This is a genomic window from Rhodoferax saidenbachensis, from assembly GCF_001955715.1.
Taxonomy (GTDB): Bacteria; Pseudomonadota; Gammaproteobacteria; order Burkholderiales; family Burkholderiaceae_C; genus Allorhodoferax; species Allorhodoferax saidenbachensis.
Map to the genome: position 1 here is coordinate 790286 of NZ_CP019239.1, position 57671 is coordinate 847956.

Genomic DNA, 57671 nt, shown 5'->3' on the forward strand with positions numbered 1-57671 from the left:
ACTCGCAAGGGCGCGGTGAGCGCCAAGCGCGGTGAGTTGGGCATCATTCCGGGCAGCATGGGCGCGCGCAGCTATATCGTGCGCGGTTTGGGCAACCCGGAGAGTTTTGAGAGCTGCAGCCACGGCGCGGGTCGTGTGATGAGCCGTACCAAAGCGAAGAGGATGTTTACCGTGGAAGACCAAATCAAGGCGACTGAGGGCGTTGAATGCCGCAAGGACGCCAACGTCATCGACGAAATTCCGATGGCTTACAAGGACATCGACGCCGTCATGGCGGCGCAGAAGGACTTGGTCGAAGTGGTGCACACTTTGAAGCAGGTGGTGTGCGTGAAGGGATAGGAAGAGTGAGGGCCGCATGTTCTCACCCACATGAGAATGGAAGTAGGAGTGAGGGCATGAAAGAGGAAACCTTGTTAAGCGCGCATCCCGTCTCTGACGAAATGCGCGCCACCGTTCTGGAGAACTTGGCTGAGCTGGAGCAACGGCATCAGGTGACGGTTTTGTTTGCCTGCGAGTCGGGTAGCCGCGGCTGGGGCTTTGCCTCGCCCGACAGCGACTACGACGTGCGCTTCGTCTACGTGAACAGGCTGCCGTGGTATCTGACGGTCGACCCCGGACGGGATGTCATCGAACAGCCGATCAGTGGCGAGCTGGACATCAACGGCTGGGACCTGCGCAAAGCGCTTCAATTGCTGCGCGAATCCAACCCGACGCTTCTCGAATGGCTGCGTTCGCCCATCGTGTACAGCCAAGCAACACCGTGGGCGGGTCGTTTGCGGGTTCTGGCCGAAGAGGGCTTCTCCCCGGTTCGCGGCTATCACCACTACGTGTCGATGGCCAAGAAGAACTTGCGAGAGCACCTCTATGGTGAGGTGGTCCGGTACAAGAAGTACCTCTACGTTCTACGTCCGCTACTGGCGGCGCGCTGGATACGCGAAGGGCGTGGCGTGCCACCGATGCGCTTTGCCGAGCTGGCAGCGCAAACGCTGACAGACACGGCCTTGATCGACGAGGTGAACGCGCTGCTGGAGGTCAAGATGCGCGCGGGAGAAGCCGCGACCAGCCCACGCTGGGTGGGAATCCACGACTTCATCGAGCGGGAATTAGCGATTGCGATGGCCCATACGCTCGACAAGGGGCCGAAGGCCGACGGGCGTCAACTCGACCAGTATCTGCATGATGCGGTGCTGTACTTCGACGCGCAGTCTTAGAACAAGAACAGAAGATAAGAAGAAGCAAGAAATGATTGAAATTGATGGTTCCGTCGGCGAAGGCGGCGGACAGATTCTGCGCACCTCGCTGGCCCTGTCTATGTGCACGGGCCAGCCCTTCACCCTGGCCCGCATCCGGGTCGGCCGTAACAAGCCTGGTCTGATGCGCCAACACCTGACCTGCGTGAATGCAGCCACAGAAGTCTGCGGCGCGGAGGTTCACGGCGCAGAGATGAACTCTCAGTCGCTGGCTTTCACGCCCGGCAAGCTACGCGCGGGCGACTACAACTTCAACGTCGGCACAGCGGGCAGTTGCACGCTGGTGCTTCAGACCGTATGGCCTGCACTGCTGCTGGCCGACGCGCCGAGCCGTCTGAAGCTGGGTGGAGGCACCCACAACCCGATGGCTCCGCCTTTCCATTTCCTGGAGCGCAGCTATGCGCCGCTGATGCGAAAGTTGGGTGCGAACGTCGAGCTGACCCTGCGTCGGCTGGGCTTCTACCCGGCCGGCGGCGGTGAAATCGAAGTGACGATTTGGCCCGCCGAGGACAAGCTGCAACCGTTCGATCTGACTGAGCGCGGACCGAAGCAGGAAGGCTTTGCCGAATGCTTCGCGCCGGCTCTGCCTCGCAAGGTGGCCCAGCGTGAGTTGGAACAACTGGGAACGGCTCTGGGTTGGAACGAGGAGCAACTGCGCATCGGCCCTGTGCGCCAAAACGAAGGTCCAGGCAACGCGTTACTGGCCACTCTGGTCTACGAGAACCTCAGTGAGGTGTTCACGCAGTTTGGCGAGAAGGGCGTCAGCGCCGAAAAGGTCGCGCGTGACCTGGTGCGTGAAGTGCGCGCCTATCAGCTGAGTGAGGCCGCGCTAGGTCCGCACCTGGCCGATCAATGGGCGTTGCCACTGGCCTTGGCGGTGTGGAAGCGTGGACGAGAGGCTACCTATACCTGCACGGAACTCACCGCTCACGCTAAGACCAACTTCGAGGTGATCGAGCGGTTTCTGCCGGTGACATTCTTGACCTCAGTTGCGAAGGCGGGCTGGCGCATCGCCGTTAAGCCGACATAGGGTGACAATGGTCTTCCCTTCTCAGAACAAGTTGATGATAAGTTTGACCTCTCCATCATGGCGCTGAGTTGCCGCAAACCGCTATCCTATGAGCGCGCAGCTTGCTCGGGACGGGGAAATCCCATTCATTCGGGTGAATTTTGGAATGTCGCCTTTCGCTGCATTTCGGCTGTCCATCGTACCCGCCTAGCGGGTCAATCTTAAATGTCCGCTATCCGGCCATGAGTCTGGGGCTACGGAAGCCCGCTTTGGGTCGACTGCTGCGGCAAGTTCGGGCCAGGGGCTGACTACGGCCAACGTCCGGTTTTGAGAGCGGCCACGGAACCACGAGATTGGGAGATAGTCCTTATCTGCTCTGCTATTTGAGTTGCAGCATGGTTGATCGCTACATACCTGCGGACTGGCTAGACGTTATTGAGAAATTTGATCATAATATTTTCCATTTAGGTCAAGTTTCCGCTACTTCCAACTAAGGACTGCACTCATGTCGAGCATTGCCATCACCGATCCAATTGCGCCGCTGGACATCGACGGCGTCTCGCGAGTCGTTGTGGCTTTGAGTGCCACATCGGTTACAAAGGGCTGGGAAAATGCGATGCATCAGCACCGCAAGGCGCAACTGATCTACTCCGTACGCGGCATCCTCAACTGCGAAATCGAAGACGGCGTCTGGATCGTGCCGCCGCAATGCGCCATATGGATACCGGGAGACTTGCCTCACTCGGCACGGGGAGCGGGTGAAACGGAATGCTATTGCCTGTTTGTCGAGCCTGACGCCGCAGAGGATCTTCCGAAAAACTGTTGCACGATTTCGGTATCGCCATTGCTACGTGAGTTGCTACTGAAGGTGGCTAGTTTTCCTGAGTTGTACGCGCCAGGGGGGCGGGAAGATCGGCTGATTGCCGCATTGCTCGATGAGTTGGTGACTGCACCGGTGGAAGACTTGCACCTGCCCATGCCACGCGATCCCCGATTGCGCCGCCTCGCGGAAATGATGCTGGCCGACCCGACGGACAAGACCTCAAAGGCCGATTGGGCTACTCACATTGGAATGAGCGAACGAAGCATGAGCCGTCTTCTGCTGCACGAGATTGGAATCAGCTTCGGGCGCTGGCGTCGGCAGTTGCATGTGATATTGGCCCTCCAACGTTTGACCAAGGGTGAAAGTGTGCAAACTGTGGCGTTGGAGCTTGGCTATGAAAACGCCAGTGGGTTCGTAACCATGTTTCGCAAGGCGGTGGGCAAACCTCCGGCACGTTACCTCTCGGATCGCATGAGCGGCGCTGAGCTTGCTTCTGTGCCCGGCATTATGCTCTTCGATTGAATCAACCCCGATTGGTTCTGTCTGTTGGCTGGGGACCACCGACTGCTCTCCGCGTCCGCTATCTTCCCATGCGGAGTTGCCGTGATTCTCTGAAAACTGACGTCTCGTCGAGAACGAAGCCCCGCTCAGACGCCTGCGATTGCAGATGTTTACGCACAGCCAAGTTTTCAATGAAAACATGTCGCATGCCATATTGACGCTTGTTCGGCCGGTCAAGCGCGCTGAGCTGAGGTGCGGCAAACCACAATTAGGCGCAGCATACCCACGCTGACAGTTTGCGATTTTTCGCAATAAGTCCAATATATATCTCAATGCAGCCAGCACACCGAGGAGGTCACTATTGGCCTAATTGAATAACAATCTGGCTTAGTTTCACTATCGGATTCCCTACTCCCAATTGTTAAATACGGCACTCAAATACGAATGATTATTGTTAATGAATGCCTTCATGACTGCTGGGAAAACCCGTTGCTCAATCCAAAAGCGCGGAGTAGTTGACGTCTATCCTCGTCTGGATGGGCCATACACGGACACCATTAGGAACTCGCTCCTCACCGTGTTGGGCACGGCAGTTGCGGCGGCAATTCTCGTCAACACGCAAGGCGCATTCGCCGCTGAATCAGCGCAGGTCCAAGACAAGACAGGAGGTGCCTTTCAAGAAGAGAGGGTCTTGCCGGCGATTACCGTAACGGGGCGCATGGATAATGCGACCACTGAAGGTACCGGCTTCTACACCACAAACGAGACCACAGCGACGCACCTGCCGCTGTCGTTGCAGGAAACACCGCAGTCCGTGACAGTGATCACGCGCCAGCGCATGGACGACCTGCAATTGAATTCGGTGCAGGGCGTGCTGGAGAACACCACGGGCGTCACGCCATACCAATCCGACAGCGAACGAACGAGTTTCTATTCGCGTGGATTCTTGATCAACAACGTTCAGTACGATGGCGTACCCACAGTCGTCGGCAACATCGTCAATGGGAGTGGCATCGGCTCTCTCGATACAGCGTTCTATGACCGTGTCGAGGTAGTGCGCGGAGGCTCCGGATTGCTGACCGGCACCGGCAATCCCTCCGCCGCGATCAACCTGGTGCGCAAAAGAACTACCCCTGACTTTTCGGCATCCGCCTCACTCGGGGCGGGGAGCTGGGGTACCCGCCGGGGAATGGCCGACATATCGACACCGTTGACCGAGGATGGGCGTATCCGCACACGCATTATTGGGACGTATCAGGACGGAGACTCGTACATCGATGGCTACAAGCCGCAGAGGAAAGCGTTCTACGGCCTCATCGAGGCAGATCTGACCCAAGACACGACAGTGAGTTTGGGGTATGACTACCAGAGCATCACGCCGAAGGGCTCCACCTGGGGAGGCTTGCCGCTATGGTTCAGCGACGGAACGCAGGCGGAATATTCACGCTCCAAGACCTACGCGCAGGACTGGAGCCATTGGGACAATAGCCTTAAAACGGTGTTTGCTGAGATCGAGCAGCGATTCGAAAACGGCTGGAGCCTTCGGGCCATTGCTAACCAGTACCGCACGGAATACGATGCCGAACTGCTCGGCTTGGTCGGCCGCCCCGATCGCGCCACGGGACTCGGCGTCTCTCCCAATGGGGCCTATCCGGTCGCGCTGGCGTCCGAAGGTCGCAGCCGTCAAAACACATTCGACATGATGGCAAGAGGCCCCTTCGAACTGCTGGGTCGCCAACATGACCTAGTTGTGGGTGCGACGATTTCTGACCGCACGGCCAGCCAGGATGACATCGCGCCCTTCTATCCGGGCTTTGCACCGGTCAATGTCTACAACCTCAGTCCAGCCTATCCCCGCCCTAACTTCGGTGCCATGACTTCGATACCGACCAGCACCCGAATCAAGCAGAGCGGTGTCTATAGCGCAGCCCGGCTTTCGCTGGCTGAAGCTCTGAAACTCATCGTCGGAGGTCGCTTAAGCAACTACGAAATTGACGACATCGCCAGCGGAACGTCGTTGCACTACAAAAAGAGCGGTGAGTTCACTCCGTATGCTGGCTTGATCTACGACATCAACGAAGGCTATTCGGCATATGTCAGCTACACGGGTATCTTCAATCCGCAAACAGGCTATCAGGACAACAAGGGAAATGTGCTCACGCCGTCAGAGGGGAAAACTAAGGAACTGGGCCTCAAAGGTACTTACATGAAAGGGCGTCTAAATGCGTCGGTGGCCTTGTTTGAGACCGAGCTGGACAACACGGCGCAAATGATCGCCGGAACCTACACGCCAGGTGGCGCCCAGGCCTACAAAGGCGCGGATGGGACGAAGTCACGCGGGATCGAGCTGGATTTGCAGGGCGAGCTGGCGCGTGGCTGGAAGGTCTACGCAGGTATCTCCCACTTCACTGCGCAAGATGGCGACGGCGTCCGCTTGAATTCGCAAATACCGCGCACGACAGCTCAGCTTTCCACCACCCACCAGCTGCCCGGAGAGTTGAGCAAGTTGACGCTCGGCGGTGGTGTCCAGTGGCAAAGCGGCTTCTACCAGACGCCCAACACTGGCACGAGTTCGTTGGGCGGGGAACAAGGTTCCTATGCCCTGGTATCACTCATGGGGCGTTACGCCATCACGACGAAGACCAACGTGACCATCAACATCAACAACGTGTTCGACAAGACGTACGCGCTACAGAAGGGCGATTTCGATACCGTCAGCTATGGCGCACCACGCAATGTGATGGTGACGCTGGACTATAGATATTGATTCCCCACAGACGATCGATTCACCCATCTGACATCCGCAGAAATACAACCCATTAACTATAGGAAAGCTTCCATGTCCCTTCAGCCCTCCCTACGATCCGCCCAAGACCTAGCCGTGAGCAATCCAAACAAGGTCGCCTTGTTCTGGTTGACGACAGCAGCTGGTGCCGTTCTATTTGTAACCTTCCAGTTGTTCTTCTACGTAAACGACTTTTTGAGAGTGCAAGGAGCGACACCGGCGATTACGTTTGAGCCCAGCGTACTGTGGATGTTTTCCGCATTCTACGGTTCTTGGATTGTCACGGTGCTTTTCGCACTTATCGGAACCCGTAGGACTCAGTGGGTTGCACTGGTCCTCGGCAGCATGCTTGTCGTTCTGAATACCCTTGGGGGGATATCCGACGGGTTGCGCGACGGTTGGCACGTTGCCTTTTCAGCAGTATTCTTTATTGCGTTGCCCGGCGTGTTCGCCATTGCGGCCACATGGCGTGGCATCAAACCACAAGATAAATGGTGATGTCGATGAATAGCTCTGACTTCCCTTTGGTCTGGATGAATCTTACGCAAGAACCCGGACATGATCACCAGAAGGACTTCGAGGAATTCGAGGCCAATTTGCAGCGAGGTGAGCCCTTCGTACTCTTGACCGATACAGTACCCGCCGAAGACCATGAGCACTCGCCGGAAGACAAGAAACGTACCGCGCTCTGGATGAAAAAGAACAAGGTTGAATTGCGAAGGCTGGTTCTGGCAATGATCCTGGTCGAGCCCAACTCGGCAAAACGTCTTGGGTTCAAGGCATTTGCTGTGATATTCGCCAAGTTCTGGGGCTACCCTATGCTTCTTGCTGCTTCACGTGATCAGGCAATCGAGATGGCAAGAGAACTGCTCCAAACGGATCGAAAGTCATCCCCCTGATGGCCCGCGCAGACGTCCGATCTCCGATGGGACCCCGTCGCTGCAAAGTGTCGCGGCGGGCTGCTGCCCTATCTTTCAGAAGAGCTAGGTGAGACCTGGCCGGGCACGCTGGATCTTCGCGCGGATACCCGCCTGGCGGGCTTGTGCCAAATGACCGCTTACAGGTCATGAATGTGAGTTGCGCGAATTCCGCTTCGGGTCGACGGCTAGGGGTCGACAGCCGTTCAAGGGCCGAAACGGACGTCTACCAATGGATACTTTCGGGCGGGCGGTACGGGGACTTAGAGTCGCGAGGTAAGTGCGGCCCTTTCAGCTATCTAAGTTTGCGTTCATTTGCCCTCGAGGTTTTTCGTTGCCCACTGTTCGGCGGTGGTAACTTGAATCGACTGCTGATCGTTGAAAGTGCCTGCTTTGGGCCAGGCCACGCCTCTGCCTTGCGCGAACACCGCGCGGTACTTTTTGATGTGATGAGTTGGGTCTTTTTCCAATTCCTGCATCAGGTACGGAACAGTCCAAACGTTGCGCTTGAATGGACGGCTCAGCACACGTTCAAGCATGCTTGCGACCTGCCCATACGTCACTGTGTCGCCAGAAAGGTAGACGATTTCATTGCGGAAGCGGGGTTCGAAGAAGACGATTTCCGCGGTCAGAGTACCGATGTCGTCTGGTGTAGTGAGAGTCACGCTGGTCTCAAGACTGCCCAGGGCGTTCACTGTGTCATTTTCGAGGTCGACCACTTCGAATAGGGGCTCGAAAAGGAAGCTGGTGAACATACCGGTCGAGATGATGACCCATTCAGTTTTGTCTTGGGCACGAAGCAACTCGCGCACATCGAGCTGAGCATCGAATAAATCCTGAGGGCTGCCCCGCCCAATCACCTCAAAGTCGACGCCAAACTGCCATGGAAAGTAGCGCTTCACACCGGACTTGAGTGCAGCTGTAGCCAACTTCATCGGGGTTTCTCGACCCGCGACCATGCCTGCGCAGCCGATTACGGTATCGAAGCGTGCGAAGACTTCAGCAAGCTGATCGATCGAATCGGTCACCAGGTCTGCGGCGACCATTTGGATGCCAAGACTGCGGAGTTCCTCGATCGCTACCTTTTTCTCAGGCACTTGGGTGTTGATGGACGACGCCCTCAGCAAGACGCTGATCTTTGACCCGGGCGCGCGCTTGGCCACACGTGCGAGATTGCGTAAAACCGGAAGGCCGAGTTCGCCGGCGCCTAAAACGAGAATCGATTGGGGGGGGAGGTGGTTCACCTGGGTCATGAGTTGTCCTGAGACTTGTTGCTTGTAAGATGAACAGATGGTTGCACGATTGCGCAACGCTCACAAGAAGGCACACGTGTGATACCAAGGGAAGTCATCATCGATGGTGAAGCGCTAAGGCAGGCTGAAGCCATCTGTCAAACGCTTAGAGAAGATGACGATGGGGTCAGGAGGGAAGTGCTCGCTCACGCAGGCAGCCGCTGGTCATTGGGCATCCTGCACGCCTTGGGTGTGTACGGAACGTTGCGTCATGCCGAGATAAAGAGACAGATGACCGGTGTGACCCAGCGAATGTTGACGAAGACGCTACGCTCCCTGGAGCGTGACGGTCTGCTGATGCGGTGGGAGTTCGATGAGAAAGTGCCCCGCGTTGAGTACGAGCTGACTTCGCTGGGCATGGATCTATTGATCCGTATGTCCCCTATTTGGACTTGGGTCGTTGAAAACGCCGAAGACTTTCGCAAGGCGCGTCGTACTTTCGACAGTCAAGACCGAAAAAATGCACTAGAAATTCGGTAGCCCCGTTTTGACGACAGTGGGCTCGCCAAGTGAGGACGACTGCGGACTATCACCAGTGGCACTAGGCGATGCGGATCGCGGCATCGGGAAGAACGTTCAGGTCGCGGGCGGCCAGTTCGTTATTGCCAATGAGGACTCCATTTGGCAAATAGCTGATGCAAACTTTGACGGCTAATCATTCAATTGCCATGCCTCCCATCCAAATAGCCCCGCTGCGTAAATTCTTGAACGTCTGCTTCCACCTCATTTCGGCCGCCGATCGTACCAACCTGCTGGGTAGTTCCGAACGTCTGCTATCGGGCGATGAGTCTATTTCGGTCGAAGACCGCTTTGGGTCGACAGCGACTATTGACCAAAGTCATAAGGCGGGCGTTGCCTTACCCGAAGGAGTAGGAATTGGCGATTACGAAAAGACGGCGCCTTTTCAACTACTCTTGCAACCTCTTCAAAACCTCACGTTTCCCCAACTTCATCACTGCGGCAATCCTGTGCAGTTGTGCATTTCGCGGTTGTGCTTTGTCTGACTCCCATTTGAAGACAGACAGTGCAGAAGCTTCCAACAGCTGTGCAGTCTGAGCCTGCGTGATCCCCATCTTGGCCCGCCAAGCCGCAAAGCGTTCAGCACTGAAACGAATGCGTGGAGCTGTGTCAGGTGTACTTGCTTGCGCTTTGTCACTCCCCTTGGATGCTCGGATACTGGCCTTGAGCGCAGAGGTCAGCGATTTGACCTGGCGCTTCAATGCGGCAATTTCAGAGCGGTGCGATGTCATCCCCTTACGTAAGGCGAGCAATTCGTCTTTGAGTTCCTTGCGTGCAACCCGGGCAATTTCAGACTTGAGGGAATCGATCAGTGAACTCATGCGATTGGCACTCCTACTAAAGCAATAAAAATCATCAACAAAAGAAAAGGCGGCAGTGGTAACGCACCACTGCCGCCTCTCTGTTTGAACCGTACCGGTTTACTTCTTCTTGTTTACTGCGGCCTTGAAGGCTGCACCGGCTGTGAATTTTGGCACAGTAGCGGCGGCGATCTTCAGGGCTTCACCAGTACGTGGGTTTTTGCCCTTACGTGCGGCGCGTTTGGTGGCCTTGAAGGTACCAAAACCAATCAGTTGCACATCTTCCTTCTTGGCCACGGTCTTGGTGATGATTTCCACTAGGGCGTCAATGGTTCGTCCAGCTGCGGCCTTGGACATGTCGGTCTCTTTGACCAGCGCTTCAATCAATCCAGCTTTGTTCAATCTGTTGCTCCGAGAAAATAAGTGGGCGGATTCTGGCACACAAGAATGCGCTGCATCGCCGATCCCATTTGTGGTGGCGCTTCCATTAACCATTCGTCACAAAATAGTGTATTCGGACCAAGACATAAAGGGACGCAGCCGGAGCTATCGAGGTGGTAGGTTGCCGCCTTTCGCCCCACGCCCCCGTCAGGAGTCGACCCAAAGCGGTCCTCCGCACTCCTGGATTAGCTGCCCAAAAGCGGACATCCGATCTGATACAAATGAGGCGGCCTTGCCGAGGTCGCCTATGCAGGGCGATTGCAGTCCTTGCTTTGCGCTGGCCGATGGACAGCTGCATAGTGGATTGCCGTCATTCGACTCGGTTCAAAAGTACATGATCAAGGTTGCAGTGATCGCCGCCTTTGCAGCGCCGGGAGGGCGTGAGAAGGCTGCCTAGAAAGCGGCTAAAGCCGAGCGATCAGACTCTTGACCCAGGACATGCAGAACTCGATCGTGTGATCGGTTTGCTGCGCCGTTAGCTTGGGCATCTCCTTCGAGCCCGGACCGTGTGCCAAGTCGTTCCGCACATCCGAAAAGAAGCGCTGCATCAACTCGTGCTCCCATGGAGCGATGAACGAACCATTCGTCTTGCTGGTCAGGTTGTTCAGGTACCCACCGACGCCTTTCTCAGTGCCGGTGTTCCAGTTCTTCTCCTCGCTGATGATCTTGATCGTGCTTTCGAGAGCCCGGCCTGCGTAGAACGATGGGTCCGGGCCAGCGGTGTCGCGAAGGTCAATGGCCGTTGCCATGTCGGTGCTGACGTTCTTCCATTTAGGTTCCTTCACAAGGTCCCAGAATGGCTGCTCAATCTGCGCCTGCACCAGCGCGTCCTGCGTGATCTGGATGAAGCCGTTGTGGTAGTTCAGCGGCATGCCGGCTTGCTTGAAGCGCTCGTTCAACTCGTGCACCTGCGAAGTGAACATACTGTTCGTTAACTCGTTCTGTGCCTTCACACCATCAGAACGGGAACCAGGAACACGCATGCCGGTGTGCTTCGCTCTTGCAATCGCGTCCTGCAGGGCGGCTTGCTTGAGTTCCGTTGGCAGCTTCTCGTTCAGCTCGTCAATCTGGCTCTCACGCTCGCGGAATGCCAGCTCGATGAAGCTCAGACGACGCTTTACGAATGCATCAGGGTCCATGGTGTCCGTGCACTTGGCATTCATCCATGCCTGTACGACCAAATTGATGTCGTACGAACCCGAGTTCGTGATGGGCTTGCCCATCCACTCGGTCTGGTAGGAGTAGTGGCGCGCAGACAGCTCAGTGATGCCAATCTCACGGGCCAGGCGATCATGAAGGCTAGTCCAGATCGCCTTGACGCGCTCGTCGACCTTTTTTTCCCAGCTGTAGTACTTCCAGATGTCCTCGTTGACGATGCGGTAAGCCTGAACGAACAGAGCGGACTCTTTCGGACCGACTGCGTTGAACATCGGTCGCTTCTCGTACCGGCGGAAAAAGACGTCGGTCAGCATTTATCACTCCCTTGTTGTCGGAAGTGTATCAATCGTCTCCATCAGCCCAGTCGACGCACCGATGCGGTGTCCAAAGCACCAAAGGTCTGTTGCTGGTGGAGCTGATGCTCGAGGGCCCTGTATCGAACGACTGCACCCAGCCTTTTGGAGACCCGCGCTATCTGAGCAGTTCGACTGCGGCGGCAATGAGCCAGACCTCCGGTCTGGTCTCGCGATGCAGACCTCGGAAGGCGTGGGCGTAGCCGCGCGTCAACTCATTCAATGCGGCGCTTACGTTTGGCGGCTCCGCGTTAAGGAACGTAAATGCATCTTCCAGGCAGCCCCGCTCGGTGTTTATGTCTGGCGGCAGACTCTCAACTAGGGAGCACAGACCCCTGGCGATTGATACTTTGTTTGGCGGCTCGATAGGCTGCTTGAGTTCATGAATACGCATTGTTCGTCACCTTTTCAACGAGACATCTGTTGAGGATTACACACCTCAATGGCCCAGTCATTGATCTGGTCAGCGTCCCAGAGCGGTCGGTCGCGACTGACTTGTTATGGCCCAAACCGGGTCCCCCTTAAAGTTGAGCGCGACTTGCGCCGTCATCAGCTACCGTCAAACGTCAGTCGCCCGTACCGCCTGGGCCACCATACTTCGTACCGTTTGCCGATCCTTGGGTGTAGCCAGCCCGATACCCACGGCCAGCTCATCCCCCTCAGCCAGAGCTCGGTATACGACCCCCGCGCGCCGCAAGCCGATGAAGGACTTGGGCAACAGGGCCATGCCACGCCCGCCGGCCACTTCTGCCAGTAGTACGTGATGGTCGGCCGGCTCCCGAAGTTTTGGGGGCGCGAAGCCGTACCGGTTGAAGATGTGCTGGCAGTGGTCGTAAAACGCAGGCTGGCGTGCACGTTCAAACCAAAAAACAGACTCAAGAGCCAGGTCGGTCAATCGAACCACCTTGCGCTTTGCCAGTGGATGAGAAGACCGCATGGCCACCACCATCGGCAGGCGGTCGAGTTCCATGACATCCAGTTCACGCGTGTCTGTAGGCAGAGCGATGAAGGCGGCATCCAATTTGCCGGCACGAAGTTGCCGCACGAGCCTGGGCGATGTGTCAGAAACCGCGGACACGGCGGTCCCTGGGTGCAGGGCTTCCAGCCTTTCCACCAGACCGCGGAACCACGTTGGCTCTGCGGAGCTGGTCAATCCCAGTCGCAAGGTCGCGGGGACCGCCTGCGACGCCAGCTCGGCTTCAGCCTGACGCAACAACTTCGCGATGCTGCGCGCATAGGGCAACAGCCTGCGCCCGGCGTCGGTGACGGTCACGCCCTGTGTGTTGCGGTCGAACAGACGCATGCCCAAACGCTCTTCCAGTTCCCGGATCGCTCGGCTCAGCGGCGGTTGCGACAGGTGCAACGCTTCAGCCGCCTGGCGAAAGCTCAGCGCATCCGCGACGGCAAGAAAAAGCGTGAGCGAGCGTGAATCCAGGCGACCAGTCATATCACAAAGGTATCACGAATTTGGTCATTCCACGCGCTGGAAGACTCTTCTAAAGTGGCTTGTATCAATTTCTAAAGGGGATTCATGAACTTGCTTACTGAACAGGAGACGCGCGATGAACAACGAGCGCTATGAACGTGGCGCGGCCACACTGGCTGCCGTAGACGGCCCCGCAGGACTCGCTGTGGTTGAAGCACTTGGGAGGTCGTTTCCCGAATTTGCACGCTACCTGGTCGAGTTCCCGTTCGGTGACATCTATGCGCGAAAGGAACTGGGCTTGCGTGAGCGGGAACTGGCGACAGTCGCGGCTTTGTGCGCCCTCGGCCATGCTTTACCTCAACTGCGCGTGCATGTGCATGCCGCTTTGCACGTGGGTTGCACACCTGCAGAAGTGGTCGAGGTGGTGATGCAAATGGCGGTCTATGCGGGGTTTCCTGCAGCGCTCAATGGACTCACTGTCGTGCGCGAGGTTTTTGCCGAATCGGGGATTCAGCTACCGTTGGCTCGAGATCCAGCTTTCTCTTGAAGGATCACCACGACAGGAGTGATTCATGCAATGAAAAAAGGCACATGAATCACCCATTCGTGGGCCCGCTAGCAGATAGTCACCAACGACTGCTTCTGGCCGAGGCTGTGTGGAAACGCGCGGTGACACTGTCCGCACATTGCATCACCGACTGGGAAGCGGAATTTCTGGTGATTGCATCAGCTGATGCCGTCCAAGAGGTCCTATGCAGTTGCATTGCCCCTTTGCAAGGCGTCAATTGAAGGCAAAGGGCTCATGCCCTTGCCAGTCTCATCGCCTTCATCATTCCCTCGAACCCCAAGATCTGCAGGACTCTCTTGAAGTTGTAGGCCAACACATTGAAGCTCATCTCAGCACCTACGTGCCGCAACTGACGCGTCAGGAAGTGCGTGTAACCCATCCAGCTCTTGAGCGTTCCGAATACGTGCTCAACAGTTCGTCTCCTGATCATCATGGATTCGGGTGATTGATCGAGGCGGCGTTGTACAGCCTCTAGTACCTCTTCGTGTTCCCAACGCGTTATACGTCTGTATCCGCTTGGCGTGCACTGCGCTTTCAACGGGCACTTAGGACAGGCGCTGCTCCAGTAGCGGCGCAGCATCATCCCTCTCTCTTCTGTGACCATACGGAAGGTCGCCCTCTGTCCGGCTGGGCATTCGTATTCGTCGTCCTTCTTGATGTATGTGAAGTCAGCTTTATCGAACCGTCCGTCTGCCTTTGCATTGGATGTCGTTGGCTTGGGCAGCACAACCGCAATGCCGACATCCGCACATGCTTTGATTTGATTTCCACTAAAGTACCCCCGGTCTGCGAGGGCGCGTAGTCTCTTCTTGCCCATGGCTTCACGCGCGGCTTGTGCCATGGGGCTGAGTTGCGTTCGGTCGCTACCGGCATTGGTTACCTCATGCGCAACGATCAAGTGGTGTTTGGCATCCACGGCCACCTGCACGTTGTAAGCCACCATGCCTGAACCTCTGGCGCTGGTTGCCATGGACCGTGCATCGGGATCGGTCCTGGATATTTGACCGTCTGGCTGTGTCTTGAGCTGTTCTTTGATTGCGTCGAGCTCACGCATTTGTTGGCGCAACCGTGCAATCTTGTCTGTCAGACGCGCTGTCTTGGCCTCAAGCTCAACAGGCTGCGTGCGATCCGCGGTCTCCAGTGCACTCAGATAGCGTTGGATGCTCTCTTCAATCTGCTCCTGACGTTTGTCGATCTTTCCATTCGTGAAGTTGCAATCACGCGAGTTAACCGCCTTGAATTTGCTGCCGTCGATTGCCACCACTGCCTGGCTAAAGAGTTTGAGATCGCGGCACAGCATGACGAAGCGGCGGCATACGTTGCGAATGCCCGCACTGTTGTCACGGCGGAAGTCTGCAATGGTTTTGAAGTCTGGAGACAGCCTGCCCGTCAGCCACATGAGTTCAACATTACGCTGGCATTCACGCTCCAGACGGCGGCTGGACTGAATGCGATTGAGGTACCCATAGAGGTATACCTTCAACATGACAGCGGGGTGATACGCCGGGCGGCCTGTTGTCGCTGGAGTAGCTCCCTCGAACCCTAGTGCCACCATGTCCAGTTCGCCTATGAAGGCGTCCACTACCCGGACTGGGTTGTCATCGGCTATGAAGTCCTCCAGGCATTCCGGCAGCAAAGTGACCTGGCTTCTGTCTTGACCCTCTATGAATCTGGACATATCCAACCTTCCACGCAGTTCGATAAGTCATAGCAAATATGCGGCAGGATTCAAGGAGTTTCCACACAGCCTCGGCCCAATTGAGACCAATGTCGGATTGCATGCGTTTCTCCGTTGGGCCCCTGTCTAGAAGTTGGCATAACGGACATTCAGGACAGGCCCGACAGCTCGACACACACATGTGTCCTAAGTAAATAAACGATGCAACTATGTGTTCCTTCAGGATTGCCAGCGCTTCTAGGGCAAAGGCGTTGCCACGAACATCATTAAATTCTTCGATAGGTTTGCTGCCTTCCAGAGCTTCTGGAAATAAGAGAAAGTTCATTGGCGCTCACACTTTTGATGTCGTCTGTATCAACGAGTCCAATCGGTACGGCAGGATGCGAAGACCGCTCGTACCGCCATTCAAGCGTTTGTCCGGATAGCTTCCAACTGCCTGAGGCCTCCATCAAGAGAGTTTCATTGACTGTTGTTGAACTCGTGAATTGCAGGTTGTGGGTGAATTGAACAAGCGATGTCATCGGCGTTCCACTCGGATGCTGGATCGTTGCTTTCCATTTGCCAAGAAGTGCCAATGGCAGGACCTCTTGTTGGAAAAATGCATCGCGTTGACTCCGAACATAAGAGATGCGTGCCTGATCTATTTCCCATTCGATCGCGTCGAGGTGGCCGTCCAGCTCTACGAACGATGGTTCGAGCGCCTCCAACTGTTCAGGGTCCGAAGGAATGAGGCCATCGGCTTTACGAAGGAGCGCGGAAAACTGTTCCCTACCAAGGACTTCATATGCTGTAGCCGCACGAGATAACCACTCAGGTACGTTGTAGGCAGCCTGAGAGAAGCCGCCGTTTCCGACCTCCCACTGGAGCAGTCTCGATGCGTAGTACACCCCGATGGCACTTGGTAATCCATCAAGGTCGTCGGGGCTACGAATCCGGTCGCAAAGCAAGAGCCACAGTTGATCATCGAGTTCCGAGTCCACAAGTGGAGTTTTTGCGTCTGCCGCGAGGAGTTCTTGCGCGCTCGGATACTTGGGTTGTGAAAGATACATCTGGACCTCTTGAGTGACATGTGGTGGGCGTTCAGCCGACCAAGGTTCGACGTGAGGGATGTCCCGTTGACGGAGGAGTTAGGCCCCGGTTTGCCCCAGAACAAATGATGAGATATCTTGGTGCTCAACGGTCAGCCCATACACAACCTCGCATGCCCATTCCTTTGCGCCGACCTGTTCAAGAACTTGAGCGCGCGTGAGCATTCGACCTGAAGCAGCGATGAGGGCGCTAAATGGGGCATCGGTTGGCTCCGTGATGCTGGTCGCCAAATTGCCATCCTGGACGCGCGTGTGCAACGTTACCCACCAAATACTTGAATCTGATTCATGCCAGGGACCACTTCCGATTTGAGTCAAAACGTGTGGCTCTCCGGGCTGACACGCCATAAGTGCCGTTCGGAACAGTACATTGCTTCCACTGCCATACTCGAACCCTCCTTGGAGCAAGCGAAGCGATTTGCCACAGCCACATGGGCAAATATGCAGAGTCCAGCTTGGTTTGACGATGGGCATGAGGTGATGTTTCAGGTGCCTACCAGAATAGCTTTGCGGCTGACACAGCCAACAATGGAATGCCAGCCGCAAGCAATGCATAAAGAATGACCGGCGGCGTCTTCTGAGAAATGGAATACGCAATGTATGCCTCACTCGGCTTGCGCCTACACAGCATGGCAACTACTGGAAGCACAAGCAATGGCGATGAAAGTGCGAAACCAAATCCGACTCCAAATGGCCGCCAATCACCTTTGTCGTACCCGCCCAATGGGTACAAGGCTATACCGGCTAGAAAGCCACCCAACAAGAGTAGGTTTGCCAAGCGAATCGCCCATCGAAACTGAAAGACCAACGTTTCTGAGGATTTACCGCCATACATCCGCGGAACCCACTTTGACCATGCGTAGCAAATCAGAACTGCAATCAGTCCGCCGAGTGTCCCGGAGAAAATAGGGTTAAGGCCATTTACATCCATGTGAAGCCTAACGCTCCTGTTGCAGGCCGCTATGCGCAGGCACGGTGTTGAACTTGCGAATTGTGAGATCGCAGTTGTGGCGTAGATGCATTCTTCAGGTTGGCCCTGGGCCGTTGAAAGTTAGCGCAAACCTATCCTTGGAAAGAAATAGCTGATTCGAGCAGAAATCTTGATCGCCTGACGATGATTCGTCAAACTGCCTTTCTTGACCAAAGAAGATCAGTAGCTGTTGGTCCGCCTTAATGAGTTCAACGCCTTGGCACTTGAAGAGGGGCCGAGGTAGTTTTGTGTCAAGCCAGATGCGGACCCCGATAACTTGACCTGAAGTTGATCTAAGCCAGTCGTAGAAGCCTAGCCAATCTCCCTTCCCAGAATCTAGGAAGACCTCACCATTCAGATGCAGCTCCGCGCCAATGGAATTGGCAATGCCTAGAACCATTGGCGGACTGTCGCTCGAAATTGCGACTGCAACAGTACCGTATGTGTGAAGTACGGTCTCCATTTGCACTCTTGACATGAAGGGGGCCAAGGGCGCCTGCGTGGATTGACGTTCCACGTTGACTGACATGTATGCATTGTTCACAGATCGATGGCCGTGTAGCACGCGGGCTAGTGCGGAACCAACGAGAGCGCTAAGGACGGAGAAGATAAAGGCGGATACTAGTACTGTCGCAATGACGGGGATAGAGAATCGATCTGTTGGAAGTGCTCCTGGCCCAATCTGACCAGAGATATACAAGCCCAGCGTCGCATCGACTAGCGCAACTAAAACAGCCGCACCGACAACCCAAATAAGGCCCCCTCGGCGGAAAGCAAAGTATCCGACCACGGCGTAGATAAGTACTGAACCTATCGCCGCATACCCGTAGGGGAATCCCAAGCCGTTGGATGCAAGCGAAGCCACCGTATCAAAAATCAGAACGGCTACCGCTCCCAAGCCAAAAATTTTCCAAAACGGGCTCATGCGCCCTCCTTAAAAAGGGCGTAACGCTGGCACTTCTCAGCACGCGGCAGGTTAAGCATCACCATCGCTGGGAGCCATGTATTTCGAGAAATTCAGGATGTAGTCGTCAAGGTTTTCCTCCAGCATCAAACGGTATTGCTCCAAGAAGTAATCGAGCGTTTCGGTTTTCGCTTGTTCCATCTCTGCGCCATTGGAAAAACCGCATGCACTCACCCAGGCATTGAATCTCGCCGTTGCGTAGAGCATTGACGCACTGGCCTTGCCCCTGCCAATCTCAGTCTGATGATCGTTTGTCAGATGGATGTGCGCATCTGCACGATCGTAAAACTTGTCGTCTACTTCCTTTGGCACGGTACGTTCCTTTGATGCGTAACGTTGGAGATCACGCGATGCCGCAGGCGGTCGCATGGATTGACCTGTTATGCGGTACGTCTACCATTCGCGCCACTCCTCTGTGATGTCGCCGTTTTCGCCAAGACCAGCCAAAGAGGCAGCGGCAATGATCAGCTCGCATATATCCTCTCGTTGGTCCGTTTCAATGAGGCTGTGTTCGCACTGCTCATTCAGGTCATTGAGTTCAAGCACAGCCGTCTTCACTGCTGCCATGATCCCCTCGCTCTTTCCGTGCATGGATGGCTCTAGCACTGAAGATAGGTATCCATCCAATATTGACGCACAACGTTCAATGTCTTCCTTCGAGTAGTCATCGAAATCGTCCTCTCCCTCTTCTCGCTCCATGTACGAGAGCATGCTTTTGAGGGCGCGCTCCTTGATGTCACGAAGTTCCCCTGAAATCTGGGCAGCCATTTCTTACTCCCGCATTTACGAAGCGTGAAAGTGAGGGGCCGCGCGGTTTCATCGCACGGCTTCTCCTCGACCGTAGCGTTAAACTTCTGGTACATTGACTTTGGTTTCATTTATTGACGGCTGCCACTGGGCCTACGTCCATACCGTCATAAGCGCCGAGTCTGCTGCGTTTGGCGAAGGCCGCAAGCTCCGTGTTGCGTGAATGCAGACTCTCAACGGAATGCGCTTCAACGCGCTCAACATGCAACCACCAAAGATCAGGGGCGTTCGGCTTGTCCTTGTCGGACAGATAGATATTCACAACCTTGTAGCCCTGTGCGGACAATTCCTTTGCGGCGGCTTCAAGAGGTGGGCGTGATTTATTTGTGAAGAAATACCCCCAAAGCATTGGCCGAGACATGTCCCACTTTGTTTGCTTGGTAATGTTCGCGAACATTTGCTCTAACTGTTCGCGTGGTACAGGTGATTGAGCTTGTACGGTCATACAGTGCAATGAGATGAGCAGGATGGCTGTGATTTGTGCGATACGCATAGCTGCAGCGTCACTCATGAGTCATACCGTAGAAGTGAAAAGCTGCCAGAGCGCGGCGTAGGGAACCACAAGCGTTGCTTGTGGCCATCCTCTCGATTTCCGGGTTAGGCGATTTGTGCTGCTGCATGCGGCAAAGCATAGGGCTGAAGTGGCATCTCGCTAATTTTGTAACCGGTCTTTCGAACCCATCTCCAAATTTTGTCAATCCAACGGCTGAATTCTTCTGGGTCATAGCTCAGGCCATTTGGTGCAGAAAAGTTGTTGGCCCAATACAAGCGACCAGGCGCGCTCAAATCAGGCTGGCTTCTTGTTACTTCAAGGACCGGAGCTTGAGCAGCGTTGGAAAAGTAATACCAACCTATGCATTCTGGGTCGTGCGCTTTTGTTCCGACTGTTCCGTACTCTGGATTCCATTGGAAGCTCTTATTCCAAATTGTGTAGTGCCAGTGCCCGGAGAACATTTCATTGAAGCCGTGAACCAAAAGACCTTCTTTGGTTGGGGCGAAACTTTCAAAAATCTCGATTTCGCAAGTACTGTGAAGAAAAGCAATTAGTTGCTCTTCATCTTTGGTACTCATCAGTAACTGAATTTGCTTACCCATGTGAGAAGCCTAACCGGAAGTCATGTAATTGCGTATCCCCCATTCGGGGGATATTGAGGCCGAAATCGAAGAAAGGTAGGCCTGATAGCTGACATTCCTTTATGTCTCCTTCTGGCCCATAGCTCCAGTTGACCCGAAGCGGGAATCCAAGATGTCTGACTTGTAGCCCGCAAGCAGACATTTAGGTTAGATTTTTAGGTTGGTACGTTTCGTGATGAAAATGCAGCATTAGTACAAAAACGTGTTCGATAGGCTCTATCGGCGGCTGCTTCTGCGCAGCCGAAAGAACGGAGAGCAACACCTTTTGAGCGGCAACACTGGGAGTTGATTTTTTCGTTGAAATAGTAATCTCTGTGAGTAGTTGTGCTTGCAGGACTACTGGCCGAAACACTGCCCCCCTAAGCCTTGTTGAAAACACTCTATCAAGTTTCGCTTGAGCAATGGGTGATAGTGTTTGGATTGGTATTAGTGGCTGGTTTGACTGGAATATGCATCTGGACAACGTCCTTTTTTAACTCAAGGAGTACCTTAGTCCGCGCCTGGAATAGCTTGCAACAAGTTCTCGTGGACCGATGCAAGGGCGGCAGCAATCTCTTGCCGCTCATAAATTTCGCTATGGGACAGAAGTGCGTTTTGAGCTCGCAACGTAGTTATTGTCCAAGTACCAGGTGGAGCGGCTTCAGCACTTATGCGTAGGACGGAAGCCCGAAGAGCCGTTTCAAGGCCGAATGGGAGCGCCACCAGCATAAAAAGGGGCGCCGTCAAAATGAAGCTCAAAGCTTCAACGACGAGAGCCATGGCACGAACTTTAACCGCATAGGCAATGAAAAGAAGCATAGACAGAGCATTCCCGAAATGTTCCAAGACATCGTTTCCTAGCGACGCGTAAGTCTCGCTTTGTTTGAGAAATCCCAAACAAACGAGCATCAGAACGCTGACTATGAACATTGGATTGAAATACTCCGCTACTAATTTCTCTAATCTCCTGGTAAGTTGAAAGATCGTTTGAATGAATCTAACCAGCGTCTGCAGAATCCATGATGAAAAAGCGCTCAATGCCAGAAGAAAGGACGCTTCATCATTTGTAGTCCTCAGCACGAGCAGTTGGCTCGGATCCAAAGTTACTTCGGTGTGTTTTGCAAAGCTCACTGTCGATTTGCGTATGTTCTCGATGCGCTTTACGAGAATAGCTCTAGAGCGCTCTTTGAAGAGGGTATTTGCATACACTTGCCACACAACGACTATTACGATGAACGCGTCATACAGCCAATCTTGTGGGATTACAAAATATCCCGCGAGCAGCAATAGAAAAGTTTCGATCAAAATCATCAAGCGGACCTTATCTGTTTCGGTTGAGAACTCGTCCGGCGTGGAGGCAAAGCTGGCATAACGCGGTTCAAAGTGAAGGAACGGCGTAGAGAGTGTTATTACATGTACATCCTTGCGGGCTGCACGTGAGGCTCCCATCGCAGCCACTCCTCCGCCATGACTGTGACCAATTAGATAAATATATGGTGCATCGTTCTGTTCAATCCAATCCTGGGCTAGGCATGCAGCGGCCTCGCGTTCCGAATGGCTGTTGTCGCCGCTCCAAAGTAATGTGTCGATAGAACATGCTCCGAAGGCTTGCGTTACGTATGCTGCGAATCGACTCTCTGGTCGTGTCCAAGGCGCACGCCTAGCGAATGTTCCGTGCACAAGCAGTACAGACACCGGTCTTTCAGATCCTCTGTCAGCGCCTCGCTCAATACGTGGCGTTCTACGCAGGATATGACGTCTAAATGGCCCCGCAATCAGGGCAATGACTGCAACAGAGATTAAGGTTTTCCAGTACCAAGCCATAGGGTGACCCTCGGAAAATCTCGACAAACACCGCTGTCGATTGACGTTGATTTTGACGCCTCTTTTGGTGTTTGCACATCACCCAATTGGGTAAGTTTCAGGAAAGACTGGTTAGACGGGCGGATTCAACTGGAATGTCAGATAGCGGTCATTCGCTGGTGACTGCTACAGGCCAATTGGTTGTCGACCCAAAGTGGTTCTTGCAGCCTCCCCAGGCCCTACCAAATAGCAGTCGGAAAGGCTCGATCCAATTCTGGCGAATCGACAAACCGGTCGGCAGATGCGAAGAAGAGTGATGCGACAACCATTGAAACTCCCGATTGTGTACATTCACGAAGATCTGCTTCTGGCCCATATCTATCTAGTGCTGCTCAATGTGCAATTTGCCGCCGTGATGGTCAGCAAAAGAAGTTTCTGTGGCGTGGCCATTTTGTTGACGACGGCCGCGGCTCTAATGCCGGCCCTCAAAAAGCTCACCCACTCTCCCTGATGCCGGTAGTCAGTCGGCAAGCAGCTCAAATTCACCCGAATGGGGGATGGGCGCTCACATTAATTAGCTCTAGACTGCAAAAAAGGGGCTACATCATGAGAACGTTCTTCACGAATTCAGCCGGGTGGCTGCGCTTGGTTGTTTTCGCAACAAGTCTGACCACAGTCACCGGTTGTGGAAGCATCTTTCTTCTGGATGCCAACCGTGAAATCTATGACGATAGAAGTGGTGGCAAACCTGGTAAGAACGATATATCGGAACCAAAAAACAAGGACGATTGGTTTTTGGTCGAGATGTCCAACAGGTACGGCCTGATGTCCTTGTTTGCACTGACTGCCTACCGGTACGACATAGATCGAAAAGACCGTGACCGAATCGGATGCGATTACCTCAATCCCAGCTTTGTGGGCGATAGGCACTTCGGTATGCCTAGAAGCACTGCTGCTGCAGGACGTTGGGAAAGGTGGTTGCCGGAAAAAACTAAAGCAGGTGATCCATCGCCCTGCTTCAATGAAAGTGGCTTGTTCTACGAGACCTATGTTCATCGTAGTGCTGAAGAAAAAATTACTGAAGCCGTGATTGCTTTTCGAGGAAGCGAGACTAGAGCTGGACAGACCGCGTCAGATTGGGGTACCAACCTCTCAAATTTCTTCGGTTTTGAACCCCAGCAATATGCAATTGCGCGTCTCCACATTGAAAAGCTGACTGATCGAATCCTTGCCGAGGCGGCTGGGGTACCGATCTATGCTGTCGGGCACTCCCTAGGCGGTGGACTGGCACAACAGGCTGGATACCTGACGAAGTCAATAAAGGAGGTTTACGCCTTCGACACTTCCCCAGTCACGAACTGGACGCATCTCCGTAGGGACGGGGCTGTCAAACAGGGCTATCCCATCATCCATCGGGTTCACAACAGCGGTGAAGGCCTTGCAGGTTTTCGAGGCGTAGCTACAGCCGCTACACAAGCCAGATTTGGGAGACACGATGTGGCAGTTCAATTCGGGCCTAAGGCGCTTGTAGACGGGCATGCCATAACCATGTTGGCGTGCAACTTCGCTCTGATCATGAAAGAAACAAACTCACAAGGTGGTATGTACGACTACCCCACCAGCTACATCGTGGATCATGTGTTGAAACGGGATGGTGGGCCCAAGAAAGACGATGTGCGGGTCTGTGACGATGAAAACAAAGGCCAAGACTGACTGAACTTGAATGAAAAAAGGCGCCAGCAGGTGACTGCTGGCGCCCTGGCCCTTAGCGCCCATAGATGCCAAACTCGTCATGGGCGACCGGGGGTGTAAATGTTGACCTGTCCCAGAGGTATGAATGAAATTCAGTGAATATGTGATCACCGAGAGGGCCGGCATTCTGGTCGATCCGCTCGGCTTTCTGAAACCATCGCGCGCATTGCAGGACACGATCTTCCGGCAGTTCACGGTGCTGACGAACCGGCCCGGGTACCACGGCTTCTTGTGCATGGCGTGGCAGCTTCTGGATGGAGAGGGTTACAAGGCGGGCAGTGCTGGTTTCTCCCGCAAGTTCAGAGAGACTGAGATCTTCTGGGGCCTGCTGAACGCTGCGCATGGCACCACCATTTTGAATATCACCAAGTACAGGGATTTGCTGGGCGAGCGCATCGGCCTCAAAAAAATCTCGAGGCGCGACGCCATTTATTCCCGCTTGTCCTACGGCACGCTTGGCCACTACAGCCAGCCCAGCCTTGCTTGGGGGCTGCTCGAGCCTGGCGCGCGAGCGCTGAATGCGCAGGGCGCGGCACTTGCCAAGGCGGCTGCGAGCCGCGACGGACATGACTTCACCGATTGGCTGACCCGATGGAATGCCGGTGAGGAGTTTGTCAAGGCCGACCTGATGGAACTGCAGCAGGCTTTTCACCTCCAAGCGCTGCCGTCCACCGGCGAGCAGGCGCAATGGCAACAGTTGATCGAGCGCTGGACTAGGCTGCACACACATACCCAGCCCTTGTGGGAGCAGCCCGTGGGCTTTGAGGAACTGGACACGGCCGAGCTATCCCCGCGGGCGCATCACGAGTTTCATCAGACCTTGCAGGCGCGCTACCCTGCGCTAGCGGCAGAGATGGCCGCAATCGAGAGGTTTGAGCGCCTCTCGGGCGCGGTGCAGTTGATCTTTGATACCCGGCTGGCCATGCTTGAAGTGGCAAGCACAGCGCCGCTGGAGCCGATGGTAGAACGTGACGAACTGGCCGTGGCCATTGTGGCGATCGCTAAGGAGAACGCAATCTTGCAGGGGCACCAGCCGGGCAAGCTCTTTTCTGAGTTGGCGGCCACGCCGGGCAAGTACGAGAAGTTGGAGGACGTGATCATTTCGCACCACGTCAGGCATCAGCGGGCAAAAGGCGTCTCTCCCTTTCTGGAAGGTTCGCGCCTGCTCGTGACGGGCAAGGCCGACCGCAATGAAATCGGGCGGGTGCTTGAGGACGTGGATGGCTGCGCCACCGTCGGCGACAAGATCAACCACTTGCAATACCGCTCGCGCCGCGATTGGCATTTCAGGCGTTGCCGCATCTGGCATGACTGGGCTTTTGGAGCAGTGCAATGACCACGGCTGCAACCCATCACTCGCTGCGCGATTGCTTTACGGCCATCTTTGACGCGGCCGGCAAAGACCCCGTCGAGCACATCGTCGCCATGACGTACGAGTTTGAGGATCAGCAACTACTGAACCTACTTTCAGGTAGACCGATGGACGAGAACTTTCTGCCACGCAGGTTTGACCTGAAGAAAATTTCAGAGTTGGCACCGGTGGTCATCTATGACGCCAGAAAAACAAAGGAGGCGAATCTCGTTCCGCATTTCCTCGACCTGCTGCCGGTCAAGATGCCGGCCTTCTCGTGCCACCACCCCAAGGCTTACCTGGTTGTCACGCAGGCGAGCGTTCAATTGCTGCTGGGTTCCATGAACCTAACCCACACCGGGCTGTTCCGCAACCGCGAGCTCTTTCATGAGTTCCGCTGGAGCCAGAGTGAGACGCTGGACTTGGGCCTGCTTAACGACTTCACGGAAATTCTGGAGCAGCACCACGGCGACTTTGAGTCGGCGTCGCTAGGGGCGGCCATCACCGGATTGCGCCGACGTATTAGTGACTGGCAGAAAGGGCAGGGTGAAGCCAGGCACCACTTGGTGGCGTCGGGTTATGGCGCGACGAGCGGCCTTGCGCGCCTTGGCGCGCTGTGGCGCGAGCTGTCTAGCGGTGCGCGGGTTCGCCGGGTATTTGCCGTGTCGCCGTTCTTTGACTTGGGAACGGGCAGTGACACATTTGCTAGCATGCTGGTGCGTGAGTTCGGCGAGCTGGAGGGCCTGCACATCGTGACGGACCGCGCATGCATCGGCAAGTTGTGCAAAGGTCATTTTGCAGAAGTGCCGAAGCGCGTCCTGCACGCGATTGAAGAGGCGCTGGGTGAAGAAGAGCAACGGCGCATTGAAGTGGCCAATGATGGAGCCAACCGCGGGCTGCAGCTGCAACGCAAGCTGCACGCCAAGCTGATGGTGCTTTGCGGGGACGACGGCTTTCTCGTTTATGGCGGCAGTGCCAACTTCACCTGTAAGGCCTGGAACGGCGACAACCGCGAGATGGGCGTGGCCTGGTACGAGCGTGGCAGCGCGGCCAGGTTCATTGCCGGTGTTGAGGCAAGCCTGCACGCGGTGCGCGACAACCAGTACAGCTTGCTGCTTGATGCGCCGACGGTGTTTGAAGTTCAAGATGAAGACGACTACGAAGGCAAACCCGGCTACCCGGATTTTGTGCAGTCCATCGTGTTGGAGGAAGTTGCAGACTCGGCAAACTTCAGGTTCAGTGTGTCCGGCTCCGAGCTGGACAGGCTTGCCGAGTACGACATCTTCTGGGGCCATGAAAGGCTGCAATTCAATGCTGGTGTCTCGGTGCCCCTTGCCGCAAGCACTCTGTTTGCCCGGCTGCTGGGCGGGCGGAACCTGTGTTTTGTCTGGAAGGTAGATGCAGAGTGCAGGTTTTTTCTGCCCTTCCGCCACACGCCCGCATTGTTTGAAAAGCGCGACCTTCACCTGCACGAGTCGGCTGAAGACTGGATGCTGTACCAGCTGTGCATCGGCCAGTCAGGGCCTGCCGACCCTGACGAGAGTGTGCCGGGTGAGGGGGGTGAGATTGTCTGGAGCAGCCAGGCTTTCGACGGCAACCGTGAGGACAACGCAACGATCAAGGCGCAGCGCTACCTGAGCCTGTTCGCACAGTTGGAGGCGGAGTTTCACCGCCGGGCTGAAGCCGTGGGCGCGTTCCCGGTGGAACAGCGGCAGTCCGCCTGGAAGGCGACGGTGGCCACGCCGATCGAGACGCTGGCGGCCGTAATCACCCGGCAGCAATCAGGCCCTGTGGACCATTTGCTTCGCGTCTTTCAGCTCGGTGAACTGGCCTTGCTGGCGCGCGCGTTGCCAGCAGAAGGCGGTTCAGGCCAGGCCTTGCATGGTGCGATTCTCGCGAAGATGCCCGGCGATGCAGGCAATCCCGTGCTGGGCCAATACATCAGTTTTTGCGGAGGTGCGAATGTCGGTCAAGCGCTTTGACAAGATACTGAAGGAGGCGCCCCAGCGCGCCGAACTGGCAGCCGACTGGGCAAGGCAGCGGGCCACGGCGCGGGAGTTTTGCCGGCGGTTTGCCGAGGGCAGCGACACTCAATTGCTGGGCGACCAGGTCGGCATGGGCAAGACATATGTCGCCATGGCGGTGATTGCCAACACCGTGCTGGACAGCAGTAAGAACGGCTCAAAGGCGCTGTTGATCACGCCGCAGAGCGCGGTGCTGCGCTCCAAGTGGGAGCAGGAGCTGCGCAGCTTCAGCGGCAGCTATTTGTTGCCCGGTGTGAAGGGTGCCCTGAAGCCGCTGGTGGTTGACAGTTTCTGGGACTTGGTGGCCAATCTGCACGACCATGACGACACCGAAGTGTTGCGGATTTCCGATGGCAGGTACAAATGCATCCTCCATTCACTCTGGTGGTGGGCGATTGAAAAGGGATGGGTTAACAACAAGCAGTACTGGTGGCCCGAGCTGGAGAAGTTCGACTGGGCTTCTGCTGAGGCGATGAAGTTCGAATCGGAATTTTCTTCCGCAGCATGGTGGGCTTTCCTTGAGAAGCGGAACGCTGGAGACAATGACTCGCTGCACAAGTTGCTCAAACCCAAAGGCGGCATATGGAATGACCCTGCCGGTTCAGCCTACAAGGTAAAGAACCTCTTCAAGGACTTTGCGCTGGACCAGGACGCCTACGAGCCCAACGTTTTCATCCTGGGCATGAACGCCTTGGGTCGGCCCAAGAGCAACAGCTACCAGAACCAGCAGTTTGCAACGTTTGCGCTTGCAGTTCTGCTCAAGGGCCGGTGGAAGGAGACTTGGGAGTACACCCTGAAGTCCCTGCAAAAGTCGACCAACTCCATCCTGGCCGGGGCTGATGTGACGATGCTGACGAGCCTGAGCAATGCCGACCTTTACCGCACAAGGCACTTGGTGGGTGACGCACTGCAGGACGACAAGGAGCTTGAGGCGATCTGGCAGCTGCTTTTGAGGGACCCTGATGGACAGAAGCCTTCGACCATCAGGGACTTCTTTTCGGCCTTACTTGAGCGGGTGGTGGCCGCCAAGCTGAAGGAGTCCGGCATCAAGCTAGCCGTGGTGGACGAGGTGCACAACTGGAAGTCTGGCGCCAATGGGGCAAGAAGCTTCAAGAATAACTTTGCACCCGCCATTGACCACAAGCTGTTGATGTCGGCAACGCCCTTCCAGCTTGACAAGGTCGAAATGCACAACGTTTTTGAGTACGCCTATGCGCCGCAGGGGCGGTCATCGCAGGTACTGGACGAAATCTATGCCGGTGAAAGCCTGCTGGACAAGTGCATTGACGCCAACGGTCGCCTGTACCAGTCGCTGCGTAGCCTGGACGCTGAAGACTCTGCATTGCTTCTGGCGCCAGACCTGGCCGGGTTGCCGCTAGACGGCTTGGACGCCGGCTTGCAACTGATGGCGCGTGATGCAGGCGCATCGCCCGGCATTCAGGAGTTTGTCCTGAAAGCCTTTGAGTACCGGCAGGCCGTTGACGCACTGCTGCTCAAGCAGCGGCAGATCATGATCCGGCATGTGAAGACCCGCGACCACAGGAGCTTTCATGCGGGCAAAGAGTTTGCTGTCAAGACCGAGGGCCGGCATGCCATGTACAAGGTGCCGGGCTTCACCAGCCCGAAGCATGCCTTTATCAACTTGCTGGCCATGCGGCTGGACCAGCGTATCAGGGGCGACACCACGCCTGACAAGGCCAAGCCGGCGAATGCCCGCCTTGTGCGCGGCATGAGCTCGAGCCTTGCGGCCTTTCGTGAGAGCAGCAAGGGCGCTGCGGCGGCAGTCGCTGGCCTGCCGCCGGGCACACGTGACTACATGAAGCTGTTTGAGGACGCGATAGTGATGTCAAGGCACCCGAAGGTGTCGGCTACGGTGGAGCATGCCTTGCGAAACTACGAGGCGGGCCGCAAGACGCTGATCTTCTGTGAGCGGGTTGCGACGGCAGAGGAGATCGAAGAACTGTTGCAGGCCGAAATCGAGCAGGCGCTTGGCGCTGACACCGAGGACTTCAAGGCGACGCGCAAGAAAATTGTGGCGGATCACCTGTTCTCTGACGTGCAGTGGTACCGCTCGAGGACCCGGCTGGGTGCAGGGGGGGGCGTGAGCATTGCCGACGAAGTGACGCGCAATGACGCCATCGCCTTTGTTCAGTCGTGCCTGCGCAGGGCCAATACGCTTGCCACGCCGCGGCGGATTTTGCGGCTGCTGGACCTCTGGTTTTTGCGGGCGGAGTTTCGCCAGATCAAGCGCGGTGCTGCCGGCGGAACCGCGCTCGCGTTCCTTGCCGCGCTGACGGACAAGCTTGAGCACGACGTGGAGCGCGGTGAGGTGCTTGCTGCAGTGCTCAACCCGCAAAGCGACACCACGCTGGACGAGGAGGCTGCGACCCAATCGATTGAAGAAGTCCTGGCCAGCGGATTCATCAATGGTCAGAACTTGTGGTCACCCGATGAGGGAGCGGCGTTTGACACCGCGTTGTGGTCCTTGGTGGAGTCTGAAGCCAGTCAGTTTCTGCACGGGCCTGCCGCCACGGGAGCAAAGGAACTGGAGGCCGGAAACCTGGTTGCCTTCTATAGCATCCTGCTGGGTTTGCAGACGGGTTTGCGCAAGGTTGTGCTCCGGCCCGACCTGCTGCGCAGGACCTTGCCCGCGCCTGAGGGAAAGAGTTCAGCGCAGGCCGTGCTTGAAGGTGTGACCAGGCCGCGCGGTGACGGCGAGAGCATCTGGAAGAAAGTGACCCGATTTCTTGAGGGCCTGGAGCAGGCCAACGGGACGATCAACTCGCTGGACCAGACCAACACCCAGCGCCGCAGCCTGTGGCGCGGCGTTGAGCTGAAAGAAGACCCGCTGGTGATCAAGCTCGACGGCGACATGGCCGCTGCGCGTAGGGTTGTTGTGTGCGCGGCTTTCAACTCGCCGCTTGCACCCGACATCCTGGTTTGTACGGCCATCGGGTCCGAGGGCATTGACCTGCACAAGGAGTGTTCGGAGGTGATCCACCACGACCTGCCATGGAACCCGGCCCGGCTTGAGCAGCGAATCGGCAGGCTTGATAGGGTGGGGCGGCTGGGCGAGGCGTCGAGCGAGGACCTCCGAATCGGCATTCCCTTTCTCGCGCATGACTACGACCAGTATCAATATGAAAAGGTGCTTAGCCGTGGGCAGCTGTTTGAGTTGCTCCTGGGTACACCCGATTTTGATCTGTCAATTGACGAGGAAGACTATCAAGAAGGGGCTGAAAGCACAGTGATCGAAATTGACAGTGAAAAGGACGCGTCAAATGAAAAGGCGCTACCAATCCTGCCTGACAACCTCGTGCGGTGGCTCAGTGTGGACCTATCTTTAGCTGGAAATACCGGCGTTCGGGAACATTAACAACAGCAGTGGAAATGTCGGGCGTTACGCCGGAGGGAACCGGGCTCAACACGACGCCCGGTCGCTGCGCTGATCCGGGTAACGGTTTAATCCAAAAACCGGCGGCAATGACGGCTCTCGCCGTAGAGGGGCTTTTTCCGCCAGCTCTGATGCTAGGCTTTTCGAACTTACCAGACGCGGGCATTTCTGGGGCCGTTCAGACTCTGCGTCAGGCCATTCTTGAAGGCTGATCTTTCAGTATTTCACTTAGGGCGTGTTGGGGGCGGCTGCCGGAGCCGATGCTGGCGAGTACGGTTGGATGGTAGGTCTAACGATTGCTGCTATCTCCTATCCGAACAGCCCCGCCGGCTTCCAAGGGATGACGACGGCGGGTCTCGGGTCACCTCAAGTTATTGGCCAATGACTGCTTAGGAGTATCCAAATTTGCCCATAGCGAAGTCCACTGTGCAATTGCCGTAGTCAATATTTTGCAAAGTACACCTCCGCAAAGTGGACATTGCTAGAAGACCGGAAGTGGCCCGCAGCTGTCGACCCACAGCGGTCGCTTGGACCCCTGGAAAGCAGTCACTCACGTTTGATAGGTCGGGTTTGTCCGTACCGGATGCAGTCCAGTTAGGCCTCAATTCGCTCGAACTTCAGACCTGAATGATCCGTTTGGTCGATCAGTGCTACTGAGAACTGCTGTTCAACTGAACGTCCAAGTCCATCAACAAACCTGACAAGTAACGTGCCCTGTGTGTGGGGGAACCGGCTCGTCATCGTAATGTGAGTCGAATACTGTTCGCCCTTACTGAAGAGAGCCTGATTCAGGAGGCTTTGGCGAAACCCGTCGGGCAACAGAATCTCGGCGTAGACCGCCGTGGCATCATGGCCCACGTTGATGAAGGTCGCGTTGTATGTGGATTGACCATCCCCGCGGAATGCCCCTCCACCGCCCTCGACTCGGAACTTGGGTTGAGAAAGATCCTCCCGCAGACTTCTTTCAAACGCGAGAGCTTCTCTCTCACTCTCAACCTGAAGTCGAGAGACTTCAACCAATGCACGTTGCTGTTCAACGGAGTTTTTTAGTTCCTCGGCCTGAAGACGTAAGGCATCAGTGCTTAACCTGAGTTCATCCCCTTGCTGCAAATAGCCAAGAACAAGCCATAAGAAAGCAAGGGGCGCAAAGCATCCAGCAAGGAAGTCACCCCATTCATTTGGCGTCATCTTGGCTGTAGCCGTCGGATCGCGCAGGACCAAATAGGCGACTATCGCCAACCAAGCGAGCGAAAAAATTGTTCCGCTGGCGGTTCGATGAGGGCGCATACGCTCCTTGATATCTAATGTGAAGTTGACCGGACAACAACACTTTTCGGCAAAGCCGCCCTCTGCTGTTGTTGGTCTGTGTCAATTGACAAGTTAGAAATCATCGTTCTCCAACCCGTGTGAAGATTGATGTGAGCATGACATTCGGATACGGCGGAGATCCCGGCTTCACTGGAGTCAGAAACTTGGTACTCTCCTCAACAGTTTGAACTCTAATCAAATTCAATCTATTCTCATCGACCCGAATTTGCCCCACGAACACAAGACCAATTTGCATCAAAAGCCCCGATGCAACCACGGTCGTCTCGATTCGCTCTTGATCCAACCACTTGTAGGTTCCGGCAGACTTGTTGTACGGCGCTGTACTACTCCAAGTTCCGTCAGACTTGAACTCAAGGTACGAGTCTCCAGCCATCCGTTGCGGCTCCAATGCTTGATCGCCTATTTTTCTAATGAGGACTGTGTGGCGCCATGTCCCAATCAATAGAGTCTGGGGGGTGCTTTGCGCAAAGGCGCTTGATGACAGTAAGACCGCGGCCAGGGTGATGCTCGAGACGAATGCGCGACGTAATAGCATGTGACTTCTAAAGTTAGAGGCTAGGCGCGGCCCTAGGACGTCGCCTCTGGACCGACCAGTTAGAACTCATAGGTACCTCCGCGCCGCGCCAGAAAGAGCACTACCAGTGAACCCAACAGACCGCTCAACCCCAATGCTGCGGCAATGCAGGTAGAGCCCCAAAGAGCAAGGAAGGAGTTTTCAACGGCACCCGAAGGTGCATCGGCCGAATACAGAACTTCCACCGACGAGCCAACTGCCGGCACGTCAACGGCACTTCCACGAAAAGCCCGAATGAATGAAACAGCCTCGCCTTGCTTGGTGGTGAATTCGATCTCGGGTTGCAGTTTGCTCGAAGTGGCGCCATGTACAGCGACCACCCGGCCTCGCGCAGTCTGGGCGGAGTCAATGAATCGCACCTGCGAAAGAAACTCGTATACGCTGAAGGCAATAATCGCCACGCTCAATCCCAGGATCGCACGCAAGATCATTTGTTCAGCACACTTGGTGGAAACCATGGACATGGGTTTTAACGTAATGCTTAAAGCAAAACCTGCTCGATGAACTGGTGGGTGTTCGATACGCTGGCCATTTAATCTCTCTGAAGTTGGCTTGCAAGCAGAGGCATTTCTGTCGTTGTTGTCAACTCAGTGCCGGGTACCTCTTTCAAACAGCAAGATAACCGGGAATCATGTAATTGTGTATCCCCCATCCGGGGGATATTGAGACCAATTGAAGAAGGGTGGGCCTGATAGCTGACATTCATCAATGACTTCTTCTGGCCCAAATCGAATATTGATCCATATCAATAGCCATCGGTGCCAGCGATGGTGATCCGCGGTGTATTTGAAATGCGAAAGACTGGTGTTCTTGCTATGCGAAACGGCGGTGGTTTTGGTGCGAATAATCAGTCTCGTGCGTAGGGGCAAGCCGCTTTGGCGTTTCGTTTCCGTTGAAAACTGATCCACTTCGAGCAGATATTTCCAGCCAAATTTGATCCACGTTGGCCCTACCAAGAATAGACAGGCTCTGATCGTTGGCCGCAAGAGTGGAGGTGCAATTGTTTTTGTACTTCAGAGTGCACAGGATGATTCTCTGCTGACATATAGCGCAATGGGGTCTGATTCCACCGTTCGCCAATAACCGCGACGGGATTTATGACGGCAAGCGGCTGAGCACCAACAACGCCCGCAGTGAGCGCATGGCAAAGGCGCCCACGTACCGCGATGCCTGGGCAAAGGGCAAGCTCACGCCTTCTGCCAGAAAGGAAGTGGATCGCCTGCTGACGCTAGAGCCAGGACAAACACTTGCCAGCATCTCCACCTGGGCGGACGAGCACCGCAACTTTCCTTTATGGCAACTAAGTTATCCACAGGGGTGTTGCAATGATCTTGGACTCGAACCCAGCCAATGCTAAGCTGAGCGCTACTGTCGTTAATTACAGTCAACTTTCTGGTTAAGATGATCCCCGTTTGACTTCGGCAACGTTTTTTGACCAATTGCCATATTTTTTACATGGCTTAAGCACAATCCCTAATTGAAGTAGTTAACTTTAAAGTTAAGATTCATGCATGTACGCAAACTTCCATTCGGGGATCAAGATGCTTTTACCGGGCGCACCGCAGTTTGGACCCTATACGCGCTTTGCGATGGGCAGGGTCAATGCCAAGTAGAAGATTACTTGTGTGGACTTCTTAGTGGGCCCTCAAGTGAAGCAGCCACGGAAATGCTGGCACTCCTTGAGAACATTGTGTTTGATGCAGAAGGACCAAGGCGATGGATTGGAACCTCCAGAAGCAAAGAATCTGTGTCTGGCGAGCGAATCTTTGAGTTCAAGGTCAATAGCTTGCGAGTCCATTGGTTTTATGGTCAAGGACAACGGGTAGCCGTACTCGCCAAAGCGGTGATGAAGAAAAGTAATACAACCCCCAAGCCTCTTGCAACTGATCTAAAGAGACTCAAATCACTTTATGAGGCCGCAGCAGTGGCCAACACGATTGCAGTAGTAACCTCGCAAGGAGAATAAATTGTCAAAACTCAAAGCAGCTATCGCAAAAGCCAGGCTCACAGAGAACTATTGGATCAGCAGGGTAAAACTCGGCGTTGCCTCTCAACTCCAAGATCACCTCAAAATGGCCAATCTCACTCAAGAGAAATACGCTGAAAAGCTCGGCGTCAAGGCACCTCAAGTTAGCCGAGCATTGAGCGGAACAAACAATCCAACTCTCGAGACTCTTGTGAAAATGGGGTGGGCACTGGGTTATGTCCCAAATGTCACATTCGTTCCAGTGCAGGCCAGATTGGAAGGGGTTGGCGCGCTCGCAGATCAAGCGGAAATAAACCTCGACATCAGACTTACACGTGTACAGCGAGAGGTTGGATTCCATGGCTTGGATCGAAGCGTCGGCTCGCGTTGGCCAGGTCCTGCCGTGAATGTCCACAGCATGAAACGTTTGAAGGATGACTCCTTGGTCCTGGCAGCCTAATTAGTATGCAAGCTAGCCCAATTCAGACGAAGTCAATCATCTATCGACGTGTTGGTGTCGAGGCGCACTTGGATGCCGATGGGAACACGGACACAACGATTGACCCTAAAAATTTCCAATGGGATGGTGTCAAATTGGAGGTTGAAACTGCGCTTGGAGTTGATCAAAGCCAAGGTGATGAACCTTCGAGTTTCATGCTTTCATTAGTTGTGCGTGTGAGAAATGAAGAGGGTAAGATTTGCCCGTACAAGCTAGACATTGAACTCGTAGCATTCGTAGAAATCAATCCAAAACTTTCTGCCGCGCGTAGAGAAGACTTGGCAACGGTTAATGGCTTGGCAATCGCATACGGCGCGACGAGAGAACTCGTGACCAATTTAACCGCTCGGATGGAATATGGTCCATTAACCCTTCCTGGAGTTAATTTTCAGGACCATGCCGCGACACCTGAAGTTGCTCCTCCAGATAAGACCTAGGGCTTTCTACGGGACGCTCGAATTTGCCTAGGGACAGCTCAAGGTCCGACGCAATTGACTAAGAATGCCCAAGTGGCAAATGCCTTTGCCGGGAGCTATCCCGTATTTTTTTTACGCATTTTGTGACCGGGTAGGGCGATCACTTCTCCCTTTTGCTTGAGCCCAGCGGCTTCAAACATTGCAGAAGCTGCTGTAGTCATTGAATCTCGAACCGGGTCCATGTCTAGCCGCGCATAGATTGCCGTGGCCGCTGGGTCCTTATGGTTGAGTGACTTGCCAATCACCACCAGGGATGCACCGGTCGCTCCGCCTGGAAGCAGTCATTCTTCAAGGCCCGCTTCTGGCCCACTGCGGCTGTTGGTACTCCGCCCAGGGTCCTGACTCTGAAGTTTCACCTCTGAGATGAAATGCTCTGTCAGCATCACCTCCGATGACTAGATGCGAAAAAGTTGTTTTCGACTTTAATTTGTGGTGTTGCCAAATAGGTACGCCGCAAACCCGCATGAAGCCTAGGGTGCTGTTTTCGACTTTAATTGCGCGGATTATTAGCTCCGCTTTCTGGCCATTTCCATCCAGCAGCTGTTGCAACGCCACCGGCCGGGCGCCAGCTCGACGCCTCCCTCCGGGGGGCGATCACCTTGGCACCTGCCAGAACAGAAGCGAAAGTGCGCGGACTCCCGCAAGCCGTGGCCGGTATTTTCGGGCGCGGCACTCACACTGGTCGGCGGAGACATAGGCTGCATTCGGTATCACCTCTCGGGTTAATTCAAAAGCCGGTCCCATACTAACAAGGCTGTTTGACGGTACCGTTTCTGCACGCAAGCAGTATCCGGGCCACGGCAACGTAAAATCGGGGTATGAGTAAACCTGCAGACAAAACCAAGATCCTGGAAGACGGATTGCGCTACAAGTCCAAAGTCGGAGGATCTCCATTCCTGACGGCCTCCAATCCGGGCGCCGCCACGATGTCCTGCTTCCTGTGTGGCAAGCATCGTCCCCGTAGTGAATTGAAATCCCGCAAATTCATTGGCAAGTCCCAAGCCGTGTGTGACCCCAAGTGCGGCTGACTGCTTTTTGAGCGCCAATGACAAGGGCCCCAACTGGGGCCCTTGTTGTTTTGCGCAATCGCTGGGCGATTACTTCTTGGCGGCTACCTTGGCCTTCTTGGCGGGAGCCTTTGCAGGTGCCTTGGCTGGGGCTTTTGCCGCAGGCTTGGCGGCTGCTTTGGCCTTGGGGGCTGCCACGGGCGCGACCTTCAGTGCAGCGCGTTGATCACGCAGTGCATTGATTTCGGCAGAGATCTTGTTTTTGCGTTCGGTCAGCTTTGCGATATTGGCCGTGAGACGGGCAATGGTTTTCGCTTCCTTGGACACAACGACCTTTTTGGCCTTTACGGGCGCGGCAGTTTTCTTGAGAGTCACCGCGGCTTTAGGAGCCACTTTTTTTGCAGTTGCCATTTGATTCGATTTCCTTTTGTTATCTGACTAAGTATTCAGTCAGGCCTATATTGTCGCCAATCTTGAGACGATTATTTCCAACGCACTAATTCGAGCAGAAATCCATGAGCCGCTTCAACGCAGAATTCTCTCGCCTGTACCTTGTGCCTGACGCTACGTCCCCTGCGCAAGGGCGTCTGGTCGCTGCAGATGGCAGCGTCAAAGCGATGGTGCTTGAGGTCGCGCGGCCTGCGGACTGGGCAGAGCTGTCCACCGTATGGCACGCCATGCAGCACGAGCTGGAACTGCCTGCTGCGGCTATTGCAGTTTCAGGAACAGACGGGTTGCAGTTGTGGTTCTCAGTGGCGGAGCCGGTAAGTGCCGCAGACGCCACTGCGTTCCTGACCGCACTGCAAGGGAAGTACCTCAGCGCTGTACCTGCCAAACGGATTCGTCTGTATCCATCGAGCGCATCAGCTGTCAGCGGAATCGTTGTTCATGCAAAGGAAGTCCCCGCTATCCACGAGAACACCGGCAACTGGTCTGCATTCGTGAGTCCGGATCTGGCCTCTGTATTCGGAGAGGAGCCCTGGCTGGACATACCGCCCAACCAGGACCAACAGGCGGACATTCTTTCGCGACTGAAGTCGATGAAATTGGTGCAGTTCCGCGATGTGCTCAGTCGCTTGCGCGGTACCTTGCGTCAAGCGGAGGCGCCAACCAACGCCTCTGCGAGCGAACCCAAGGCACGCGCCACGGTGCCATCGGCTTACAACACGGGGACCACAAGCCCCAAAGAGTTTTTGACACAGGTGATGAATGATCCTGCCGTTTTGCTAAGCGACAGGATTGAGGCTGCCAAGGCGTTGCTGCCCTACGTGGCCTGAAGAGCGGCCTCGCCCCGACGTGGGGCGGCTGTTACTTCTTGGTCGCTTCGTGGCCAATAACACCGCCGACTGCCGCACCTGCGCCGGTGCACAACACACCGCCGCACATGGCATTGCCGACCACGCCGCCGATCACGGCACCGGCTGCGGTGCCTTTCTCCTGCTGGGTCATTCCGGCGCAACCACTCAGGGCCACAGCAGAGACGAGCAGCAGAGCGGGCAGACAGGCTGAAACACGTTGTGCAAATTTCATGATGGTTTCTCCAATGCGAAAACGGAAAACAAGGTGTGGGGCACAAGGCGCGCCACCACGGCTGAAAGCCCATTGTTTGCCCGTGATGCGCTGTGTTCTGTGCGCCTGTGCACATAACGGAAAGATTTATTTGCTATTAAATTGAGAGCTGCTTGCGCATATTGAATAAGGGCTGCAGCCTGATTTGATGCCCAATTGCGAGTTATGTGGTCTGGCGCACACAGCAAATACGAGGCAAGGGCCTACTCTCACCGGGCACGACGCAGCAGATGCGCGTATAAGAGGCTTCGCGTTTCGCAAATCCTTGCCTATGGTTTCTCCTCAGTGGCGCATGCCACGGTAAGGCCCCCTTGAAAACCACCCATTCGACCGTTGCCAAACTGGCGGCGGCATTTTTCCTTATTCTGGCGGGTATCGCGTTTGCCTTCTTTCCGTTTTCCCAGGCTGCGCTGGCATGTTGGGGCGCACTGGCTTCCGGGCTGGCGCTGTATGTGTTCTACCAAAACCGTGAATTGGCGCAACGCAATGCCCTGCATGTGCAGCGTGCGGATGCACTGAACAAGTCCGGGGCGCTGCAGAGCGCCATTTTCAACAGCGCCAATTTCTCCAGCATTGCCACAGATGCCCAGGGCGTGATCCAGATTTTTAATGTGGGGGCCGAGCGCATGCTGGGTTACACCGCTGCGGAGGTGGTGAACAAGATCACGCCGGCCGAGATATCGGACCCCCAGGAAGTGGTGGCCCGGGCCAAGAGCCTGAGCGTGGAGCTGGAAACGGAAATCACGCCCGGTTTTGAGGCCTTGGTGTTCAAGGCTTCGCGTGGTATTGAAGACATCTACGAGCTCACCTATATCCGCAAGGACGGCAGCCGTTTCCCGGCGGTGGTATCAGTGACAGCGTTGCGCGATGACAGCAACACCATCATTGGTTATTTGCTGATAGGCACCGACAACACAGCACGCATGCGTATCGAAGCCGAGCGGGCACGGCTGGACCAGGTGCTGCAGGCCAAAAACATTGAGCTGGAAGCAGCCCGTAAAACGGCGGACAAGGCGAATCTGGCCAAGTCCGACTTCCTGTCCAGCATGAGCCATGAACTGCGCTCACCGCTCAACGCCATTCTGGGGTTTGCCCAGTTGATGGAATCGGGTACGCCACTGCCTACGCCGACACAGCAGGCCAACATCGACCAGATTCTTCGGGCCGGCTGGTATCTGTTGGAGCTGATCAACGAGATTCTGGATCTGGCGCTGATCGAGTCGGGCAAGCTCTCCATGTCCATGGAGCCCATCTCGCTGCCCGACGTGCTGCGAGATTGCCAGACCATGATTGAGCCGCAGGCGCAAAAGCGGGGCATCCAGATGCGCTTCCCGCAGTTTGACGCTCCCCGGTTTGTCGAGGCGGACCGCACCCGCGTGAAGCAGGTGGTGGTCAATCTGCTGACGAACGCCATCAAGTACAACCGTCCGAACGGATCGGTCGAGGTCACCTGCGATACAGACACCGACGCGCACCATGTCCGCATCAGCGTGCGCGACACCGGTGAGGGCTTGTCGCCACCCAAGATTGCGCAGTTGTTCCAACCCTTCAACCGGCTGGGTCAGGAAGCCAGTGTGGAAGAGGGCACTGGCATCGGGCTGGTGGTCAGCAAACGTCTCGTGGAGCTGATGGGGGGCGCCATCGGTGCGCACAGCACCCTGGGAGTGGGCAGCGTCTTCTGGGTTGAGTTGAATCTGGCAGAGCCTCCCCAGTTGGTGTTTGATGCCCATGCGCCCACGGAGTTGCCACTGTCGCGCGTGCCCGACGGCGCTCAGGTGCGCACCCTGCTGTATGTGGAAGACAACCAGGCCAATATGGAACTGGTGGCACAGCTGATTGCACGCCGTCCTGATATTCGTCTGCTCAGTGCGCGGGACGGTACACGGGGTGTGGCACTGGCGCGCACGCATCTGCCGGATGTGATTCTGATGGACATCAATTTGCCGGGCATCAGCGGTACGCAGGCTTTGAAAATCCTGCAGGAAGACTTCTCTACCCAACACATACCGGTACTGGCACTCAGCGCCAATGCCATGCCGCGTGATATTGAAAAGGGCCTGGAAGTCGGCTTTTTCCGCTACCTCACCAAACCCATCAAGATTGCCGAGTTCATGAATGCACTGGACCTGGCGCTGGAACTCGCAGCCCAACACAACCCCACGCTCCATGACTGAAGGAAGCCCCATGCCTGCCGACACCATCGACATACTCAATGCCAGCATCCTGATCGTAGATGACCAGGACGCCAATGTGCTCTTGCTGGAACAATTGCTGCAGGGCGTGGGCTACACCCACGTCACATCGACCACCCGGCCGCAGGACGTGGTGGCCTTGCACCGTGAGCACCACTACGACCTGATCCTGCTGGACTTGCAGATGCCGGTGATGGATGGCTTTGAGGTCATGGATGCACTCAAGGCCGAGGCGAATGACGATTACCTGTCCGTCATCGTGCTCACCGCCCAGCCGGGGCACAAATTGCGTGCGCTGCAGTCGGGTGCCAAGGATTTCGTGGCCAAGCCATTCGATCTGGTGGAGGTGAAGACGCGCATCCACAACATGCTGGAAGTGCGCCTGCTGTACAAAAAGCTTGCCGGTTTCAACAAGATACTGGAACAGACCGTGCAGGAGCGCACGGCCGAGCTGCGCCAGAGCGAGGCGCGTTACCGCAGCCTGACCGAGCTGGCATCGGACTGGTACTGGGAACAGGACGAAGCCGGTGGTTTTACCAAGGTGTCGGGTCCCGTGCTGGAGATGCTGGGTGTGCAGGTGGCAGACAACACCGCAGGCAAGCGCAGTGCGTTATCGGGGGGGTGGAATGCGTCCGAGCGTGACGCTTTGCGCGCCACCATTGCCGCGCGTGAGCCTTTTCTGGACTTTCTGCTGCACCGGGTCAACGCGGATGGGTCACAGCAGCAGTTTCGTGTGAGTGGCGAGCCCATGTTCAGCGAGAACAGCCGCTTCCTGGGCTACCGTGGGATCGGGGTTGAGGGGGCTTCGCGGCCGCTTGCATCCCATCAGGAATAGGCCACCATGTCTGCACTCCACAGTCCTGAACACAATTATTTGCTGGCGGCGCTGTTGCCCGCCGACTTGGCTTCTTTCTCTGCTGATCTGGAGCTGGTGCCCCTGCCGTTGGGGCAGATGCTGTACGAGCCCGGAACCCAATTGCGCCACGCCTACTTTCCCACCACGTCCATCGTGTCGCTGCACTACGTCACCGAGTCTGGTGCGTCGGCAGAAACAGCGGGTGTGGGGAACGAAGGTGTGCTGGGTGTTTCGCTCTACATGGGGGGCGACACCACGTCCAGTTCGGCCGTGGTGCAAACCGCAGGCCATGCTTATCGGCTGGAGCGCAGTCTGCTGTTGCGCGAGTTCAACCGGGCCGGGGCATTGCAGCAATTGCTGTTGCGTTACACCCAGGCACTGATGACCCAGATGGCGCAGTCTGCCGTGTGCAACCGCCACCATTCTGTGGAGCAGCAACTGTGCCGCTGGTTGTTGTTGACCATGGACCGGGTGCCACTGCGTGAACTGGTGATGACACAGGAGTTGGTGGCCAGCATGCTGGGTGTGCGCCGCGAAAGCGTGACCGAAGCGGCGGGCAAACTGCAAGACTTGGGCTACATCCGTTATCGGCGCGGGCACATCGGTGTGCTGGACCGTAAGGGGCTGGAGACACACGCCTGCGAATGTTATGGCGTGGTCAAGAAAGAACTGTCCCGCCTGCTCAGCGACGTGCGCCACCGCCAGACCTGAGTCCGGCAGCGGCCGCAACAGCGCATTTACTGCTTGATGCGCATTTCGTTGGTGACGGTGCGCACGCCCTCTACCGCGCGTGTCACTTCAATCGCCCGGTCGATCTGATCCTGGTTGTTCACAAAACCGCTGAGCTGGACTTCGTCCTGGCGGGTGACGACGGCAATATCAAAACTCTTGACCCGTGTGTCCGCGAGCAGTGCGGCCTTGACCTTGCTGGTAATGATGCTGGCGTCGATCTTGTTGCCGACCGTAGTGGGCGTGTTGCGCAGGGTCACGTTGTTCTGAACGTTCTTGACGCCCGACACGGTGCGGGTGGCTGCCGTGGCGCGGTCCACCTGGGCCTGGTTGTCGACAAAGCCACTGAGCAGGACTTCGCCTTTGCGGGTCTCTACCTTGAAATCAAAACTGCGGATGTCAGCATCGGCCAGCAGGGCGGACTTGACGCTGCTGGTGATCACCGTGTCATCGATTTCGGTACCCACGGTGGTCTCGGCTGCTGGTGCGGCCATCGCGGGCGTGGTTTTTTCGCAGCCCACGAGCGTGAGCGCCGAAACGCCGACCAGTGCAGTGCTCAGGATAAAAGTACCAATACGGGTGTTCATGTGAATTGCTCCTTGAAAGAAGCCACAGGGTTGTGGCGGTAGAGGAGACTTTCTCCCCGTTGACCGCAGAGGTCTGTGCGTTGGCACACGTTTTTTCGAAGGCCAGAAGATCTGGTGCGAGTGTTGCCTGGCGCACAGACTGCACGGTGCGCGCTGCATATTCTCAGGGTGTGGACGTGAAGCAGATCAAGCAAGCGCGTCACTTTTTTAAACCCTCAAGGAGTACCCACCATGCAAACTACCAGCAAACTTATTTTTTCCGCTCTGGCCATGGCCGCACTGATGCCAGTCGCCGCCGTGGCGCAAAGTTATCCCAACCAGGGTTACCTGGTGGATAGCGTCGGACGCGTTGTTGGCAGCGCAACACCTAACCAATGCTGGCACACCAGCGAATGGACTCCGGCTATGGCCGTGGAGCCATGTGACCCCGTGATCAAGCGCATGTCTGCCGCGCCAGCGGAGCAGGTTGCACAAGCAGCCCCTGCACCAGTGGCCGTACCACCGCCCGTGATGATGCCCATGTCGCAACGCACGAGCTTCTCGGCCGACGCGCTGTTTGCTTTTGACAAAGCAGCACTCAAACCAGAAGGCAAGACCATGCTGGATGACCTGGCCGTCCAGCTCAAGGGTGTCAACTACGACACCATCGAAGTGACCGGTCATGCAGACCGCATTGGCAGTGCCGCCTACAACCAGAAGTTGTCCGAACGCCGGGCCAATGAAGTGAAGTCTTATCTGGTCGAGAAGAACATTCCAGCGAATCGCATCAGCGCCAGCGGCTTGGGAGAAACCCAGCCTGTAACCCAACTGGCGGATTGCAAGGGCCCCCTGAATGCCAAGCTCATCGCCTGTCTGCAACCGGATCGCCGTGTGGACGTGGAGATGAAGGGCACCAAGCCCGCCGCTGCACAGTAAGCCGTCTGCGGCCAGATCCCTTGTGACAAGGGATCTAAGGGTTTTTGCGGTGTTGATAGTGTTTGACCGACTTGGAAGAAGCCGGATACTCTTTTGGGCCTGCGGTGGCAATGTTCACCGCAGGCCCAAAGCACATTCAAGTACCGCAGGAGACCACAGGCATGAAGCCTTTCAGCATCGCTTTCAAAATATGGATGCCCGCCATCGCAGTCAGTATTGGGCTGGTGGCCATGTCAATCGGTTCTGCGGTCCGCACCATCCGCTCCCAAGCGGTGACCGTGGCAGAACAGTCCGAGCAGCAAAGCAAGCTGGAGTTGAGTTCCCGCTGGCGTGGACTGGCCGAAGTGCAGGCCGTGCGTGGCATGGGGGCCGCCATCAATGCAGACGTCGCTGCCGCGCAGTACTTGCAATCGGGGCAGGACGCGGAAATGCAGGAGATGGAAAAAATCCAGAAAAAGCTGGAAGAAATCCTGCAAAGCCCGCAGGAGCGTGCGGCACTCGATGACGTAAAAGCCAGTGCCGCAGCGCTGGCACGTTCCCTTGCCAAGGCGCAGGAGCTCAAGGCAGCGGGCAATATGCAGTCGGTGTTCACCCATGTGCAGGGAGACACCAAGGCCCAGCTTGCCGCCTTTTCGGCCGCGCAGAAAAAGCTGGTGCAACTCAGTGAAGAGGGCGCCAAGGCCCTGCGCACCAAGGCCGGTGCCGAACGCCTGCAAACGGTGTGGAGTGTGGCCGGCATCATGGCGGTGATCATCCTGCTGGTGGTCTTTGGCACGCGCTTGTTGCAGCGCAATGTGTGTGATCCGTTGGACCAGGTCGTGGCCATCGCCAAGTCCATTGGTGACGGTGACCTGAGCGTGAAGATAAACACCCAGCGCGCAGACGAGATGGGTGAGGTGATGCGCTCCCTGGCCCATATGGTGGACTCGCTGGCGCAACTGGTGGGGCAGGTGCACAAGTCCACTGCCAGTATTGGCGTGGCCAGCGCCGAGATTGCCCACGGCAACCAGGATCTGTCAGACCGCACCGAACAAACCGCCTCCAACCTGCAGCGCGCGGCCTCCAGCATGGGCCATTTGAGTGGTTCGGTGCGCCAGTCGGCGGACTCGGCCCGCCAGGCCAACGCACTGGCGGGCGAGGCTTTCGCAGTGGCCGACCGCGGCGGCGCTTCAGTGGCCCAGGTGGTGAGCACCATGCACGAGATCAACGCCTCTTCGCGCAAGATTGTCGACATCATTGGTGTGATCGACGGTATCGCTTTCCAGACCAACATCCTGGCACTCAACGCTGCGGTAGAGGCGGCGCGGGCTGGCGAGCAGGGCCGTGGCTTCGCCGTGGTGGCCAGCGAGGTGCGCAGCCTGGCCGGGCGCTCGGCTGAGGCAGCCAAGGAGATCAAGAGCCTCATTGGCGCCTCGGTGGCGAATGTGGAAACCGGCAGCCAACTGGCGGACACGGCCGGCCAGACCATGCAGGAGATCGTGAAATCGGTGCAAAGTGTGTCCGGCATCATTGGCGAAATCACGGCTACCAGTGCCGAGCAAAGTGACGATATGCAGCAGGTGAACAGCGCGGTGTCGGAGCTGGAGCAGGTGACCCAGCAAAACGCCGCCCTGGTGGAGCAAAGCGCCGCTGCCGCTAGCTCCATGCGCGAGCAGGCCGCTGTGCTGGGGGCGCTGATCGGACGGTTCAAGCTGCCAGCGATAGCTTGATTCGCGTTTAGTAGCCAGCAGGCCTGGCAGGCTGGTTTTGCACCAAATGGGTGCAAATTTGGCGTCCAAAAACCGGGTTTCACCGCAGTTTTTTTCAATTATTTTAAAAATAGGCCTAAATTAGCCCCTAAATCTGCCGTTAAGAAACGTACGTCAACAGCTAAAAGTCACCGGAGGGGCCCCAAGCCCTTATGCAAAATGCAACTGCCATCCATTGATCGAACCCCAAATGTGCGCCCCGCCGGCGCAGATTTGGCTTCGTCTGGGGCAAACAAGGTGATACCGGTCGCACCGGTCAATCCGTCGGTCAAAGTCAGCCCCCCACTGGAGACCCAAAAGCCGGGTGTGGTGGATCTGGTCAACCCGGCACTCAAGATATCCGAGGGTGAGGCGGCGCATACCAGTGTGTCGGATCCCGGCAAACGCGGTTCCGAAGCCGCCACAGCCCCCAAAGACTGGACCATCCACCGTCCGGCACCCGAAAAAGTGGAGAACCCTCCACCCAAGCCGATTGCACAAGTATTGATGGACCACCTCAAGACGGTGTGGACGGCCAGTGCCAGCGCCATCCAGATCGAGCAGGTGAAGAACCAATTGACCACGGCCGAACCCGTGCAGCCTAGCCAGGTGCCCGGTGACCTGGCCAAGGAAGTGCTGGTCTACGCGCCCAGCAAGATCACCAAGACCGAAAACATCTAAAAGGTGTTTTCTGTGCGCTCCGCCGCCGCGCGGGGCGCTCCCTCTCCAAGTAATAAGCCCGTTTTAAGATAGCCCGGCGCGGACTTGCGCTCACGCGCTATTGGCACCTCACAGCGATACCATGCGGGTATGCACACCACAGCCCTTGTTCTCTTCTCCGGCGGTCAGGATTCCACTACCTGCCTGGCCCACGCACTGTCCCGTTATGAACGGGTCGAAACCATTGCCTTTGACTACCGCCAGCGCCACAGCGTAGAGCTGGATGCACGTCTGAAGGTCCTTGCGGAGATCAAACGCCAGTTTCCCCAGTGGGGCGCCAAACTTGGGGAAGACCATCTGCTGGATCTGGCGGTGCTGGGTGAAGTCAGTGAAACCTCGCTGACCCGCGACACCGCGTTTGAACTGGAAGCCAGCGGTCTGCCCAATACCTTTGTGCCCGGTCGCAATCTGTTGTTCATGACGCTGGCTGCCGCGGTGGCCTATCGCCGAGGTCTGCAGGTCATCGTCACTGGTGTGTGCGAGACCGATTACTCGGGCTACCCCGATTGCCGTGACGACACCATGAAGGCCATGCAGCTCGCCCTGTCACTGGGGCTGGACAAACGCTTTCTGATCGAAACCCCACTGATGTGGATAGACAAGGCCGCCACCTGGAAGCTGGCCCAGGACCTGGGCGATGCCTCAGGCGTGGCCGGCGGCGGCCAGGCGCTGGTGGACCTGATCGTGGAGCACACCCACACCTGCTACCTGGGTGACCGCAGCCATCGCCAGGCTTGGGGCTACGGCTGCGGCACCTGCCCGGCCTGCGAGCTGCGCGCACGCGGCCATGCGGCTTATGTAGCGGGGTGTTCGTCGGTCAGCGTGTAGCGCGCGCCGCCGCTATCACCGTGCGGGCGTGGTGTCAGCGTCCAGCGCCGGTCATGGAAAGTCGCCACGCTGGGGCGATGTGCTATCGAAATAAGAGCGCCTTGCGCAGATTCCACCTGCGCTAGAAGCCTTTTATAGACCAAATTCTCGGTGGACTCGTCCAGCGCACTGGTGGCCTCGTCGGCAAAGATCCACTTCGGTTTCTTGAGCAACACGCGGGCAATCGCTAGGCGCTGTTGCTCGCCGCCCGAGAGCTTCTGGCTCCAGGCGTCCGTATGGTCTAACTGGTCGGCCAACTGGGGCAGCAGGGCGTCATGCAGTGCGGCGCGCAGTTGTTCGTCGGTGTAGCTGGCCGGTGTTTGTGGATAGGCCAGCGCGTCGCGCAGCGGGCCGTTCGGGAAATAGGGGCGCTGGGGGATGAACATGGTGTCGGCCGGGCGCTGCACCGTGCCGCGTGCAAAGGGCCAGATGCCCGCCAGTGTGCGGAACAGCGTGGACTTGCCGCTGCCCGAAGGCCCTTGCAGCAACACGCGGTCGCCCGCCTGGGCGTGCAGGGTGGTCTGGTCCAGCAGGACCGCGCCACCGGGCAACTCCAGGTGCAGGTCGCGCGCGTCCAGTGCTACAAAATCAGTAGCTGCTTGCGCAGTACTGTCGCGGGCTAGGGCCCTAAAAGATGCCTCAAAACTGGTCAGGCGGTCAGTGGTGGCGCGCCATGTCGCCAGGCTGCTGTAGCTGTCGACAAACCAGCTCAGCGCGCCTTGTACCTGCCCAAACGCGCTGGAGATCTGGATCAGCTCCCCGAGCTGGATGGCGCCGCTGAAAAAACGCGGTGCCGCCACGATAAACGGAAACACCACCGCTGCCTGGCCAAAGAAGCTGGTGAACCAGACCAGGCTTTTCTGCTTCTTGATCAGGCGCAGGTAGTTGTCCAGCACACGGCCAAAGCGCAGGTCGAGCTGGGCACGCTCTGCGGTTTCGCCACGGTCCAGGGCGATGGATTCGCTGTACTCACGCACCCGAATCATGTGATGGCGAAAGTCGGCTTCCACCTGTTGCTGCTGGAAGTTCAGCGCGATCTGCGGGCGGCCGATGTAGTGCGTGATGATGCTGCCCGCTGCGCAGTACAGCACCGCCATCCAGACCATGAAGCCGGGGATGTTGTATGCGTTCCCTTGCACGGTAAACGCAAAGCCACCCGACAGGACCCACAGAATGCCGACAAAGCTGGCCAGCGTAACCACCGAGTTCAGCAGGCCCATGGTCAGGCCGATGGTGAGGCCAGTGAACTGGTTGATGTCCTCCTGGATACGCTGGTCCGGGTTGTCGGGGTTGCCTTGGCCTGCCGGGGGCTGGCTGGTGAAACGCGCCAGCTCCAGCTTGTAAAACGCGTGGTTGGAGAGCCAGCGCTCCAGGTAGTGCGCAGTCATCCAGGCGCGCCAGCGCATTTCCAGCAACTGCGTCAGGTAAAACTTGTAGACCGCAATGATGATGGAGGCGAATGCGATGTAGGTGAAACGCCCCAACTGCGTCCAGAACACCGCGGCGTTTTTTTCCTGCAGCGCGTCGTAGAAAAGTTTGTTCCAGTCGTTGAACAACACGGCCATGTAGACCAGCCCGAGGTTCAGCGCAATGATGGCCAGCAGCAGGCCCCGGGCCTGCCATTTCTGCTCTGACGAGAAGTAGGGCGCTGACAAGGCCCAGACACGCTGTGTGAACAGCCTGAACGATGCCAGTTTGGTGCGCAGACCCGACACAAATGCCATGTAACCCCCTGTGAAACAAGGGGTCCATGGTAGCGTGGACAGGCCCTAGTTGCGCACGCCGCTGGCCACGTGGCCCGAGGGCACGTGTCGCGCGGCCGATTCAATGTGACCGGTCTGGTCGTCAAAGAAAAAGTCGGGTTCGAATTCGCGCAGAAACTCACCTTTGTCCAGGCCACCGAGGAACATGGCTTCGTCCACCTCAATGTTCCAGTCCATCAGCGTGCGGATGGCGCGCTCATGCGCCGGCGCGCTGCGGGCCGTGACCAGGGCTGTGCGTATGCGCATGTGAGGGATGTTGGCCCGTTGCATACGGTGCAGTGCCACCAGCAGGGGTTTGAAGGGGCCGTCTGGCAAAGGCTGCGCCACTTTGTCCATTTCGTGTTGCTGAAATGCAGTGAGGCCCTGCGCTTGGTATACCTGTTCAGCTTCGTCGCTGAACAGCACCGCGTCACCGTCGAACGCAATGCGCACTTCACCAGGGTGCGCTTCGCTGGCGTGGGCTGAGCGGGGGTAGACCTGCGCCGCGGGGACACCTGCGTCGAGTGCAGCGCGTACGTCGCTCAAGTGGGTACTCAGGAAAAGGTTGGCGTGCAGCGGTTTGAGGTAACGCCATGGCGCCTCGCCGCGGGTGAACGAACAGCGGATGATGGGCAGGTTGTAGTGCGCTGCCGATTTCATCACGCGCAGACCGCTCACCGGGTCATTGCGCGAAAGGATGACCACCTCTACGCGCTGTGACGGTGTTTCGTTAAAGGCCAACAGTTTTTTGACCAGAGAAAACGCGACCCCCGGTGTGGCAGGAATATCCAGGCGCTCGCGCTGCAGTTGCATGTAAGCGCGGTCGTCCCCTTGTTCGAAGATCTGGTTTTCTTCCTCAAAGTCAAACAGGGCGCGGCTGGAAATCGCGACCACCAGTTTTCCGTCCAATGTCAGTGCCATAGAGGGGTTCTTTTCAAATATTCCACGCTAAAAGCGATGGAGGGGTGCTAACACATGGCTTGCCGAGCGCGCACAGGTGGAGACTGGCGTGCATGTGGCAATGGTAGCGGTAGCTGAGGCGCCCGCAGGATACAAAAAAGCCCCGCAACCTTTCGGTTGCGGGGCAATCTGTGAAAGCTGTCAGCTTAGTTGGTGATAGTCACAGGGTAGCTGTTGGGGAACAGCTCATTGAGCTTGCGGCCATTGCCGGCGAAGAACACATCGCCCTGGTTATTGCTGGCGACGATGTCACCTGTACGTTTGGCTTCAGCCAATTCGGCTGCGACTTGAGCGCGTGTCTTGCCCGCTACGACGGGCTTGGCAGGGTAAGCAGCAGGGAAGAGATCGTTGAGCTTTTGTCCGCTGGCAGCGCCAAATTCTTCGCCTTGGTTCTTGCTGGCAGCAATGTTGCCACTGCGTTGCGCTTCAGCCAATTCAGCGCGAACTTGCTCGCGTGTCTTGCCTGTCACGACGGGTTTTGCAGGGTAAGCAGCAGGGAAGAGTTCGTTGAGCTTGTATCCGCTGGCAGCGCCAAATTCTTCACCTTGGTTCTTGCTGGCAGCCATGTCGCCAGTGCGTTGCGCTTCGGTCAATTCAGCGCGAACTTGTTCGCGGGTTTTGCCAAAGTCAGCGGCTTGTGCGTGGCCAGTTACCAATGTTGCGACGGCCAATGCGATAGATGCGGTTGCGTATTTCATGATTCAAATCCTTCTTCACTACGTGGTTGATTCCGACCGCAGAACACAATGTTCAACAGGCGGTATCGAGGGGGCGTTCTCTTTCGTCTCATCGATGGGTTGAACTGTAGAGAAAGCTGTGCATTTAAAAAATACCTCGTCAAGCAGTGGTGTATTGCGTTGTTTGAAATAATCCAACCCTTGAATTCCAAACACAGGCCTCCATGGACCGACTCATGTCAATGCGCGTATTTCAAAAGGTCATCGATGAAGGTGGCTTTGCAGCGGCAGCGCGGGCCCTGGATATGTCTTCGGCAGGTGTCACGCGTCAAATCGCGGACTTGGAAGACTATTTGGGGACCCGCCTGTTGCACCGTACAACACGCCGCCTCTCACTGAGTCCCGCTGGGGAGGCCTATCTCAACCGCGTGCGCACCATCCTCACGGATATTGATGAAGCGCACCAGCTTGCCAGTTCTCAGACCCTTGAGCTGGCAGGGGAGTTGCGGATTCTTACGCCGCCCGTCTTGGCGACCCATGTGCTGGCGCCCTTGCTCGCAGGTTTTGCGGCGGAGTATCCCAACATCAATTTGAACATTGAGGTGGATGCGTTGCGTGATCCTCCCATCGAGGACTACGACGTTACCTTGCTCCCCACTGAAGGCATTTTTGATGCTGATGTCATTGCCCGCAGAGTCTCCAGTACGCAGGCCATTTTGGTGGCATCGCCCGCCTACATCCAGCGCAAAGGCACACCCAAATCCCCTGAAGACTTGATCCACCACGACACTTTGCGGTTGAAAACCACAACAGCGGTGTATGGACAGTGGCGCCTCTTCAATGCCACACGCAACGACGAGCCCGTGGATTTCGCGGTCAAGCCCAAGCTGTGGGCCAACCATACCGACACCTTGCTCAAAGCGGCGGTTGATGGTGTTGGCATTACCTCTGCGGCGGTGGACTTGGTCGCTCCCATGCTGAACCAAGGAAGCTTGGTCCGGGTACTAGCGCCCTGGAACGCGGGCCGACTCAGTCTTTACGCCGCGCTACCCAGTCGGAAGTTCATTCCGGAGCGGACACGCGTGTTTTTGGAGTACCTGACGGAGCAAACCCGCATTCAGAATGACGCTGCACTGCGGGCTTGTACCAACTGCGCTTAACAAGCAAGTTAAGACGCAAAACCGAGGCTAGCCCTTATGGAGTAAGCGTAAGTCGCTATCATTTTTGTAAAAACATACGGTACACCGGATTGTGGGTCTCTTCCACATACGGGTAGCCCAGTGTTTCCAGAAACTGTGCAAAAGCCTTGTCGTCTGCCTTGGGTACCTGCAGTCCCACCAGGATGCGGCCGTAGTCGGCGCCTTGGTTGCGGTAGTGGAACAGGCTGATGTTCCAGCCCGGACGCATCAGGCTCAAGAATTTCATCAGTGCGCCGGGGCGTTCGGGGAAGACAAAGCGCAGCAGGCGTTCGTCCTGCGCCAGGCTGGAGATGCCACCCACCATATGGCGGATGTGCTCCTTGGCCAGCTCGTCGTGTGTGAGGTCCAGCGTTTTGAAGCCATGTTTCTCGAAGTTCTTGGCGACCTTGGCTGACTCGCCCTTGCCCTGCGTGCTCAGGCCAACAAACACGTGCGCCTTGGCCGCGTCGCTGATGCGGTAGTTGAACTCGGTCACGTTGCGCGTGCCACCGGGCAGTTCACCGATCAGTTCGCAAAAACGTTTGAAGCTGCCGCGCTCTTCGGGGATGGTCACCGCAAACAGCGCCTCGCGCTCCTCACCCACCTCGGCCCGCTCGGCCACAAAGCGCAGGCGGTCGAAGTTCATGTTGGCGCCACACAGGATGGCGGCGTAGGTCTCGCCTTTGGTCTTGTGCGTGGCAACGTACTGTTTGATAGCGGCAACGGCCAAGGCGCCGGCGGGCTCCACGATGGAGCGCGTGTCGATAAAAATATCCTTGATGGCAGCACATACGGCGTCGGTGTCCACCGTCACGTAGTCGTCCACCAGGTTGCTGGCGATGCGGAAGGTCTCTTCGCCCACCAGCTTCACCGCGGTACCGTCGGAGAACAGGCCCACGTCCGGCAGCGTCACGCGCTGCTTGGCATTCACTGACTGGATCATGGCGTCTGAGTCGTTCATTTGCACGCCAATGACCTTGACGCCTGGCGCCACGGCCTTGATGTAGTTGGCCACACCCGAGATCAGGCCTCCGCCGCCAATCGCCACAAACACCGCGTCCAGACCGGGGCCGGTTTTGCTGCCCGTTTTGTGGCCAGACTTGGCCGCCTTGTCAGCCCCCAGGGTCTGCACCTGGCGCATGATTTCCATGGCCACCGTGCCTTGGCCCGCAATCACGTCCGGGTCGTCAAAGGGGTGCACAAAGGTCAGGCCTTCTTTTTTCTGGAGGGTCACGGCGTGGCTGTGGGCATCGGAGTAACTTTCGCCAAACAGCACCACCTCGCCACCAAAACCGCGCACCGCGTCCACCTTGAGCTGTGGCGTGGTGGTGGGCATCACGATGACGGCGCGCACGCCCATGCGGCTGGCCGACAGGGCCACGCCTTGGGCGTGGTTACCGGCAGATGCACAAATCACGCCCTTGGCGATCTGCTCGGGCGGCATCTGCGCCATCTTGTTGTAGGCGCCGCGCAGTTTGAAGCTGCGTACGGGTTGCTGGTCTTCGCGTTTGAAGAGCACGGTGTTGTGCAGGCGGCGGCTCAAGGCGCGGGCTGGCTCCAGTGCGGTCTCGCTGGCCACGTCGTAAACACGGGCGGTCAGAATTTTCTTGAGGTAGTCCGCCGGGGTGAGATGGGGGGCTGGGGGCTGCTTGGAAGAACTCACGGGGCTACACTCCGGTTTGAATATGCGAAAACGTAATTGGGCAGCTCCGCGCGGGGCTGGTAAATTGCATTGTAGCGGTTGTATTTTTCGCCCCGCGCGGGGCAATTTATTGAAGGATGAAAACCATGGAATGCACCGTAAGCTGGACCGGTGGCTTGAATACCCGATCTGGCATGGGCTTTGTCGCCGAAACTGGCAGCGGCCACATCTTGACCATGGATGGCGCGCCTGATGCTGCCAAGCCTGAAAACGGCGGTCAGAACCTGGCGCCACGCCCCATGGAGACCGTGTTGGCCGGCACCGGCGGCTGCACCGCTTATGACGTGGTGCTGATTCTCAAGCGCGGCCGCCACGACATACGTGGCTGCACCGTCAAACTCACTACTGAGCGTGCCGAAGTGGATCCCAAGGTCTTTACCAAGATCCACATGCAGTTCACCGTGACCGGCAAAGGCATTCCCGCCAGCGCCGTGGAGCGCGCGATTGCCATGAGCCATGAGAAGTACTGCTCCGCCAGCATCATGCTGGGCAAAACGGCGGAGATTACGACCGGGTTTGACCTGGTCGAGGCTTAGTCATGTTGCCCCCACGCTCCGCCACTGCGTGGGTCGCTGCCCCCCCGAGGGGGCATTTTCCCTGTCGGGGCTGACCGCCAGGCGGATCAGAGGCCTTGGGGCGGCCCGGCGGCAAAACCTGTCTAAATCCGTTGCGCTACGGTCGTCATGACCTTGGCTGCAGCGCGCATCAGGTCTTTGACAGGTTGGGGCAGTTCCAGAGCGCCCGCGGCCTGTGCCTCTTCGGCATGGCGCAGCTCATCGTCATGCATCTGCGCCACGATGGCGCGGGATGCATGGTCCCCTTCGGGTAGCCCACCAGCGCTAGCATTCAAATGGCTTTGCAGGTGAGCGCCCACCTGTTTTTCGGTCTCCACCACAAAGCCCAGGCTCACCGCGTCTCCCAGTTTTCCGGCAATCACGCCCAAGCCAAAGGCGCCTGCGTACCACAGTGGATTGAGCAATGAGGGGCGCGACCCCAGCTCTTCCAGCCGCTGGGCGGTCCAGGCCAAATGGTCGGTCTCTTCGATACACGCTTGTTTGAAATGGGCGCGCAGGGTTTCGTTGCTGGTGGCGAGCGCTTGTCCGGTATAGAGCGCCTGCGCGCACACCTCTCCCACATGGTTGACCCGCATCAAGCCCGCAGCCTGCTGCTTTTCGCTTGCGTTCAGGCTCGTCGCTTGGTCCGCCAACGTGGGGCAGGCTTGGGCTGCATGGGGCCTGGCAAACAGGGTTCGTAGCGCGGTATCGGCAGCATTCAGCAGGGTGTCCATGGGGCTGGTGGATTTTCTTGATTTAAGGTAACTAGAAGTCTAGTTGCCCTGGGCGTTGGGCAGGCGATACAAGTTGTTGCAACTCAGCAACGGAAAACGCTGGTTTACCCTTATTTTTGCTCTGTTCCTTTGCCAAACCTCCGCCCGTCTGGTGCAATACACACAACTTCCTGAACTAGGAGGTTGGCCCGGGGTTCCACCTGGAGCCCTTTGTTTAACCTTGGAGTATTTCTACATGAAAAAAACCCTCGTTGCCATGGCCGTTCTGGCCGCTTCTGGCGCCTCTTTCGCTCAAGCTACTATTTCCGGTACCGTTGCAATGGGCTGGGCCAACACAAAGAATGCAACCGGCGGTGAATCCGGCGGCTTGGGTGTTGACACTACTGTTGTGAACTTCACCGCTTCTGAAGATCTGGGTGGCGGCCTGAAGGCTACTGCCAAGCTGGGTCTTGACGGTGCAACTCGCGGCACCATCGGCGGCGGTGACACCACTTTGGCTCTGTCCAGCTCCGCTTTCACGTTCACTCTGGGTGCTACCCAGTTGGCTAACTACCTGCAAGGTGGCATTGCCAACCAAAGCGGTGCTTTCAATGGTTTCGAAGGCCGTCTGTTCGACAGCAAGTCTGTCGGTACTGACTGGGCTTCCTTGGCTGTGCCTGTGGGTCCTGTGACTCTGTCTCTGTCCTTCTACGAAGGCGGCAATAATCAAGCTACTCCTACAGTTGGTGGCCTGGGTCTGGGTCAAGGTAGTGGTGGTGTTGCTGCCAATAATCCTAGCCGTAACACGCAATACCAAATTGCTTACGCTTCCGGCCCTCTGGCTGCAAATGCTGCCTTCAAGGCTTATGACAGCTCCGCTTCTGGTGGTGTCTACAGCACCAAGTCGATCGTTCGCGGTTCTGTGAGCTACGACTTTGGCGTTGCCAAGGTTGGCGCTGGTATCGCTCAATCCCAACTGGTTGTTGCTGGTACTGAAACCCAGTCCATGCTGTCCGTTGGCGTGCCTTTCGGTGCTGTGACTGTTGGCGCATTGGTGGCTAACCGCGTGTTTAGCGGCACTGGCAACACTGCCAGCGGTGGAACAATTGCAGCTGATGACTACAACCAAACCGGTTACGGTCTGGAACTGGACTACGCTCTGAGCAAGCAAACCTCCGTCGCAGTTAACTACCTGAGCTACCAACAAGGTTCGGGTAACAAAGACGGTGCTACACGTTACGGTCCTGGTGCCGCCAACAACAGCAGCACTATTTTCGAAGTCGCGCTGGTCAAGTCCTTCTAATTTCGCGCTGGCGTGAGCCAGCTTGAGATCTGAAAACTTTAAAACCCCGCTACGGCAACGTAGCGGGGTTTTTTACGTTGGGGGGCAGCGTATTTGTGGTGAATATGCAACTCCCTGGTTTTTTGGTGCGCTTTTGAGTCACTTAGGCGCTATTCAGGACAGGTGATCCTTGCTTTAATTTATGTAACTTCGATGTAACGAAGTTTTCCTGGGGCAAGGAACTCAGAAATGTCGCAGTGCCTTGTAATATTTTTATAACTTTGAGAGAGACAGACATGAAAAAAACACTCATTGCAATGGCAGCGCTCGCCGCTTCCAGTGCATCATTCGCTCAGGTGACCATAACTGGCACCGTCATGATGGGTTTCGACGCTACCCATCACTCGGTTATTGCCAATCCGCTCAATGCCTTAGGCAATCCAACAAGCAAACCAGGCGTTATTGGTGATGCGCTGAAGCTCAACGCAAACGGAAAACCCTATGGTGATTCCAGCGGTTTGGGTGTTGATACTGCAGAAATCAACTTCAGGGTGATTGAAGACTTGGGCGGTGGCTATAGGGCGATTGCCTCCATGCAATTGGATACCGTTGCCCGTTCTGGTGTAACGGGGGGCGACACAACGATGACATTGGTGACGCCTGTAGGGGCCTTTGCGCTGCAGTCCATCAAGGTTGCTGATTGGTTGTCCAATGGCCCTGCATCTATCGGTCAATTGGGAATGGACGGTCGAACCAACTCTTCTCGCGGGTTCCAGGATGTTGCTGCATTTGTAACGAAATTGGCACCAACAACGACCATTACCTTGTCTCATGGTGAAAACGCGCAGTTCGGAGCCACTACAGCTGGGCTGGGTCTGGGTACTGGCGCTGCGGGGGCTGCTAGCGCTAACACTGGAGGGTTTGCACAGTTTGGACAAATGCAGCGCAACAATGGGATCGGCGTGACTTACATGTCGGGCGCTCTTGTTGCCAGCGCACAGTACTTGAATTATGACCAGTCGACAGATGGTTACGATCTTTCGATCAAAAATGTGACGCGTGCGCAGGCGTCCTACGACTTTGGCTCCGTTAAAGTTTTTGGTGGCGCGATCTCTACTGGCCTCGGTGGTGGGAATTTATTCAACGGTGTGCTGGCCCTTGGAGTGCCTGCAGGTAGCTGGTATTTCACCGGCTCATATAACAACAGTGTCTTGAGCGGAACGTCTGGCTACCTAGGGCCTATCTTTGCCCAGCCCGTTACGGCATTGGGTGGGGCCAGCATCTATCAGGCATTGGGTTGCTCCAATACGACAGGTTGCGGAGCGGGCTCTCTGGACTCCAATACATCTGGCTACACGTTGAGTGCCCAGTACAACTTTAGCAAGTCCACCAACGCTGTTGTGAGCTATCGCAACTGGGCATTTAACGTCAATGCCGTAGACCGCGACAGCGAGTTTGAAATTGCGCTCGTAAAGAACTTCTGATCACTTGTTTGGGATCAAACGGCTCAAAACCCCACCGTGCAAGCGCGGTGGGGTTTTTTTTATGAGGCGACTCATGGCGTCAGAAAAATACAACTGCCTTGTGGTTTGTATGGGGATTTTGGTAGTTATCTGCATTAGAGATTTGTCACTAACAGTGAACTTTGCTTAAATTAGATCGGCTTCCAATTTGGGGCCGGGGACCGCATGCGGAGACAATTCTGGCGCGGGCTCGGTATGTATTAATTTAATAAAAGGTTCGACATGAAAAAAACACTGGTTGCATTGGCCGTACTGGCAGCTTCCGGCGCATCTTTTGCGCAAGTAACAATCACAGGGACGGTAGCCATGGGTTACCAGGCTGCCAAATCTACGGGCACAAGCGCTGCAACACTTTCCCCCTTTCTCGGCGGCACAACTTTTGCGGCAACTCCGGGTAACGATACGGCTGGCCTGGGCGTGGATACCACTGAAATTTATTTCACGGCCACTGAAGATCTGGGTGGCGGCCAAAAAGTCGAAGCCAAGCTGGGCTTGGATGGCGCGACCCGCGGCACTGTGGGTGGCGGTGACACCACACTGA

54 protein-coding genes (2 of these 54 running past the window's edge) are annotated in these 57671 nt (G+C 56.5%); 31 read left to right on the plus strand and 23 right to left on the minus strand.

All coding sequences use genetic code 11. The annotated features are described in order from the left end of the window. From RS694_RS03800 to RS694_RS03830, 7 genes are all read left to right on the plus strand, one after another. Window positions 1-339, plus strand: the 3' portion of a protein-coding gene (locus tag RS694_RS03800) for an RtcB family protein (RefSeq protein ID WP_029707300.1). Its footprint begins 888 nt before the window's first position; 339 of the gene's 1227 nt are visible here — the last part of the coding sequence; its start codon lies beyond the left edge, outside the window; its stop codon occupies window positions 337-339. 56 nt (window positions 340-395) lie between these two features. Then, window positions 396-1211, plus strand: a complete 816-nt coding sequence (locus RS694_RS03805) for a nucleotidyltransferase domain-containing protein (protein ID WP_029707301.1) — start codon at window positions 396-398, stop codon at window positions 1209-1211. A gap of 31 nt (window positions 1212-1242) precedes the next feature. Continuing rightward, entirely contained in the window at window positions 1243-2280 is a 1038-nt protein-coding gene (gene rtcA, locus RS694_RS03810) for an RNA 3'-terminal phosphate cyclase (protein ID WP_029707302.1), read from the plus strand. Between the two features lie 484 nt (window positions 2281-2764). Next, window positions 2765-3604: an AraC family transcriptional regulator gene (locus RS694_RS03815; protein WP_029707303.1), complete on the plus strand. Its 840-nt coding sequence runs from the start codon at window positions 2765-2767 to the stop codon at window positions 3602-3604. Window positions 3605-4052: 448 nt separating this feature from the next. Continuing rightward, window positions 4053-6350: a TonB-dependent siderophore receptor gene (locus RS694_RS03820; RefSeq protein ID WP_241463975.1), complete on the plus strand. Its 2298-nt coding sequence runs from the start codon at window positions 4053-4055 to the stop codon at window positions 6348-6350. Between the two features lie 114 nt (window positions 6351-6464). Beyond that, the gene (locus RS694_RS03825; RefSeq protein WP_037247175.1) at window positions 6465-6866 is read left to right on the plus strand and encodes a hypothetical protein; all 402 of its coding nucleotides are present in this window, start codon (window positions 6465-6467) and stop codon (window positions 6864-6866) included. Continuing rightward, a complete protein-coding gene (locus RS694_RS03830; RefSeq protein ID WP_029707306.1) occupies window positions 6866-7267 on the plus strand; it encodes a hypothetical protein in 402 nt (133 codons plus the stop codon). Before RS694_RS03825 ends, RS694_RS03830 begins: the two co-directional genes overlap by 1 nt. Before the next feature lie 329 nt (window positions 7268-7596). Here the strand turns inward: RS694_RS03830 and RS694_RS03835 are convergent, their stop codons facing one another. Then, window positions 7597-8538 carry an aromatic alcohol reductase gene (locus RS694_RS03835; protein WP_029707307.1) on the minus strand — a complete coding sequence of 314 codons (942 nt, stop codon included), beginning with the start codon at window positions 8536-8538 and terminating at the stop codon, window positions 7597-7599. Window positions 8539-8715: 177 nt separating this feature from the next. Between RS694_RS03835 and RS694_RS03840 the strand changes: the two genes are divergently transcribed. Continuing rightward, complete coding sequence (locus RS694_RS03840) at window positions 8716-9057, plus strand: winged helix-turn-helix transcriptional regulator (RefSeq protein WP_244898408.1); 342 nt, start codon at window positions 8716-8718, stop codon at window positions 9055-9057. 428 nt (window positions 9058-9485) lie between these two features. Here the strand turns inward: RS694_RS03840 and RS694_RS03845 are convergent, their stop codons facing one another. From RS694_RS03845 to RS694_RS03865, 4 genes are all read right to left on the minus strand, one after another. Then, window positions 9486-9917 (minus strand): transcriptional regulator, encoded by a 432-nt coding sequence (locus RS694_RS03845; protein WP_029707309.1) that lies wholly within the window; start codon window positions 9915-9917, stop codon window positions 9486-9488. A 99-nt stretch (window positions 9918-10016) separates the two neighbouring features. Then, complete coding sequence (locus RS694_RS03850; RefSeq protein WP_029707310.1) at window positions 10017-10298, minus strand: HU family DNA-binding protein; 282 nt, start codon at window positions 10296-10298, stop codon at window positions 10017-10019. Between the two features lie 443 nt (window positions 10299-10741). Further along, on the minus strand, window positions 10742-11809 hold the full coding sequence (locus tag RS694_RS20585; RefSeq protein WP_029707311.1) for an AbiJ-NTD4 domain-containing protein: 1068 nt from the start codon (window positions 11807-11809) through the stop codon (window positions 10742-10744). 598 nt (window positions 11810-12407) lie between these two features. Further along, window positions 12408-13295 (minus strand): LysR family transcriptional regulator, encoded by an 888-nt coding sequence (locus tag RS694_RS03865; protein ID WP_029707313.1) that lies wholly within the window; start codon window positions 13293-13295, stop codon window positions 12408-12410. Window positions 13296-13410: 115 nt separating this feature from the next. Between RS694_RS03865 and RS694_RS03870 the strand changes: the two genes are divergently transcribed. Then, entirely contained in the window at window positions 13411-13821 is a 411-nt protein-coding gene (locus tag RS694_RS03870; protein ID WP_029707315.1) for a carboxymuconolactone decarboxylase family protein, read from the plus strand. Window positions 13822-14074: 253 nt separating this feature from the next. Here the strand turns inward: RS694_RS03870 and RS694_RS03875 are convergent, their stop codons facing one another. The 8 genes from RS694_RS03875 to RS694_RS03910 all read right to left on the minus strand — a co-directional run bounded on the left by RS694_RS03875 (window position 14075) and on the right by RS694_RS03910 (window position 22286). Then, window positions 14075-15520 (minus strand): IS1182 family transposase, encoded by a 1446-nt coding sequence (locus RS694_RS03875; protein ID WP_076069337.1) that lies wholly within the window; start codon window positions 15518-15520, stop codon window positions 14075-14077. A gap of 266 nt (window positions 15521-15786) precedes the next feature. Continuing rightward, a complete protein-coding gene (locus tag RS694_RS20385) occupies window positions 15787-16569 on the minus strand; it encodes a DMP19 family protein (RefSeq protein ID WP_076069340.1) in 783 nt (260 codons plus the stop codon). A 1064-nt stretch (window positions 16570-17633) separates the two neighbouring features. After that, window positions 17634-18503: a hypothetical protein gene (locus RS694_RS03890; protein ID WP_029707029.1), complete on the minus strand. Its 870-nt coding sequence runs from the start codon at window positions 18501-18503 to the stop codon at window positions 17634-17636. 51 nt (window positions 18504-18554) lie between these two features. Continuing rightward, window positions 18555-18854, minus strand: a complete 300-nt coding sequence (locus RS694_RS03895) for a DUF3144 domain-containing protein (protein WP_029707031.1) — start codon at window positions 18852-18854, stop codon at window positions 18555-18557. 81 nt (window positions 18855-18935) lie between these two features. Continuing rightward, window positions 18936-19310: a hypothetical protein gene (locus RS694_RS20635; protein WP_051391806.1), complete on the minus strand. Its 375-nt coding sequence runs from the start codon at window positions 19308-19310 to the stop codon at window positions 18936-18938. A 106-nt stretch (window positions 19311-19416) separates the two neighbouring features. Continuing rightward, on the minus strand, window positions 19417-19860 hold the full coding sequence (locus tag RS694_RS03905) for a ribonuclease E inhibitor RraB (protein WP_244898409.1): 444 nt from the start codon (window positions 19858-19860) through the stop codon (window positions 19417-19419). Window positions 19861-19946: 86 nt separating this feature from the next. Then, window positions 19947-20444 (minus strand): hypothetical protein, encoded by a 498-nt coding sequence (locus tag RS694_RS20390; protein ID WP_029707034.1) that lies wholly within the window; start codon window positions 20442-20444, stop codon window positions 19947-19949. A 528-nt stretch (window positions 20445-20972) separates the two neighbouring features. After that, the gene (locus RS694_RS03910) at window positions 20973-22286 is read right to left on the minus strand and encodes an esterase/lipase family protein (RefSeq protein WP_081708592.1); all 1314 of its coding nucleotides are present in this window, start codon (window positions 22284-22286) and stop codon (window positions 20973-20975) included. 295 nt (window positions 22287-22581) lie between these two features. Here RS694_RS03910 and RS694_RS03915 point away from each other — a divergent pair, with 295 nt between their 5' ends. The 5 genes from RS694_RS03915 to RS694_RS20645 all read left to right on the plus strand — a co-directional run bounded on the left by RS694_RS03915 (window position 22582) and on the right by RS694_RS20645 (window position 30768). Next, window positions 22582-22776: a hypothetical protein gene (locus RS694_RS03915; RefSeq protein WP_029707037.1), complete on the plus strand. Its 195-nt coding sequence runs from the start codon at window positions 22582-22584 to the stop codon at window positions 22774-22776. Between the two features lie 95 nt (window positions 22777-22871). Then, window positions 22872-23978 carry a Tle-like phospholipase domain-containing protein gene (locus tag RS694_RS20640; protein WP_029707038.1) on the plus strand — a complete coding sequence of 369 codons (1107 nt, stop codon included), beginning with the start codon at window positions 22872-22874 and terminating at the stop codon, window positions 23976-23978. A gap of 124 nt (window positions 23979-24102) precedes the next feature. After that, on the plus strand, window positions 24103-25353 hold the full coding sequence (locus tag RS694_RS03925; protein ID WP_029707039.1) for a hypothetical protein: 1251 nt from the start codon (window positions 24103-24105) through the stop codon (window positions 25351-25353). After that, window positions 25350-27350: a phospholipase D-like domain-containing protein gene (locus RS694_RS03930; RefSeq protein ID WP_051391807.1), complete on the plus strand. Its 2001-nt coding sequence runs from the start codon at window positions 25350-25352 to the stop codon at window positions 27348-27350. Before RS694_RS03925 ends, RS694_RS03930 begins: the two co-directional genes overlap by 4 nt. Continuing rightward, window positions 27331-30768 carry a DEAD/DEAH box helicase gene (locus RS694_RS20645; protein ID WP_029707041.1) on the plus strand — a complete coding sequence of 1146 codons (3438 nt, stop codon included), beginning with the start codon at window positions 27331-27333 and terminating at the stop codon, window positions 30766-30768. The genes RS694_RS03930 and RS694_RS20645 overlap by 20 nt, the downstream gene beginning before the upstream one ends. A 612-nt stretch (window positions 30769-31380) precedes the next feature. Here the strand turns inward: RS694_RS20645 and RS694_RS03940 are convergent. Both RS694_RS03940 and RS694_RS03950 read right to left on the minus strand, forming a co-directional pair. Then, complete coding sequence (locus RS694_RS03940; protein ID WP_051391808.1) at window positions 31381-32073, minus strand: hypothetical protein; 693 nt, start codon at window positions 32071-32073, stop codon at window positions 31381-31383. A 636-nt stretch (window positions 32074-32709) separates the two neighbouring features. After that, window positions 32710-33153 (minus strand): DUF3592 domain-containing protein, encoded by a 444-nt coding sequence (locus tag RS694_RS03950; protein ID WP_029707045.1) that lies wholly within the window; start codon window positions 33151-33153, stop codon window positions 32710-32712. 1043 nt (window positions 33154-34196) lie between these two features. Here RS694_RS03950 and RS694_RS20405 point away from each other — a divergent pair. The 4 genes from RS694_RS20405 (at window position 34197) to RS694_RS03965 (ending at window position 36658) form a co-directional block, all read left to right on the plus strand. Next, a complete protein-coding gene (locus tag RS694_RS20405; RefSeq protein ID WP_152528797.1) occupies window positions 34197-34655 on the plus strand; it encodes a hypothetical protein in 459 nt (152 codons plus the stop codon). 1 nt (window position 34656) lies between these two features. Then, complete coding sequence (locus RS694_RS03955; protein WP_076069354.1) at window positions 34657-35115, plus strand: helix-turn-helix domain-containing protein; 459 nt, start codon at window positions 34657-34659, stop codon at window positions 35113-35115. 5 nt (window positions 35116-35120) lie between these two features. Further along, window positions 35121-35591, plus strand: coding sequence for a protein-export chaperone SecB (locus tag RS694_RS20410; RefSeq protein WP_037247042.1), 471 nt, complete (start codon window positions 35121-35123; stop codon window positions 35589-35591). A gap of 857 nt (window positions 35592-36448) precedes the next feature. Further along, window positions 36449-36658, plus strand: coding sequence for a hypothetical protein (locus RS694_RS03965; protein WP_029707049.1), 210 nt, complete (start codon window positions 36449-36451; stop codon window positions 36656-36658). Between the two features lie 69 nt (window positions 36659-36727). On the opposite strand, the gene RS694_RS03970 is transcribed toward RS694_RS03965, so the two are convergent. Continuing rightward, a complete protein-coding gene (locus RS694_RS03970) occupies window positions 36728-37048 on the minus strand; it encodes a hypothetical protein (RefSeq protein WP_037247045.1) in 321 nt (106 codons plus the stop codon). Window positions 37049-37152: 104 nt separating this feature from the next. On the opposite strand from RS694_RS03970, the gene RS694_RS03975 reads away from it, so the two are divergent. Continuing rightward, the gene (locus RS694_RS03975) at window positions 37153-37914 is read left to right on the plus strand and encodes a hypothetical protein (RefSeq protein ID WP_029707051.1); all 762 of its coding nucleotides are present in this window, start codon (window positions 37153-37155) and stop codon (window positions 37912-37914) included. 31 nt (window positions 37915-37945) lie between these two features. Here the strand turns inward: RS694_RS03975 and RS694_RS03980 are convergent, their stop codons facing one another. Next, the gene (locus RS694_RS03980; protein WP_051391809.1) at window positions 37946-38167 is read right to left on the minus strand and encodes a glycine zipper 2TM domain-containing protein; all 222 of its coding nucleotides are present in this window, start codon (window positions 38165-38167) and stop codon (window positions 37946-37948) included. 536 nt (window positions 38168-38703) lie between these two features. Here RS694_RS03980 and RS694_RS03985 point away from each other — a divergent pair. The 3 genes from RS694_RS03985 to RS694_RS03995 are packed head-to-tail and all read left to right on the plus strand — an operon-like array spanning window position 38704 to window position 41965. Beyond that, window positions 38704-40380 carry a PAS domain-containing hybrid sensor histidine kinase/response regulator gene (locus RS694_RS03985; protein WP_241463957.1) on the plus strand — a complete coding sequence of 559 codons (1677 nt, stop codon included), beginning with the start codon at window positions 38704-38706 and terminating at the stop codon, window positions 40378-40380. Next, on the plus strand, window positions 40373-41233 hold the full coding sequence (locus RS694_RS03990; RefSeq protein WP_241463953.1) for a response regulator: 861 nt from the start codon (window positions 40373-40375) through the stop codon (window positions 41231-41233). The genes RS694_RS03985 and RS694_RS03990 overlap by 8 nt, the downstream gene beginning before the upstream one ends. Before the next feature lie 6 nt (window positions 41234-41239). Then, window positions 41240-41965, plus strand: coding sequence for a Crp/Fnr family transcriptional regulator (locus RS694_RS03995; RefSeq protein WP_029707055.1), 726 nt, complete (start codon window positions 41240-41242; stop codon window positions 41963-41965). 26 nt (window positions 41966-41991) lie between these two features. On the opposite strand, the gene RS694_RS04000 is transcribed toward RS694_RS03995, so the two are convergent. After that, complete coding sequence (locus tag RS694_RS04000) at window positions 41992-42570, minus strand: BON domain-containing protein (protein WP_029707056.1); 579 nt, start codon at window positions 42568-42570, stop codon at window positions 41992-41994. 231 nt (window positions 42571-42801) lie between these two features. Between RS694_RS04000 and RS694_RS04005 the strand changes: the two genes are divergently transcribed. From RS694_RS04005 to queC, 4 genes are all read left to right on the plus strand, one after another. Then, window positions 42802-43485 carry an OmpA family protein gene (locus RS694_RS04005; protein WP_029707057.1) on the plus strand — a complete coding sequence of 228 codons (684 nt, stop codon included), beginning with the start codon at window positions 42802-42804 and terminating at the stop codon, window positions 43483-43485. A 161-nt stretch (window positions 43486-43646) separates the two neighbouring features. After that, window positions 43647-45194, plus strand: coding sequence for a methyl-accepting chemotaxis protein (locus tag RS694_RS20980; RefSeq protein WP_029707058.1), 1548 nt, complete (start codon window positions 43647-43649; stop codon window positions 45192-45194). Window positions 45195-45392: 198 nt separating this feature from the next. Continuing rightward, window positions 45393-45893, plus strand: coding sequence for a hypothetical protein (locus RS694_RS04015; protein ID WP_152528798.1), 501 nt, complete (start codon window positions 45393-45395; stop codon window positions 45891-45893). Window positions 45894-46022: 129 nt separating this feature from the next. Then, on the plus strand, window positions 46023-46760 hold the full coding sequence (gene queC, locus RS694_RS04020; RefSeq protein WP_029707060.1) for a 7-cyano-7-deazaguanine synthase QueC: 738 nt from the start codon (window positions 46023-46025) through the stop codon (window positions 46758-46760). Here queC and RS694_RS04025 read toward each other — a convergent pair. From RS694_RS04025 to RS694_RS04035, 3 genes are all read right to left on the minus strand, one after another. Then, window positions 46727-48523 (minus strand): ABC transporter ATP-binding protein/permease, encoded by a 1797-nt coding sequence (locus RS694_RS04025; RefSeq protein WP_029707061.1) that lies wholly within the window; start codon window positions 48521-48523, stop codon window positions 46727-46729. The genes queC and RS694_RS04025 overlap by 34 nt on opposite strands. A 45-nt stretch (window positions 48524-48568) precedes the next feature. Next, window positions 48569-49462: a 5'-nucleotidase gene (locus RS694_RS04030; RefSeq protein WP_029707062.1), complete on the minus strand. Its 894-nt coding sequence runs from the start codon at window positions 49460-49462 to the stop codon at window positions 48569-48571. 185 nt (window positions 49463-49647) lie between these two features. After that, window positions 49648-50199 (minus strand): DUF4148 domain-containing protein, encoded by a 552-nt coding sequence (locus tag RS694_RS04035; protein WP_051391811.1) that lies wholly within the window; start codon window positions 50197-50199, stop codon window positions 49648-49650. 203 nt (window positions 50200-50402) lie between these two features. On the opposite strand from RS694_RS04035, the gene RS694_RS04040 reads away from it, so the two are divergent. Further along, on the plus strand, window positions 50403-51338 hold the full coding sequence (locus RS694_RS04040) for a LysR family transcriptional regulator (protein ID WP_029707064.1): 936 nt from the start codon (window positions 50403-50405) through the stop codon (window positions 51336-51338). Window positions 51339-51396: 58 nt separating this feature from the next. On the opposite strand, the gene ilvA is transcribed toward RS694_RS04040, so the two are convergent. Beyond that, the gene (ilvA, locus tag RS694_RS04045; protein WP_029707065.1) at window positions 51397-53019 is read right to left on the minus strand and encodes a threonine ammonia-lyase, biosynthetic; all 1623 of its coding nucleotides are present in this window, start codon (window positions 53017-53019) and stop codon (window positions 51397-51399) included. Window positions 53020-53144: 125 nt separating this feature from the next. Between ilvA and RS694_RS04050 the strand changes: the two genes are divergently transcribed. Beyond that, a complete protein-coding gene (locus RS694_RS04050; protein WP_029707066.1) occupies window positions 53145-53594 on the plus strand; it encodes an OsmC family protein in 450 nt (149 codons plus the stop codon). A 122-nt stretch (window positions 53595-53716) separates the two neighbouring features. Here RS694_RS04050 and coq7 read toward each other — a convergent pair whose 3' ends face one another. Beyond that, the gene (coq7, locus tag RS694_RS04055; RefSeq protein WP_029707067.1) at window positions 53717-54346 is read right to left on the minus strand and encodes a 2-polyprenyl-3-methyl-6-methoxy-1,4-benzoquinone monooxygenase; all 630 of its coding nucleotides are present in this window, start codon (window positions 54344-54346) and stop codon (window positions 53717-53719) included. A gap of 235 nt (window positions 54347-54581) precedes the next feature. Here coq7 and RS694_RS04060 point away from each other — a divergent pair, with 235 nt between their 5' ends. From RS694_RS04060 to RS694_RS04070, 3 genes are all read left to right on the plus strand, one after another. Next, on the plus strand, window positions 54582-55628 hold the full coding sequence (locus tag RS694_RS04060; RefSeq protein ID WP_037247049.1) for a porin: 1047 nt from the start codon (window positions 54582-54584) through the stop codon (window positions 55626-55628). A gap of 275 nt (window positions 55629-55903) precedes the next feature. Continuing rightward, the gene (locus tag RS694_RS04065) at window positions 55904-57091 is read left to right on the plus strand and encodes a porin (RefSeq protein WP_029707070.1); all 1188 of its coding nucleotides are present in this window, start codon (window positions 55904-55906) and stop codon (window positions 57089-57091) included. A gap of 261 nt (window positions 57092-57352) precedes the next feature. Then, window positions 57353-57671: the 5' end (the start) of a porin gene (locus RS694_RS04070; RefSeq protein ID WP_029707072.1), read on the plus strand. Its footprint extends 854 nt past the window's final position; the window shows 319 of its 1173 coding nt (coding positions 1-319); the start codon lies at window positions 57353-57355; the stop codon falls past the right edge of the window.

Bases quoted from the DNA above. Each gene is read 5' to 3' on its own strand.
- RS694_RS04040 (WP_029707064.1), top strand. From the start codon at position 50,403: ATGGACCGACTCATGTCAATGCGCGTATTTCAAAAGGTCATCGATGAA.
- RS694_RS03930 (WP_051391807.1), top strand. From the start codon at position 25,350: ATGACCACGGCTGCAACCCATCACTCGCTGCGCGATTGCTTTACGGCC.
- RS694_RS20585 (WP_029707311.1), bottom strand. From the start codon at position 11,809: ATGCTGACCGACGTCTTTTTCCGCCGGTACGAGAAGCGACCGATGTTC.
- RS694_RS03835 (WP_029707307.1), bottom strand. From the start codon at position 8,538: ATGACCCAGGTGAACCACCTCCCCCCCCAATCGATTCTCGTTTTAGGC.
- RS694_RS04035 (WP_051391811.1), bottom strand. From the start codon at position 50,199: ATGAAATACGCAACCGCATCTATCGCATTGGCCGTCGCAACATTGGTA.
- RS694_RS03975 (WP_029707051.1), top strand. From the start codon at position 37,153: ATGAGCCGCTTCAACGCAGAATTCTCTCGCCTGTACCTTGTGCCTGAC.
- RS694_RS20390 (WP_029707034.1), bottom strand. From the start codon at position 20,444: ATGGGTAAGCAAATTCAGTTACTGATGAGTACCAAAGATGAAGAGCAA.
- RS694_RS03995 (WP_029707055.1), top strand. From the start codon at position 41,240: ATGTCTGCACTCCACAGTCCTGAACACAATTATTTGCTGGCGGCGCTG.
- RS694_RS03980 (WP_051391809.1), bottom strand. From the start codon at position 38,167: ATGAAATTTGCACAACGTGTTTCAGCCTGTCTGCCCGCTCTGCTGCTC.
- RS694_RS03990 (WP_241463953.1), top strand. From the start codon at position 40,373: ATGACTGAAGGAAGCCCCATGCCTGCCGACACCATCGACATACTCAAT.
- RS694_RS04005 (WP_029707057.1), top strand. From the start codon at position 42,802: ATGCAAACTACCAGCAAACTTATTTTTTCCGCTCTGGCCATGGCCGCA.
- RS694_RS04030 (WP_029707062.1), bottom strand. From the start codon at position 49,462: ATGGCACTGACATTGGACGGAAAACTGGTGGTCGCGATTTCCAGCCGC.
- RS694_RS04065 (WP_029707070.1), top strand. From the start codon at position 55,904: ATGAAAAAAACACTCATTGCAATGGCAGCGCTCGCCGCTTCCAGTGCA.
- coq7 (WP_029707067.1), bottom strand. From the start codon at position 54,346: ATGGACACCCTGCTGAATGCTGCCGATACCGCGCTACGAACCCTGTTT.
- RS694_RS03940 (WP_051391808.1), bottom strand. From the start codon at position 32,073: ATGCGCCCTCATCGAACCGCCAGCGGAACAATTTTTTCGCTCGCTTGG.
- RS694_RS04050 (WP_029707066.1), top strand. From the start codon at position 53,145: ATGGAATGCACCGTAAGCTGGACCGGTGGCTTGAATACCCGATCTGGC.
- rtcA (WP_029707302.1), top strand. From the start codon at position 1,243: ATGATTGAAATTGATGGTTCCGTCGGCGAAGGCGGCGGACAGATTCTG.
- RS694_RS04060 (WP_037247049.1), top strand. From the start codon at position 54,582: ATGAAAAAAACCCTCGTTGCCATGGCCGTTCTGGCCGCTTCTGGCGCC.
- RS694_RS03870 (WP_029707315.1), top strand. From the start codon at position 13,411: ATGAACAACGAGCGCTATGAACGTGGCGCGGCCACACTGGCTGCCGTA.
- RS694_RS03925 (WP_029707039.1), top strand. From the start codon at position 24,103: ATGAAATTCAGTGAATATGTGATCACCGAGAGGGCCGGCATTCTGGTC.
- RS694_RS20640 (WP_029707038.1), top strand. From the start codon at position 22,872: ATGAGAACGTTCTTCACGAATTCAGCCGGGTGGCTGCGCTTGGTTGTT.
- RS694_RS03865 (WP_029707313.1), bottom strand. From the start codon at position 13,295: ATGACTGGTCGCCTGGATTCACGCTCGCTCACGCTTTTTCTTGCCGTC.
- RS694_RS20405 (WP_152528797.1), top strand. From the start codon at position 34,197: ATGCATGTACGCAAACTTCCATTCGGGGATCAAGATGCTTTTACCGGG.
- RS694_RS20410 (WP_037247042.1), top strand. From the start codon at position 35,121: ATGCAAGCTAGCCCAATTCAGACGAAGTCAATCATCTATCGACGTGTT.
- RS694_RS03950 (WP_029707045.1), bottom strand. From the start codon at position 33,153: ATGTCCATGGTTTCCACCAAGTGTGCTGAACAAATGATCTTGCGTGCG.
- RS694_RS03805 (WP_029707301.1), top strand. From the start codon at position 396: ATGAAAGAGGAAACCTTGTTAAGCGCGCATCCCGTCTCTGACGAAATG.
- RS694_RS20385 (WP_076069340.1), bottom strand. From the start codon at position 16,569: ATGTATCTTTCACAACCCAAGTATCCGAGCGCGCAAGAACTCCTCGCG.
- RS694_RS03830 (WP_029707306.1), top strand. From the start codon at position 6,866: ATGTCGATGAATAGCTCTGACTTCCCTTTGGTCTGGATGAATCTTACG.
- RS694_RS03970 (WP_037247045.1), bottom strand. From the start codon at position 37,048: ATGGCAACTGCAAAAAAAGTGGCTCCTAAAGCCGCGGTGACTCTCAAG.
- queC (WP_029707060.1), top strand. From the start codon at position 46,023: ATGCACACCACAGCCCTTGTTCTCTTCTCCGGCGGTCAGGATTCCACT.
- RS694_RS03915 (WP_029707037.1), top strand. From the start codon at position 22,582: ATGCGACAACCATTGAAACTCCCGATTGTGTACATTCACGAAGATCTG.
- RS694_RS03815 (WP_029707303.1), top strand. From the start codon at position 2,765: ATGTCGAGCATTGCCATCACCGATCCAATTGCGCCGCTGGACATCGAC.
- RS694_RS20645 (WP_029707041.1), top strand. From the start codon at position 27,331: ATGTCGGTCAAGCGCTTTGACAAGATACTGAAGGAGGCGCCCCAGCGC.
- RS694_RS03905 (WP_244898409.1), bottom strand. From the start codon at position 19,860: ATGAGTGACGCTGCAGCTATGCGTATCGCACAAATCACAGCCATCCTG.
- RS694_RS20980 (WP_029707058.1), top strand. From the start codon at position 43,647: ATGAAGCCTTTCAGCATCGCTTTCAAAATATGGATGCCCGCCATCGCA.
- RS694_RS03965 (WP_029707049.1), top strand. From the start codon at position 36,449: ATGAGTAAACCTGCAGACAAAACCAAGATCCTGGAAGACGGATTGCGC.
- RS694_RS04000 (WP_029707056.1), bottom strand. From the start codon at position 42,570: ATGAACACCCGTATTGGTACTTTTATCCTGAGCACTGCACTGGTCGGC.
- RS694_RS04015 (WP_152528798.1), top strand. From the start codon at position 45,393: ATGCAACTGCCATCCATTGATCGAACCCCAAATGTGCGCCCCGCCGGC.
- RS694_RS03875 (WP_076069337.1), bottom strand. From the start codon at position 15,520: ATGTCCAGATTCATAGAGGGTCAAGACAGAAGCCAGGTCACTTTGCTG.
- RS694_RS03820 (WP_241463975.1), top strand. From the start codon at position 4,053: ATGACTGCTGGGAAAACCCGTTGCTCAATCCAAAAGCGCGGAGTAGTT.
- RS694_RS03890 (WP_029707029.1), bottom strand. From the start codon at position 18,503: ATGAGCCCGTTTTGGAAAATTTTTGGCTTGGGAGCGGTAGCCGTTCTG.
- RS694_RS03910 (WP_081708592.1), bottom strand. From the start codon at position 22,286: ATGGCTTGGTACTGGAAAACCTTAATCTCTGTTGCAGTCATTGCCCTG.
- RS694_RS20635 (WP_051391806.1), bottom strand. From the start codon at position 19,310: ATGGCTGCCCAGATTTCAGGGGAACTTCGTGACATCAAGGAGCGCGCC.
- RS694_RS04025 (WP_029707061.1), bottom strand. From the start codon at position 48,523: ATGGCATTTGTGTCGGGTCTGCGCACCAAACTGGCATCGTTCAGGCTG.
- RS694_RS03845 (WP_029707309.1), bottom strand. From the start codon at position 9,917: ATGAGTTCACTGATCGATTCCCTCAAGTCTGAAATTGCCCGGGTTGCA.